The organism is Stenotrophomonas sp. YAU14A_MKIMI4_1, assembly GCF_003086855.1.
In the GTDB taxonomy this organism is placed as follows: domain Bacteria; phylum Pseudomonadota; class Gammaproteobacteria; order Xanthomonadales; family Xanthomonadaceae; genus Stenotrophomonas.
The window spans coordinates 2261027-2304321 of record NZ_CP025998.1 but is presented as its reverse complement, the minus strand read 5'-3'; the positions used below and the strand labels follow the sequence as shown (position 1 = coordinate 2304321).

General features: G+C 67.0%; 39 protein-coding genes (1 of these 39 cut by a window edge). 26 read left to right on the top strand and 13 right to left on the bottom strand.

Annotation, left to right across the window (positions count from 1 at the left end):
- Nucleotides 1–237 precede the first annotated feature (237 nt).
- From C1931_RS10625 to C1931_RS10615, 3 genes are all read left to right on the top strand, one after another.
- Nucleotides 238–1200, top strand: coding sequence for a transposase (locus tag C1931_RS10625; RefSeq protein WP_108756303.1), 963 nt, complete (start codon nt 238–240; stop codon nt 1198–1200).
- 258 nt (nt 1201–1458) lie between these two features.
- Nucleotides 1459–1662: a hypothetical protein gene (locus tag C1931_RS10620; RefSeq protein WP_159095476.1), complete on the top strand. Its 204-nt coding sequence runs from the start codon at nt 1459–1461 to the stop codon at nt 1660–1662.
- A 223-nt stretch (nt 1663–1885) separates the two neighbouring features.
- The gene (locus tag C1931_RS10615) at nt 1886–2569 is read left to right on the top strand and encodes a type 1 glutamine amidotransferase domain-containing protein (RefSeq protein ID WP_108756301.1); all 684 of its coding nucleotides are present in this window, start codon (nt 1886–1888) and stop codon (nt 2567–2569) included.
- A gap of 267 nt (nt 2570–2836) precedes the next feature.
- Here C1931_RS10615 and C1931_RS10610 read toward each other — a convergent pair whose 3' ends face one another.
- The 4 genes from C1931_RS10610 to C1931_RS10595 all read right to left on the bottom strand — a co-directional run bounded on the left by C1931_RS10610 (nt 2837) and on the right by C1931_RS10595 (nt 8611).
- Nucleotides 2837–5206: a TonB-dependent hemoglobin/transferrin/lactoferrin family receptor gene (locus tag C1931_RS10610; protein WP_108756300.1), complete on the bottom strand. Its 2370-nt coding sequence runs from the start codon at nt 5204–5206 to the stop codon at nt 2837–2839.
- 147 nt (nt 5207–5353) lie between these two features.
- Nucleotides 5354–6814, bottom strand: a complete 1461-nt coding sequence (locus tag C1931_RS10605) for a DUF2271 domain-containing protein (protein WP_108756299.1) — start codon at nt 6812–6814, stop codon at nt 5354–5356.
- A 69-nt stretch (nt 6815–6883) separates the two neighbouring features.
- The gene (locus tag C1931_RS10600) at nt 6884–7789 is read right to left on the bottom strand and encodes an EF-hand domain-containing protein (protein ID WP_108756298.1); all 906 of its coding nucleotides are present in this window, start codon (nt 7787–7789) and stop codon (nt 6884–6886) included.
- Between the two features lie 30 nt (nt 7790–7819).
- A complete protein-coding gene (locus C1931_RS10595; protein WP_108756297.1) occupies nt 7820–8611 on the bottom strand; it encodes a DUF4198 domain-containing protein in 792 nt (263 codons plus the stop codon).
- A gap of 224 nt (nt 8612–8835) precedes the next feature.
- Between C1931_RS10595 and C1931_RS10590 the strand changes: the two genes are divergently transcribed.
- Complete coding sequence (locus C1931_RS10590; RefSeq protein ID WP_108756296.1) at nt 8836–9771, top strand: GAF domain-containing protein; 936 nt, start codon at nt 8836–8838, stop codon at nt 9769–9771.
- On the opposite strand, the gene C1931_RS10585 is transcribed toward C1931_RS10590, so the two are convergent.
- Complete coding sequence (locus C1931_RS10585) at nt 9768–10682, bottom strand: LysR family transcriptional regulator (protein ID WP_108756295.1); 915 nt, start codon at nt 10680–10682, stop codon at nt 9768–9770. The genes C1931_RS10590 and C1931_RS10585 overlap by 4 nt on opposite strands.
- A 190-nt stretch (nt 10683–10872) precedes the next feature.
- Between C1931_RS10585 and C1931_RS10580 the strand changes: the two genes are divergently transcribed.
- Genes C1931_RS10580 through C1931_RS10570 form a run of 3 tightly spaced genes read left to right on the top strand, consistent with a single transcriptional unit; the run spans nt 10873 to nt 14711 of the window.
- The gene (locus tag C1931_RS10580; RefSeq protein WP_108756294.1) at nt 10873–11601 is read left to right on the top strand and encodes a gluconate 2-dehydrogenase subunit 3 family protein; all 729 of its coding nucleotides are present in this window, start codon (nt 10873–10875) and stop codon (nt 11599–11601) included.
- 4 nt (nt 11602–11605) lie between these two features.
- Nucleotides 11606–13381, top strand: a complete 1776-nt coding sequence (locus tag C1931_RS10575) for a GMC family oxidoreductase (RefSeq protein WP_108756293.1) — start codon at nt 11606–11608, stop codon at nt 13379–13381.
- A gap of 10 nt (nt 13382–13391) precedes the next feature.
- Entirely contained in the window at nt 13392–14711 is a 1320-nt protein-coding gene (locus C1931_RS10570; RefSeq protein WP_108756292.1) for a cytochrome c, read from the top strand.
- Nucleotides 14712–15151: 440 nt separating this feature from the next.
- Here the strand turns inward: C1931_RS10570 and C1931_RS10560 are convergent, their stop codons facing one another.
- Nucleotides 15152–16201: a hypothetical protein gene (locus C1931_RS10560; RefSeq protein ID WP_159095475.1), complete on the bottom strand. Its 1050-nt coding sequence runs from the start codon at nt 16199–16201 to the stop codon at nt 15152–15154.
- A gap of 480 nt (nt 16202–16681) precedes the next feature.
- Here C1931_RS10560 and C1931_RS10555 point away from each other — a divergent pair, with 480 nt between their 5' ends.
- Nucleotides 16682–17422, top strand: a complete 741-nt coding sequence (locus C1931_RS10555; RefSeq protein ID WP_108756289.1) for a DNA/RNA non-specific endonuclease — start codon at nt 16682–16684, stop codon at nt 17420–17422.
- Nucleotides 17423–17694: 272 nt separating this feature from the next.
- Here the strand turns inward: C1931_RS10555 and C1931_RS10550 are convergent, their stop codons facing one another.
- A complete protein-coding gene (locus C1931_RS10550) occupies nt 17695–18111 on the bottom strand; it encodes a hypothetical protein (protein WP_108756288.1) in 417 nt (138 codons plus the stop codon).
- Nucleotides 18112–18315: 204 nt separating this feature from the next.
- Here C1931_RS10550 and C1931_RS10545 point away from each other — a divergent pair, with 204 nt between their 5' ends.
- Nucleotides 18316–19011 (top strand): HAD family phosphatase, encoded by a 696-nt coding sequence (locus tag C1931_RS10545; RefSeq protein ID WP_108756287.1) that lies wholly within the window; start codon nt 18316–18318, stop codon nt 19009–19011.
- A 56-nt stretch (nt 19012–19067) separates the two neighbouring features.
- On the opposite strand, the gene C1931_RS10540 is transcribed toward C1931_RS10545, so the two are convergent.
- Nucleotides 19068–21296 carry a TonB-dependent siderophore receptor gene (locus C1931_RS10540; protein WP_108756286.1) on the bottom strand — a complete coding sequence of 743 codons (2229 nt, stop codon included), beginning with the start codon at nt 21294–21296 and terminating at the stop codon, nt 19068–19070.
- A gap of 223 nt (nt 21297–21519) precedes the next feature.
- Here C1931_RS10540 and C1931_RS10535 point away from each other — a divergent pair, with 223 nt between their 5' ends.
- Nucleotides 21520–21798, top strand: coding sequence for a hypothetical protein (locus C1931_RS10535; RefSeq protein WP_108756285.1), 279 nt, complete (start codon nt 21520–21522; stop codon nt 21796–21798).
- 38 nt (nt 21799–21836) lie between these two features.
- Here the strand turns inward: C1931_RS10535 and C1931_RS20605 are convergent, their stop codons facing one another.
- Nucleotides 21837–23690 (bottom strand): XVIPCD domain-containing protein, encoded by a 1854-nt coding sequence (locus C1931_RS20605; RefSeq protein ID WP_108756284.1) that lies wholly within the window; start codon nt 23688–23690, stop codon nt 21837–21839.
- A gap of 116 nt (nt 23691–23806) precedes the next feature.
- On the opposite strand from C1931_RS20605, the gene C1931_RS10525 reads away from it, so the two are divergent.
- Entirely contained in the window at nt 23807–25975 is a 2169-nt protein-coding gene (locus tag C1931_RS10525; protein ID WP_108756283.1) for a hypothetical protein, read from the top strand.
- Nucleotides 25976–25990: 15 nt separating this feature from the next.
- On the opposite strand, the gene C1931_RS10520 is transcribed toward C1931_RS10525, so the two are convergent.
- On the bottom strand, nt 25991–26281 hold the full coding sequence (locus tag C1931_RS10520) for a hypothetical protein (protein ID WP_108756282.1): 291 nt from the start codon (nt 26279–26281) through the stop codon (nt 25991–25993).
- A 126-nt stretch (nt 26282–26407) separates the two neighbouring features.
- On the opposite strand from C1931_RS10520, the gene C1931_RS10515 reads away from it, so the two are divergent.
- The 4 genes from C1931_RS10515 to C1931_RS10500 all read left to right on the top strand — a co-directional run bounded on the left by C1931_RS10515 (nt 26408) and on the right by C1931_RS10500 (nt 32217).
- Nucleotides 26408–27025 (top strand): biliverdin-producing heme oxygenase, encoded by a 618-nt coding sequence (locus C1931_RS10515; RefSeq protein WP_159095474.1) that lies wholly within the window; start codon nt 26408–26410, stop codon nt 27023–27025.
- Nucleotides 27026–27126: 101 nt separating this feature from the next.
- Complete coding sequence (locus tag C1931_RS10510; RefSeq protein WP_108756280.1) at nt 27127–29367, top strand: ATP-binding protein; 2241 nt, start codon at nt 27127–27129, stop codon at nt 29365–29367.
- On the top strand, nt 29364–29834 hold the full coding sequence (locus C1931_RS10505) for a response regulator (protein ID WP_108756279.1): 471 nt from the start codon (nt 29364–29366) through the stop codon (nt 29832–29834). Before C1931_RS10510 ends, C1931_RS10505 begins: the two co-directional genes overlap by 4 nt.
- Nucleotides 29827–32217, top strand: coding sequence for a response regulator (locus C1931_RS10500; protein WP_108756278.1), 2391 nt, complete (start codon nt 29827–29829; stop codon nt 32215–32217). The genes C1931_RS10505 and C1931_RS10500 overlap by 8 nt, the downstream gene beginning before the upstream one ends.
- A 245-nt stretch (nt 32218–32462) precedes the next feature.
- Here C1931_RS10500 and C1931_RS10495 read toward each other — a convergent pair whose 3' ends face one another.
- The 3 genes from C1931_RS10495 to C1931_RS10485 are packed head-to-tail and all read right to left on the bottom strand — an operon-like array spanning nt 32463 to nt 34469.
- Nucleotides 32463–33149 (bottom strand): oxidoreductase, encoded by a 687-nt coding sequence (locus tag C1931_RS10495; RefSeq protein WP_108756277.1) that lies wholly within the window; start codon nt 33147–33149, stop codon nt 32463–32465.
- A gap of 19 nt (nt 33150–33168) precedes the next feature.
- Entirely contained in the window at nt 33169–33849 is a 681-nt protein-coding gene (locus C1931_RS10490) for a ChrR family anti-sigma-E factor (RefSeq protein WP_108756276.1), read from the bottom strand.
- The gene (locus C1931_RS10485) at nt 33846–34469 is read right to left on the bottom strand and encodes a sigma-70 family RNA polymerase sigma factor (RefSeq protein ID WP_108756275.1); all 624 of its coding nucleotides are present in this window, start codon (nt 34467–34469) and stop codon (nt 33846–33848) included. The genes C1931_RS10490 and C1931_RS10485 overlap by 4 nt, the downstream gene beginning before the upstream one ends.
- A 132-nt stretch (nt 34470–34601) precedes the next feature.
- Here C1931_RS10485 and C1931_RS10480 point away from each other — a divergent pair, with 132 nt between their 5' ends.
- The 11 genes from C1931_RS10480 to C1931_RS10430 form a co-directional block, all read left to right on the top strand.
- Nucleotides 34602–35372: a hypothetical protein gene (locus tag C1931_RS10480; protein WP_108756274.1), complete on the top strand. Its 771-nt coding sequence runs from the start codon at nt 34602–34604 to the stop codon at nt 35370–35372.
- 84 nt (nt 35373–35456) lie between these two features.
- Nucleotides 35457–36410 (top strand): acyl-CoA desaturase, encoded by a 954-nt coding sequence (locus C1931_RS10475; RefSeq protein WP_108756273.1) that lies wholly within the window; start codon nt 35457–35459, stop codon nt 36408–36410.
- 1 nt (nt 36411) lies between these two features.
- Complete coding sequence (locus C1931_RS10470) at nt 36412–37689, top strand: FAD-dependent oxidoreductase (protein WP_108756272.1); 1278 nt, start codon at nt 36412–36414, stop codon at nt 37687–37689.
- A complete protein-coding gene (locus C1931_RS10465) occupies nt 37686–38453 on the top strand; it encodes a DUF1365 domain-containing protein (protein WP_108756271.1) in 768 nt (255 codons plus the stop codon). Before C1931_RS10470 ends, C1931_RS10465 begins: the two co-directional genes overlap by 4 nt.
- On the top strand, nt 38450–39709 hold the full coding sequence (locus tag C1931_RS10460) for a cyclopropane-fatty-acyl-phospholipid synthase family protein (protein WP_108756270.1): 1260 nt from the start codon (nt 38450–38452) through the stop codon (nt 39707–39709). Before C1931_RS10465 ends, C1931_RS10460 begins: the two co-directional genes overlap by 4 nt.
- A gap of 1 nt (nt 39710) precedes the next feature.
- Nucleotides 39711–40259, top strand: a complete 549-nt coding sequence (locus C1931_RS10455; protein WP_108756269.1) for a DUF2878 domain-containing protein — start codon at nt 39711–39713, stop codon at nt 40257–40259.
- The gene (locus tag C1931_RS10450; RefSeq protein WP_108756268.1) at nt 40256–41041 is read left to right on the top strand and encodes a DUF1295 domain-containing protein; all 786 of its coding nucleotides are present in this window, start codon (nt 40256–40258) and stop codon (nt 41039–41041) included. Before C1931_RS10455 ends, C1931_RS10450 begins: the two co-directional genes overlap by 4 nt.
- Nucleotides 41038–42114 carry a class I SAM-dependent methyltransferase gene (locus C1931_RS10445; RefSeq protein ID WP_108756267.1) on the top strand — a complete coding sequence of 359 codons (1077 nt, stop codon included), beginning with the start codon at nt 41038–41040 and terminating at the stop codon, nt 42112–42114. The genes C1931_RS10450 and C1931_RS10445 overlap by 4 nt, the downstream gene beginning before the upstream one ends.
- 12 nt (nt 42115–42126) lie before the next feature.
- Nucleotides 42127–42660 carry a lipocalin family protein gene (locus tag C1931_RS10440; RefSeq protein WP_108753194.1) on the top strand — a complete coding sequence of 178 codons (534 nt, stop codon included), beginning with the start codon at nt 42127–42129 and terminating at the stop codon, nt 42658–42660.
- A 73-nt stretch (nt 42661–42733) separates the two neighbouring features.
- Nucleotides 42734–42997, top strand: coding sequence for a CD225/dispanin family protein (locus C1931_RS10435; protein WP_108753195.1), 264 nt, complete (start codon nt 42734–42736; stop codon nt 42995–42997).
- Between the two features lie 86 nt (nt 42998–43083).
- Nucleotides 43084–43295: the 5' portion of an SPFH domain-containing protein gene (locus C1931_RS10430; protein ID WP_108749724.1), read on the top strand. 928 nt of this gene lie beyond the right edge of the window; only the first 212 of its 1140 coding nucleotides appear in the window; the start codon lies at nt 43084–43086; its stop codon lies beyond the right edge, outside the window.

Sequence of the window (43295 nt, the reverse complement as noted above, 5' to 3'; positions counted from 1 at the left end):
AGCAGTCGAGCAAGCTTGTATGTTCCCGCCGGCTCCTACGAGGTATGTAGGAGCCAGGGTGGAGGGACCGTCAAGCAAGCATCTGCGGAGTCGAGCCGACAGACGAGTCGAGCGATCCCCATCCCGCACCTTAACGTCGATAAAGGATCTAGCGGCCTTTTGAGGACCGCCGATGTAGGCAAGCCAACGTGGTGCGGTACCACCCCAGCCCCTTAACAATAGCTGGGAGTTGCACAGATGTCAGATCATTCGGCCATCGGCATCGACGCCGATTCAAAGACTTTGGTGGTGGCGCGCCACGGCACCAAGGGCAGCGCCCGAATCGCCAATTCAGCCTCGGCCATCGGCAAGTGGCTGTCTAGCGTGCCTGCCAAGTCGCGTATCGGCGTTGAAGCGACCAATCGCCATCACGAGCTTGTGGTTCGGGCAGCCCAGAAGGCCGGCCACGCTGTCTTCCTGCTCAACCCGCGTGACATCAAGCACTACGCCAAGGGCGTGGCCTGCCGGGGCAAGACTGATTCCGGGGACGCGCAGGTCATCGCACGGTACATCGCCAGGGAGGCCGACAATCTGCACGAGCACATCGCCCGCTCGCCGGAGCAGGAACGGCTGCATGTGCTTCTGCAGCAGCGTGACAGCCTGGTCCGGAACAAGGCAACACTCCATCTTTCTCTGGGGACCGACGCGGCTGAGTCGGCCATCTTCGGGCCGATATTCAGTGGTCTGAAAGGGGCCATTGCGATGCTGGATCGAGAGATCCAACACCTCTGTCGCAGCGGCGAACAGCGCGATCTGTATCGGCGGATCATGACCATTCCGGGCGTGGGGCCGACGGTGGCAGCCTTTGTTACCCATCACCTCACCCGCTGGCCGTTGGCCAACTCAGACGCCTGGGTGGCCTGCACCGGCCTGGATCCACGCCCCAACGAATCCGGTGCCCGGATAGGCCGTCGCCGGTTGTCCAAACGAGGCAATGCCGGCCTGCGTCAGATCCTCTACATGGCGGCCATGGGCCTGACCCGATCCAAGGGGGGAAAACCCCTCTACGTAGCCATCCGCGACCGCGGACACAGCAGCACCGCCAGCTTCAACATCCTGGCCAGAAAGCTGGCCAGAATCGCGTGGGGCGTCTTCAAGAGCGGCCGGGATTTCGACCCGAGCATGCTGAAAGTGGGTGAAGCCTGCTTCCAGCAGACTTGACCACGAACATAGGATCTCGACTCTACCCGGACGCGGCCAATGGCGCCCGCGCGCGGGGCGGCCCCCAGTAGGGCGGAGAATCGAACCCCCAAAACATCAACCACAAGGACAACACGCCAAAAAACGAAATCCCGCGCGGGGCAACACCCACCCACCCCCCCCCCCCCCCCCCCCCGCCCGAACTCGCTGATGAACAACAAGGGTGTAAGCACCGAGAACATGCCGATGCCATAGAGCCCGTGCAGTGGGCTGCCCGTAGTGAAAACCCCGTTGCTGATCATGCAGGCAGCAAACAGTAACGAGGTAAGCGCGGAGCAGGCGAAGCGGCTGCCATGGGCCAACAAGGCCACGCTGAAGACCAGGATCGCGGCGCCGCTGACGACGGCGGCGCACCGCTCCACCCACCTCGGCCACCCCTGCAGCAGCCCCAGCTCGCTCATGTGCTGGCTGAGCGTGCTGTAACCCGGTACCAGCAGCCCCGCCAGAGCCAGTACCCCCATGGCAAGAAGGGGGACGAACGATACGTGCCGCAGGGTAACGGTAGGCATGGACCAGACATCTGCCGGGTGGGGTGTGGTGGGCTTGGATGCAACGGGCCTGCCGATGGTTTAAAGCGTCGCACCGTTGACGCCCTGCATCCCCGGTCGCGCGCATACTGCTGCCCCACCCCACTGCGGAGCGTTACATGAAGGTCCTGATGGTTCTGACGTCGCATGATCGACTGGGCGACACCGGCAAGAAGACCGGCTTCTGGCTGGAGGAGTTCGCTGCGCCGTACTACGTGTTCAGCGATGCCGGTGCGCAGATCACCCTGGCCTCCCCGGCCGGTGGCCAGCCCCCGCTGGACCCGAAGAGCGACCTGCCCGACTTCCAGACCGAACTGACCGAACGCTTCAAGGGCGATGCGAAGGCGCAGCAGGCGCTGGCCAGCACCGTGAAGCTGGACAGTGTGAAGCAGGAGGATTTCGACCTGGTGTTCTACCCCGGCGGCCATGGGCCGTTGTGGGATCTGGCCGAGTCGAAGGCATCCATCGCGCTGATCGAAGCCTTCGAGCGTGCGGGCAAGCCGGTGGGGTTCGTCTGCCATGCGCCGGGCGTGCTGCGCCATGTAAAGGCGGCCGACGGTTCGCCCCTGGTGAAGGGACGCAAGGTGACGGGCTTCACCAACAGCGAGGAAGCGGCGGTCGAGTTGACCGATATCGTGCCGTTCCTGGTGGAAGACGAGCTGATCGCGCTGGGCGCTGCGTACGAAAAGGGCGCGGATTGGGCACCGCATGGCGTGACCGACGGCCTGCTGGTGACCGGGCAGAACCCGGCCAGTTCCGAATGGGTGGCCAAGGAACTGCTGCGCCTGGGCAAAGCCCGGTAGAGTCGAGCTTGCTCGACTACACTGCGCGATGGGCCAAGAAGCATCCACGCATGGCGTGGATCTACCGCGGCTATGCCATCCACGCATGGCGTGGATCTACCGGGGAGCCATGCATGGGATGGACCGACGACGGCGAGCCGATCGGCATCCTCGCATGGCGTGGATCGACAACCGCCGCATCCAGTAGATCCACGCCATGCGTGGATGGCTTCCATTCATGGGGTCAGAGCCCTTTCCTCGCGGAAAGGGATCTGACCCCTGCCCGGCTTACAGGAAGTCGTAGCTGAGGGTGAAGCGCACGTTACGGCCCGGCTGCGACCAGCGGCCGATACCTTCGTAGCTGGTGGCACCCTGGAAGATGGCGGTGCCGCCACCGGCGGTGCGCACGCGGTTCCACAGGTAGTATTCCTTGTTGAACACGTTGTAGACACCGGCGGTCAGGTGGATGCGCGGGGTGATGCTGTAGCTGCCGAACACGTCCAGCAGGGTGTATTCGCGCGCCTTGTAGGCATACAGCGGCAGCACTTCGGCGCCGTAGCTGGCGTTGGTCACGCTCAGGCCGTAATCGGACGGGTCCTTGCGGTCCTGGTGGGTGACATTGGCGGTCACGCTCCAGCGCCGCGACGGGGCGTTGTAGGTCAGCCCGGCCACGGCCTTGGCCGGAATGATGCTGGCCAGCGGACGGCCGTCATTGTCGGTGCCTTCGTTATACGAATAGGCCACGCGCGCCAGCCAGTCGTCGGCCAGCAGCCACAGGCCCTCGGCCTCCACGCCCTTCACCACCACTTCGCCGCGGTTGATCGGCATGGTGTAGGTATAGCCATTGGTGACCGTGGTGACACCGCGCACGGTGGTGCTGTACTGGGTGCCGGCATCGCCGACGAACTGGGCGGTGTCGATGAAGTTGCTGTACTTGTCACGGAACAGCGACACGCCCAGGCGCAGGCGATCACTCTGGTAGCGCCAGCCCAGTTCCAGGTTCAGGCTGCGCTCGGCGTCCAGGTCCGGGTTGCTCTTGCCATCGGGCACGGTGACCGTGGCGCCGTCGGAAACCCGGGTGACTTCGGTCGTGGATGAGGTGCCGTACATGTCGTTCACACCGGGTGCGCGGAACCCACGGCCCACCTGGGTCCACAGCGACTGGGTATCGGTGAACTTGAACTCGGCGCCCAGGTTCCAGGTCGGCGCGGCGAACTTCGAGGTGCCCACGCTGCCGCCGTCATCCACGTAGCCAGAATCACCGTTGCCACCGGCCGAGGTTTCCGGGGTGTACTTGTAGCTGTCGTAGCGCAGGCCACCGGTCAGGCTCAGGCGATCATCCAGCAGGCGCACGCGGTCACGCACGTAGGCGGTCAGGTCGGTTTCCTTGGTGTCTGGCCACAGCGACGGGTCGGTATCGCGGGTGAACAGCGACCCATCGTTGCCCCAGCGCGTATCCACCGAGTTCCAGTGGATCTTGGCCTGCTGCCACGCTGCGCCGTACACCAGGTCATGGCGCACGCCGCCGGCTTCGATGCTCTTGTCGAAATCCAGCGCCACGCGGTTGCGCTTCTGCGTATCCCAGCGGTCTTCCTGGCGCGCACAGGGTGCCGCCACCGAGCAGCGCGTGCCATAGGTGGCCGCCGTGCCGTTGGCCACCAGCACGTTGGTCTGGCCCTGGATGTAGTTCTTCTGGTGGTCGGCGGTGGCTTCCAGGCTGTCGAACAGCGCATTGTTGGCGCGCCAGGTGTACTTCAGGCCGTAACGGTCGCGGTCGCTGCGGTCTTCGGCGCTGCGGAAGTAATACGAACCCACGCCATCGCTGCGGGTCCAGTTGTCCACGTCATTGGTAGCGCGGGCGCGCTCGTAGACGATGCCCAGCGTCTGCGTGTCGGTAGCCAGGAAGTTGACCTTGGCCAGCAGGTTGTCGCTCTCGCGGTCCACCGGGTCCGGCGTGCGGCGGTCCGGGCCCAGCTGGGCGCGGGTGGTGTCGTACCACGATTCGGTTTCGTGGCCGTCGCGCTTGGTGTACACCAGCAGCGATTCGAAACGACCGGTGCGGTTGGCAAAGGTCAGCGAACCCATGTTCTCATCGCTGGAACCGGTGTAGCCGTACTTCACCGAACCAAAGCTATCGTTGCCGCTGGCCTTCAGGAAGTCGGACGGGTCCTTGGTGGTGAACATGACCGCGCCGCTGAGCGCACCGCTGCCGGCGGTGATCGCATCGGCACCCTTGATGATTTCCACGCTCTTCACCGCTTCCAGGTCGACGCTGCCGCGACCGGAACGGAAGAATTCATAGGGCTGGTAGGTGCCCGGGTCCATGCTCTGCGGGAAACTGAGGCCGTCCAGGGTGATGGCCACGCGATCCGATTCCAGGCCACGGATGTTGAAACCATTGAAGCCGGCCCGGCCCAGGTCGACCATCTCCACGCCGGGCACGTAGCGGATGGCGTCTTCCATGCTCTGCGCACCCTGCTGCTGCAGGGTCTTGGCCGAGAGCGTGGTGACGTTCTGGTTGTCGGACTTCTTGCGGGTTTCGGTCACCTGGATGGTATCCAGGGTGCTGTCCGCATCGGCGCTGGCCGCACGGGAAACAACGGGAAGCGAGAGGCTGGTGGCTACCGCCAGCGCAAGCAGGGAGGGTGAAAGGTGCATGGATGACTCCGCAGAGGGGTGGAAAGGGGCGTTCCGTCGCTCCGGTTGGAGCGGCGGTGGTTTCCTGGCTGCGGGGCGCCATGGTGATGGCGTTGCGTGCGTTGCTGGGAAGGGGTACTGAACGTTCGGGGCAAGGCAGGACCGCGGCTAGCGCCCGGTCAGGTGCAGACTGAGCGTGCCGATCTCGCTCTGGCCGCGGTGCTGGCTGTCCAGCGCCCTGCCCTGTTTCAGCGTGAACGGCAATGACAGAAACTCATGCCCACCGGCCTGGCGCGCGGCTTCGACCTGCAGCAGATACTCGCCATCGGCGACGGTATTGCCACGGTCGTCGCGCCCATCCCAGGCCAGCGAATACGCGCCGGGCAAGCGCGTGGGCCGCGCGATGCCCTGGATCGCGGGCAGATCATCGCGGCCATAGCGCCGCCACCATTGCGGCAGCGACTGCAGGTACCGCGAGCGCGTGCCCAGCACCAGCAGCTGGCGCACCGGCGTGCCGTCGGCCGCGGTCACCCACAGCGCCAGGTACGGCGCGAAGTAGCGCTCGGCTGCGATCTGTGGAATCTGGTAGTCCAGCACCAAGCGCTCAATGCTCCCGGCGCGCGGCGCTGCGTCGGCAAGCAGCGCCGGCCAGCGCTGCGATACGAACGGAATGCCGGTATCACTCAACACAAATGCGGCGACGTCCGGCAGTGCATCGGCCAGGGCCAACCCATCGCGGATCGGCATGACCGACAGCGCGGTGGCCAGCACATCCGCGCTGGCCGCATCGGGCGCCACCACGGTCGCGGCGGGCGCGAACTGCATGGGCCAGCCCGAGAACGGGTCCAGGATGTGGCTGTAGTGGCGCCGGCCCACGGTGTAGCCGCGCGTTGCATGGCCACTGCCGGCAATGGCGCCGTCACGCAGGGCCAGCGTGGCCAGCGGGGCGCCGTTATCCCGCGGGCGGCGCGCATCGGCCACCCCGACCTGCCACGGCGCGGTTTCACCGGCGGCCTGCCAGTAGCGCGCATCGCCACCGATATCGATCTTGATGGCACGCGCTGCCGGTGCGGCCTTGCGCGCCACATCCATCGCCCGGTCCAGTATGTAGCCCTTGGCCACGCCGTCCACGTCGAACACCACCGCCTCGGGGCGGGTCAGCGCACCACTGCGCGCCGGCTCGAACTCGGCCTGTGCGGCAGCCGAGGCCAATGCACGCAGTTCATCGCGCGGCGGCAGCACGCCGCTGGTCGCGGCCTGGCGCCAGCGCTCGGCCACCCGGCCCAGCCGGCAACTGAAGATGCCCTCGCTGCGCTGCCGCCAGTGCTCGCACAACTGCAGCACCGCACGCAGATCGGGCGACACCGCCTGCGCGCCGCTGCGCGTATTGAACCGGCTCAACTCACTGTCATCGCGCCAGCGGCTGAGCACACCGTCCAGACGCGCGGTCTCGGCCAGCACGGCCTGCAACGCGGCCTGCGCAGGCGCCTCGCTGGCGTCTACGCTGATATCCAGCGAGGTGCCCAGCACATCGTCGCGATGGAAGATCTGCGGTGCGGCCACGGCCGCGGGCACGGCAAGCCAGCTCGCGGCCAGGGCCAGCAGCAGGCGGGAGGTACGACGGAACATGGGAAGCAACTCGGGAGTGCGCGGAAATCCGCAACAACGGGGCCCGTGGCAACGGGCCCCGCACAGGACTCAGCGGCGCGGCGCAGCCGGCGGCGGCAGTGCCGCATCGGTCGCATCGACCACGCCATCCTTGTTGCGATCGGCGGTATCGAACTGTCGCTTGCCCGACACCTGGTACTCGGCGAAGGTCATTTCGCCGCTCTTGTCCGCATCGAGCACACCGAAGCGCACGTGCACCTGGCGATCATCGCCCTGGGTAAGGGAGGCGGCGCGGCGGTCCAGGCGCTCTTCAAACTCGCCCAGGTATTCATCCAGCGAAAGGCGGCCGTCGCCACTGCGATCGGTGCGCGCGAACTGCTCGTCGCGGGCCTTGTCGAACTCGGCCTTGTCCACCTTGCCATCGCCATTGCCGTCGTACAGCTCCAGGAAGCCTTCGGCGGTGTGGCTGGTGGGCATGTTCAAGCGGCTGCGGCGGTTGTCGAAGCGCTGCGCACCAGCGGCGGTGCGGGCTTCGGTGCCACCGGCGGCCGGCGCGGCCTTGTCCTTGCCACGGCTGGCCAGCGCCTTCTGCCCGCCCTGCCAGGTCTTTTCGCCAGCGGCGTCGAACTCGGCGCGCGACACGCTGCCATCCTTGTCGGTGTCCAGTGCGGCGAAACGGGCACGGGTCTGTTCGACCTGGCCGGCACGCTCGCGTTCGATCTCGGCGGTCATGCGCTGGTCGAACTCGGCCACATACTCGTCTTCGTCCACCGTGCCGTTCTTGTTGCTGTCGGTGGCATCGAAACGGGCGCGGCGGAACGCCTCGAACTCGGCCCAGGTGACCTTGCCGTCGGCATTGTCATCATGTTCGGCGATGAACGCGGTGACATTGTTGCCATGGCCGCCGACCAGCGGGCGCGGTGCGGTCTGGGCGTGGACAGCGGACGACAGCAGCAGCGTGCAGGCGCACGCACTGGCAAGCAGGGTGATCTTCATGGTGACCTCAGGAACGAACGGTGGAAGGGATCAGGGGTTCAGCACGCGGAAGCTGAGCGTGTAGCTGTTGCTGTACTCGGCCACCGCGGCCCCGGCCGGCGCGGCCGTGCGGTGGCGGGTCAGCGCAATCCAGGTGCCGGCAGCTGTCAGCGGGAACCTTCCATGGCCCGTGGCGTCGGTGGTGACGGTCACCACCTGCGGTGTGCGGTCACTGCCCCAGACCGCCTCGGTGATCTCGATCTTCTGGTTGGCCAGCGGCGCGCCGTCGTATTGGGCGATGAACTCGAACGCCTCGCCCACGTACAGATCATTGGGATGGGTGACCGGCACCAGCTCGATGCCCTGGTTGTGCGGCGCCAGCGCGGCACGGTCGGGGTTGCCGGCCGTCACGTACGTCTCGGCCAGCGTGCGCGACTGGAAATCGGAAATGACCTTGGCCCCGGCCGGAATCTTCACCGCCGGATCGCGCGAGCTTTCGCGCTTGCCATTGATTTCCCACGTGCGGAACAGTGCGCCCAGGCGTTGGCCGGTGCTCAGCCGGTAGGTGCCCGTGCCCGCCGGCAGCGTGTACTCGGCCACGGTGCGGGTCTTCATCACCTGCGCAGGCAGCGCGGTGGTCCTGCCGTCCGGGCCGGTTACGCTGAACTGGCTATCGTCGAACGCGGTTTCGGGCACGAAGAAGACTTCGGCGAACGAGGCGTCCAGCGCCACCGTCTGCCCCGCACGCGGTGCATAGGTGCTGGGCGACAGGTACGGCGTGTGGGCAAGAACAGGCTGGACAAACGCCAGTCCAAACGCCGCGAACGCGGCGAGGGAACGCATCTTCATGGGAACTGTCTCGTCAGTGAGCGTGGGCGCTGGCGAGACGGACGTCCGGGGCTGGCGGACGGCATCGTATGGCAAATGTGAATCGTTATCAATACGTGAAGTGCGTCGCTTGCATTCGGTGCGCATCGTTGCGTATCAGCTCGAGCGCGCATGGCCGTTGACGGCGCGCGAACGCAGGTGCTCTAGCATGGGCCGACCCCGGTAGTTACAGGAACACCATGACCGAGCGCTTCACCCCGTCCACGGACGAAATCGAACGCCAGCGTGCGCTCGATGCCCTGCACATTGTCGGCAGCCTGCCCGAGCCGGCCTACGATGACATCGTGAAAGTGGCCGCCGCCGTATGCGGCACGCCCATGGCGCTGGTCACGTTGATTGACCGCGACCGCCAGTGGTTCAAGGCCCGCACCGGCCTGGACGGCAGCCAGACCGATCGCGATGTAGCGGTCTGCGACCATGCAATCCGCGAGCCCAGCCAGCTGCTGGAAGTCGGTGATCTAAGCCAGGACGCGCGCTTTGCCGACAACCCGGTGCTGAAGGAGATCGGCGCACGCTTCTACGCCGGCATGCCCTTGGTGACCGGCAGCGGTGCGGCGGTGGGCAGTGTGTGCGTGGTCGACTTGTCACCGCGCTCGCTTACCCCGGTGCAACGCGAGGCCCTGCAGGCGCTCGCCCGCTTGACCATGAACTTGATGGAAGCGCGCAGCCGCGAACGCGAACAGGAAGTGGTGGCCCTGCTGGAACAGACGGTCGCCGCCGAGCCCATCGGCACTGACACCGCTGCGGCGGGCACGCCCTACACCATCGTGATCCTGGAACTGCAGGATCTGGCCGCGCTGGCCGAACAGCTGGGCGAGCGCGGCCTGGACCGCCAGTTGCAGCAGTTGGATGCGGCGCTGGAGCGTTGCCTGCAGGCCGAGCGTGGCGACAGCATCAACCGGGTTACCGGCAGCGGCGAGTTCATTGCCGTGCTGGGCTCCGACCAGGCCGATGCCACCCTGCATGCGCTGCAGGGCGTGGCCGATGAAGCCGCCAGCCGCCTCGGCCGCCCGTTGCTGCTGGGCGCGGCCACCGGCACCCGCGACGAGAACACCACCGCGGTGTTCGTGCGCGCTGATCAGGCGCTGGCCATCGCCAAGGACGCGCGCGGCTAATCGGCGTTGGCGTAGCGCCAGGCCACCGTGCTGCGCAGGTGCTGCAGCAGGTGGTCCAGGAACACACGCACGCGCGGGGCCAGCTGCTTTCCCGAGCCATGCACCGCGCTCAACGGAGATGTTGCCAGGGCGTGGTCGGGTAGCACTTCCACCAGGCGCCCGGCCTGCAGGTCTTCGGCCACGTCCCAGATCGATTTGCGGGCTATGCCGGCGCCCTGCAGCGCCATCAGGTGCGCGGCCTCGCCGTCATCGCACAGCGTGCTGGCCTGCAGCGGCAGTGCCAGCGCGGCATCGCCCTGGCCGAAGCGCCAGTGGCTGACCGGCGGGCTGCCCGAGGCAATGCAGTCGTGCTGCTGCAGATCGGCAATGCTGCGCGGCATGCCGCGCCGTTGCAGGTAGTCCGGCGATGCGCACAGCACCCGCCGGTTCGGCGCCAGTTGCCGGGCGACCAGGCGCGAATCATCCAGCGTGTCATAGCGCAGGGCCAGCTCGATGCCCTCGCCCACCAGATCCACGATCTCGTCGCGCAGCGACAGATGCACGCGCACGCCGGGGTGTGCCATCTGGAACCGCCGCACCGCCGGCACCACGTGGCGCCGCCCGAAACCATTCGGGGCGGTGACCCGCAGCACGCCGGCGACCAGGTCCTGGCGCTGCGCCAGCGCCGCTTCGGCCGCTTCCACCGCCTGCAGCACCTGGCGGCAATGCTGGTGGAACAGGCTGCCCTCGTCGGTCAGCGAGACCCGGCGCGTGCTGCGGTTGAGCAAGCGCACCTGCAACCGCCGCTCCAGCGCTGACAGCCGCTTGCTGACCACCGCCAGCGACACACCCAGGTCACGTGCGGCGGCCGACAGGCTTCCGCCATGCACGATGCGATCGAAGGTGCGCAGCTCTCCCAGGTCTTCGATCACCGCGATTCTTTCCTTTCAGGCAACAGCACCTTTCCCATATTGCCATTCCGGAAAGCATCACGCAGCAACACAATGAATCGATCCATGTCGGCCGGGGAGCGGTCGGCGCCGGGCCCGATGTCGAGCACGCCACCGCGACAGGACGCGCGCGAAGCTGTGCACCAGCCACCCCACAGGTAGCCACCCCGCAATGAACGATGACGCCGAACCGATGGCGCCGGCGCTGAGCCGCCGCCGCTTTTTCCAGGGCCTGACCCTGATTCCCGTGGCCGCCGCCCTGCCCGCCTGTGCGCCCGGCACACCGGCGGCAGACGCGCAGGCACCCGCCGCTGATGCCGCCGACTACCGCCCCGAATTCTTCAACGCCGCCGAATGGGCCTTCATCGTCGCGGCCTGCGACCGGCTGATCCCCGCCGACGAAACCGGCCCAGGCGCGGTGGAATCGGGTGTGCCCGAGTTCCTCGACCGGCACATGCAGACGCCCTATGCCGCCGGCGCCATCTGGTACATGCAGGGCCCGTTCCTGGAAGCGCCCAGCGAATTCGGCTACCAGGGCAAGCTGCCGCTGCGCGAGATCGTGCGCGTGGGTATTGGTGCCGTCGATGCGCATTGCCGCGCACAGTTCCAGGGCAAGACCTTCGCCCAGCTGGACCACGCCCAGCAGGAAACCCTGCTGAAGGCGGCCGAGGGCGGCAAGCTGGAACTGGACGCCATCTCCAGCAAGCTGTTCTTCTCCAACCTGCTGGGCGAGGTGAAGAACGGCTACTTCGCCGACCCCAAGTACGGGGCCAACAAGGGCATGGCCGCGTGGAAGATGATCGGCTACCCCGGCATGCGCGCCGACTACCTGGACTGGATCGGGGTGCGCGACAAGGCCTACCCGCTGCCGCCGGTGGACCTGGCTGGGCGGAGGGGCTGAGCGCATGGCCATCACGAAACCGAAAGTAGACGCCGTGATCGTCGGCATGGGCTGGACCGGGGCGATCCTGGCCAAGGAACTGACCGATGCCGGCCTGCATGTGGTCGCGCTGGAGCGCGGCGGCGACCGCGATACCCAGCCTGATTTCGCCTACCCAAACGTGGTGGACGAGCTGGAAGGTTCGGTACACCGCCGCTACCTGCAGAGCCTGGCACAGGAAACCGTCACGATTCGCCACACCCCGGCCGACACCGCCGTGCCGTACCGGCAGATGGGCTCGTTCAAGCCCGGCACCGGCGTGGGCGGTGCGGGCAGCCACTGGTCGGGCGCGCATTTCCGCCCGCTGCCGGAAGACATGAAACTGCGCACCAACGTGGAAGAACGCTACGGCAAGCGCTTCATTCCCGATGACATGACCATCCAGGATTTCCCGCTGACCTACGCCGAACTGGAACCGCACCTGCACATGTTCGAGCTGGTCTGCGGCACGTCCGGCAAGGCCGGTGTGATCAATGGCGTGGTGCAGGCCGGCGGCAACCCGTTTGAAGGGTCGCGCTCGGCCGAATATCCGCTGGGCCCCAACCCCAACTACCTGGGCGGCGAACTGTTCTACAAGGCGGCCAAGGAAATGGGCTGGCATCCCTATCCCATTCCGGCCTCGAATGCCTCCGGCCCGTATGTGAACCCCTACGGCTGCCAGCTGGGCCCGTGCAATGCCTGCGGCTTCTGCAGCGATTACGGCTGCCTGAACTATTCCAAGGCCAGCCCCAACGCCTGCATCCTGCCGGTGCTGCGCCAGCGCCCGAAGTTCGAACTGCGCACCCATTCGCAGGTGCTGAAGGTGGACCTGGACAGCACCGGCAAGCAGGCCACCGGCGTGACCTACCTGGACGCCCAGGGCCGTGAGGTGCAGCAGCCGGCCGACCTGGTGCTGCTGTGCGCCTTCCAGCTCTACAACGTACATCTGATGCTGCTGTCCGGCATCGGCACGCCCTACGACCCCGAATCGAACACCGGCACGGTGGGACGCAACTACTCCTACCAGAACCTCAACCGGGTGGTGCTGTTCTTCGACAAGAGCGTGCAGGCCAACGGCTTCATCGGCATTGGCGGTGCGGGCACCACCATGGACGATCTGAACGGCAATCAGCTGGACAACGCCAAGGCCGGTTTCGTTGGTGGTGGCTTGGTCTGGGCCCGCCAGCCCGGCGCCGGCCCGGTGCGCGGCATCAACGTGCCATCGGGCACGCCCAGCTGGGGCGCGGCATGGAAGAAGGCGGCCGCGGACAACTTCCGCCACAACTTCTATTACGAAGTACAGGGCGCGTGCATGGCCTACCGCCAGCATTACCTCAGCCTGGACCCCAACTACACCGACAGCTTCGGCCGGCCCCTGCTGCGCATGACCTTCGATTGGCACCCCAACGAGATCAAGGCCTCGCAGTTCTTCGTCGGCAAGGCCATGGAGATGAGCCGCGTGCTGAATCCGCTTTCCATGAGCGGTGATGCCAAGAAGGACGGCGAGCACTACAACATCACCAAGTACCAGAGCACCCACACCTGCGGTGGCGCGATCATGGGCGCCGACCCGAAGACCTCGGCGCTGAACCGCTACCTGCAGAGCTGGGACGTGCCGAATGTATTCGTGATCGGCGCCAACGCGTTCCCGCAGAACAACGGCTACAACCCCACCGGGCTGGTCGGCGGGCTGGCGTACTGGGCGGCCACGGCCATCCGCGAAAAGTACCTGCCCGATCCGGGCCCGCTGGTACAGGCCTGAGGAGACGCCCATGAAGAAGCTTCTCCTGTGGATCGTGGTGATTGCCCTGGTGCTGCTGTTGCTGGCCCTGGCCTACGCCTTCGTGCCGACCCGCACGCGGGTACTGGGCGATGCACCGGCGGCCGACGCCGCCCTGATCGAACGCGGTCGCTACCTGGCCGCTGCCGGCGACTGCACCGCCTGCCACACCCGGCCCGGCGGCAAGCCGTTCGCCGGTGGCCTGGCGGTGGCCTCGCCGCTGGGCAACATCTACAGCACCAACATCACCCCGGACCGCGACACCGGCATTGGCGGCTACTCGCTGGATGATTTCGACCGCGCCGTGCGCCACGGCATCACCCCCGATGGCCGCACCCTGTACCCGGCCATGCCCTACCCGTCCTATGCACGCCTGACCGATGAGGATGTGCGGGCGCTGCATGCCTACTTCCTGCACGGTGACATCGCCCCGGTGAAGGAGGCCAACCAGGCCGCCGACATTCCGTGGCCGTTGTCGATGCGCTGGCCGCTGGCGATCTGGCGCAAGACCTTCGCCCCCGATGCGGACGCGGTGGCCTTCGACCCCAGCCGCTATGACAGCGCCGAACTGGCGCGTGGCGCCTACCTGGTGCAGGGCCTGGGCCACTGCGGCAGCTGCCACACCCCGCGCGGGCTGGCGTTGCAGGAGCAGGCGCTGGATGAATCGGGCAGCGCGTACCTGGCCGGCGGGCAGCTCATCGATGGCTGGAATGCGGTGAACCTGCGCGGCAACAACGCCGATGGCCTGGGCCGCTGGAGCACGCAGGACATCGTCGATACCCTGCGCACCGCGCGTAATGCACACAGCGCGGTGGTGGGTTCGCCGATGGCCGACGTGGTGGTGCACAGCACCCAGCACCTGACCGATGCCGACCTGCGGGCCATGGCGGTCTATCTGAAGAGCTTGCCGGCGAGTGCAAACGATCCGTCTGCATACGCCCAGAACGATGCCACCGCGCGCAAGCTGCAGGCCGGGGTGAATGACAGCCGCGGCGCCGAACTGTACGTGGACAACTGCGCCGCCTGCCATCGCACCGATGCCAAGGGCTACACCAACGTGTTCCCGGCCATCGCCGGCAACCCCACGGTGCTGGCCGACGATCCGACCACGCTGGTGCGCCTGCTGCTGCATGGCAGCGCGTTGCCTTCCACCGCGCAGCGGCCGTCCAACCTGGGCATGCCCGGGTTCGCCGATCGGTTGAGCGATGAAGAGATCGCGCAGTTGGCAACCTTCATCCGCCAGGACTTCGGCAACAAGGCCAGCGCGGTGAACGCGGCGCAGGCGAAGAAGCTGCGGCAGGAAGCACCGTAGCGTGGGTGCAGGGCCGAGCGTGTGCTCGGCCCTGTCCCTGTCAATCGGGTCGCACTCTCCCATCCTCGCCGATGCAGAGTTCTCCCTTGCTCTCCGCGCCCTGCTGGCAGGGTTGATATGGGCCGACGGTCACGAGGCCACCGCCGCCACAGTTGCCATAACAGCCACCGCCAATCGGCACTCCGCCGCCTGCTTGACCTCCGCCACCGCTACCGCCTTCATCAACAGGTTCTGGCAGCACCCCCTCACGCGGGGTCTGGCCTTCACCTACCCAGTTGGATTCGAAATTCTCGTGATAGACGGTGCAGTGTGTCGGGTTGCAGATCTGATAGGTGGTTCCGGTTGCCCATGCAAAGAGCGGTACGTAGTCCACGGGTGCGCGTGAGTCCTTGAGAACCTCCAGGGTTCTGGCATCCGGCACCGGCGACGCGACGGCGCAATCAGTGCAGAAGTATGGCCCGCGCTCGAATGCAAACGTGCTTACGCCGAATATCAATCCTGCCGCTAGTATCAGGATCAATATTGCCTTTCGTCGCGACATTGCAAATGGTTTTGTAGCGACAGCATGCATCATGGATTTGACTTCCTTTTCGTCGGGCTATGGAGAGCTGTTGCGCACTTAGCGCTTCATCCAGAGTATTGATCTGCTGGACCGGAACCACCGAAGGGTCAGCAAGACGTGCCGCCTCGAAGTAGGCCCTGCTTGTGACCAGATCTTCGTCGAGCAGCACGCCTGCGTGGTAGGCATTGCCCAGTTGCAGCAGCGCATCCACACTTCCCTGGGCGACCATGTCCTGCAGGTAGCCGGTGGCTTTCTGTTTGTACTCCTTGGTGCGATCGGGATCGCGAAGCAAAGCGGCAGGCCCGCCAAGCGCTGACTCGGAATCGGCGGCATAGAGAAGGCGTGCACCCATGTTCCCCTGCTCTGCCGCAAGCGTCAGCCAACGACTGGCGCTGATCTCGTTTTCCGCCGAAAGATCCAGGCATGCAGACACCACATCGGGACTGGCCTGCACCGCGCTGCCTCTGGATGCGCGTCGGTTGATGTTCTGGCACTCATTGAGCTTCAGGAAAATCCCATACGACGCCGTCGCATCGCCTGCCAAGGCGTGCGGGGTAAGCCCTGCGATAACCTGGTCCACTGTTCCGCTGGGAACCCGACCAAAATCCGTGACGGCAAACGCCCTGCCAGGCAGCTGCCGGATTCGAAGGTCTCTGTTGGCCGGATCGCCCGGCGTCGAGCTGTCGGCAGGTCGAGACATTGCAAATGTGCCCTGCATCGAGGCGGCCTCGTTGCCGCTCGCCGGTATCGAGGAGCGTTCAGCGTGGTTGGCGCGATCTGGCGCGGAGGACAGGCCGTACCACGCGATCGCTGCAAGTACGATGATCGACACAGATATGAACAGGAATCTCTTTCTTTGAGTCATTACGTTTCTCGGGAAGCGGTCAGTGATGAAAGCTCGCTTCAGCCTTGCTGCCGCAGTCGTCATTCCCATCATTGCCGGAGACCGAGCGTGACTGCTCGCTACCCGGCTTCGTGTAAATGCGCATCATTCGCATATGGTAACAGTCCTGCCTGGAAGCGCCCCTAGGCTTTCTGTCCATCGCGCTGTAGGAAACTTCCTACTTCGACTTGCCCAGATGCACGCTCGACGTCACGGCCTGAACAGAAAAGCCGCCGGACACGATCCGCCGCAACACAGCGCACTCCTTGCGCGAAGTCACACCTTGGAACATCCAGCGTTGACCTGAGAGCGTCAGCAATTGACGCTTACGCCACCGCGCGCCACATCGTGGCCCAGGGGACGCGGTTGCGATTCCGCAGCACCGCCGGCCATGGCCGGGCTTCAACGTCAGTCCGATTCAACGGCAGTCCGCTTCATCCCATCCGTCGCAGCACCCGCCTCCGTCGAAACGCGATTTCGCCGGCACGGGCAGCTGCGCCCTGGAAACTCCAAGGAGATCACCCAATGCCCTCTGCAACGTTCCTGTTCGCCCTTGTCATCAGCGCCTTTGCCGGCGCCGCACACGCCCAGACCGTCACCCTGAACAAGGGCGGCTTCGCGCTGACCTACGACTGCAGCATCCACAGCGCCACCCGTTACGAATACACGCTGCTGGCCGATACCGGTTCGGCCGCGCGCCCGTCCAGCTTCTACAAGGACCCGGATCTGCCGGCAGGCTGTCTGGGCCAGACCAGCACTGGCTCCTATGCCAGCGTGAAATCCGGCTTTGACCGCGGCCACCTGGTCACCTCCAACCACATGGACTACGACAGCACGTACATCCGCCGCGCCAACTACATGACCAACATCGTGCCGCAGGTATCCGGCTTCAACCAGGGCATCTGGGTGAAGGCCGAAAACGTGGCCGAGTGCTACCGCGATATCGCGCCGGTGGATGTGTACGGCGGCGTTGTCTATGGCGATGCCAGCAACGATTACTTCCTGAGCAGCCACGGCATTCCCACACCGGAATTCTTCTGGAAGACCATCATCACCCGCGACCCCAACACCGGTACCGCCAAGGCGATCAGCTGGATCTTCCCCAACGAAACCGGCCTGGGCAGCCTGGATGACTACCTGGTGACCATCGCCGATCTGGAAGAGCTGCTGGGCGCCGGCTACGTGGCGATCAACGCACCGGCCTCGCTGAAGAACATGCTGCCTGCGACCAGTTGGCCGCTGCCGAGCGGCTGCGACCTGAGCTGACCGCAACTGCTACCCCGGTAGGTGCCAACCTTGGTTGGCACCGAAGCGCGAAGCGTACCCACCAAGGTGGGCACCTACCAAAGCGTCGGGGTGCATTGCCCTGGTAGGTGCCAACCTTGGTTGGCACCGAGGCGCAAAGCGTGCCCACCAAGGTGGGCACCTACCAAAGTGTCGGGGTGCACTGCCCTGGTAGGTGCCAACCTTGGTTGGCACTGCCGCGCAGAGGCGCCGAGGCGAAAACCGCGCCCACCAAAGCCGCAGCACCCGCTGCCCTAATTGAAGTAAAGCATCATCGCCGGACCGCGGCAGCCTGCTGGCAACGGCTGGGTCAGCATCTGCGGCAACGGGGATAATTCTCCGCCGCCAAAGGTGTGCGTCTGCCGAAACGCCACGACAGTGTTGCTGGACGTGCTGCGCACGCCGATAGGGACACCATCCTGCCTGGCCAGTTCAAAATAGTCCGGCCACAGTGCCAGGCTGCGATGTCCCGATGCGCTGACAAAGTACACGCACTCGCCTATCGGCTCGATGGTGCCGCTAGCCGCAGCGGTCAGCAGAACTCTCGTTTCGGCCGGCACCAAAGTGACCAGACGCAGATTCGGCGACGGCGGCCGTGCGAAGGTGCTGCAGCCTGCCGCAGCGACTGCCAGCAGCAAGACCGCCGTGCGTGCCATCGCGATCGCCTTCATTCGCCCTCCTGGCAGTGCGTCATCGGGGCAGTCTACCCCGCGCGGGCCGTTGTAGGTGCCCACCTTGGTTGGCACTTAGGCGAGAAGCGTGCCCACCAAGGTGGGCACCTACCAGAGCGATCGGCGCAGCGGCGCCCATCAGGGCAAAGCGCCTGCGCCATCGGCGTGCGACAATTCCGCACTTCGTTTTGCCCGGAGTTCCCCATGGCCCCCTTCCCCTTCGATGCCGTGCTGTTCGACTGCGATGGCGTCCTCGTCGATTCCGAGCCGTTGGTCGCCCGCGTGCTCTCGGAAATGCTGACCGAACGCGGTTGGCCACTCACCGAGCAGCAGGCCGCCGAGGTGTTCCTGGGCAAATCGGTCGCCAGCCTGGCCGGTCTGATCGAGGAACGCACCGGCAAGCCATTCACCGAAGCGTGGCTCGATGAGTTCCGCCGCCAGCGCAACGTGGCGCTGGAGCGCGATCTGACCGAGATTCCCGGTGCGCCTGCCGCCGTGCGTGCGCTGCAGACCCTCACCCAGGGCCGCATCGCCTGCGCGTCCGGCGCCGATCTGCTGAAGGTGCGCCTGCAGCTGGGCAAGATCGGAATCCTCGATGCCTTCGGCGGGCAGATCTTCAGTGGCCAGGACCAGCCGCGGACCAAGCCGCACCCCGATGTCTACCTGGCCGCCGCCGCTGCACTGGGCGTGGACCCGGCGCGCTGCGCGGTCATTGAAGACACTGTGACCGGTGCGACCGCCGGCGTGGCCGCCGGTGCCACCGTGTTCGGCTACAGCCCGGGCGGCCAGTACCACAGCACGCCCGAGGCGCTGCGTGCGGCCGGTGCGCATGTCATCTTCGAATCCATGCAGGACCTGCCGGCGGTGCTGGCCGCGTATACCGGCCATACGGCGGCCTGATCACTACCGCCGCCCTCCTGCGAGAGCGGCGGTAGCACAGCATCAAGCCGCGCGGATCACCAGGTGAAACGCGCGGTTGCGGTCACCGTGCGGCCGGTGCCGTAGTAGCACGAGGACACGCCGGTGCAGGTCGACACGAAACGCTTGTCGGCCAGGTTGCTGACATTCAGCGACAACTGCGTGCCGACGTTGCCGTACTGGCCGATGTCGTAGCGAATCGCGGCATCCCACAGGGTGTACGACGGAATCAGGTAGAGGTTGGCGCTGTCGCCGTAGCTCTTACCGTTGTAGCGCACGCCGGCGGCCAGGCTCAGGCCTTCCAGCGCACCGCCCTGGAAGGTGTAGTCGCCCCACAGCGAGGCGGTCCAGTCCGGCACCATTGCCAACTGCTTGCCGCGGTAGCCGTTGTTGCTGCGGGTCACTTCCGAATCCATCCAGGCCGCTGCACCGATCACGCTGAAGCCGGCCAGCGGGGTCACCCGGCCCTCCAGTTCCACACCGCGCACGCGGCCTTCGCCATCCTGCACCTGGCACTGGCTGGTGCCGGTGGTGCCGCAGGTGTTGTGGCTGCTGTCCGGATCATCGGTCAGCACGTTCTGTTGGCGCAGATCGTAGGCCGACAGGGTCACCAGGCCGTCGAAGTTGGCCGGCTGGTACTTCACGCCGGCCTCCCACTGCTTGCCGGTGATCGGATCGAACGGCGTGCGGTCGAACGATTGGGTGGCGGTGCTGCCGGCCGGCTGGAACGATTCGGCGTAGCTCAGGTACGGCGTCAGGCCGTTGTCGGCCACGAACAGAATGCCCGCGTTGCCACTGAAGGCCTCGTTCTTGATCCGGCTGGGGGTGCGCGCGCCGAAACGGTTGCTGGCCACGGTGTAGGCCTGGGTCCAGGTGTCATCCTTGGTCCAGTCGTAGCGGCCGCCGACGGTGAAGCGCCACTTGTCCAGCGCGATCTGGTCCTGCAGGTACACACCGGTCTGGCGGTTGATGCCACCGGAGTAGCTGATCGAGGTGGTAGCCGGAATGTAGCCGGTGTAGACCGGGTTGAAGATGTCGATGGCATTGGGCGTGTCGGTGGCCGTGCCCATTGCACCGCGCGCCGCATCCCAATCGGCCTTCTGCCAGTCCACGCCCAGCAGCAGGGTGTGCTGTGCCGCGCCGGTGCTGAACTTGCCGGTCAGGCGCGTATCGGCGGTATCGCCACGCGAATCGCCTTCGCCCCAGGTGGCGCGGCGCTTCTGCGTGCGCCCGTCGGCATTCAGCGCGCCATTGGTCACCACGGTGCGGAAAGTGGAATCGACGTTCAGGCGGCGCGCGCTCTGGCTCAACGTCCAGTTTTCATTGAACGCGTGTTCGAACATCCAGCCGGCCGACCAGATGGTGCGGTCGTAGGTGTTCCAGTTCGGTTCGCCAATGAAGGTGCTGTTCTTCATATGGCCATAGGGCGTGGCGTTCAGCGTGCCGGCCATCGGCAGGAACTGGTAGGTGGAGCCGCCATCGTCGCGCTGGTACAGGCCCAGCAGGGTCAGGCGCGTGCGCTCGGCCATCTGGAAGGTGTAGCTGGGCGCCAGGAACCAGTGCTCCTGCTCGGTGTGCTTGATCTGGGTGTCGCCATCGCGGTACAGGCCCACCAGACGGCCCAGGTGCTGCTTGTCCCCCGATGCGGCGCCCACATCGAAGGCGGTGCTGTACTGGCCATTGCCATCCACGCCCAGCTGCACGATCTGCTGCTGGTCCGGTGTGGGCGTCTTGCTGACCTGGTTGACCATGCCACCCGGAGCCACCTGGCCGTACATCACCGCCGACGGCCCCTTCAGCACTTCCACGCGGTCCAGGTTCCAGCTGTCCACCATGGTGCGGTTCCACTGCCCGCCCTGCGGCGCGCGCATGCCGTCGATGGTGACGTTGTTGCTCCAGCTGCCGGCATCGAAGCCACGGATCCTGAAATCATCCACGCGGTTGTCGATACCGCTGCTTTCCAGCGACACACCGGCCACGTAGCGCATGGCCTCGTTCAAGGTCTGCACGCCGCGCGCATCCAGTTCCTCGCGCGCGATCACCGACACCGACTTGGCCATCTCGGCAACCGGGGTGTCGGTCTTGGTGGCGCCAGAGGTGTGGGTCAGCGTGCGATAGGCGTTCACATGCACCGCATCCAGGTCGGTGGGGCTGCTGCCGTCCGGAGTCTGCGACTGCGCCTGGGCGGCCAGCGGCGCGCACAGGGCCAGGGCCACGGTCAGCGCCGTGCTGAGCGGCGAGCGGACGGGAAATACTGGGGAATTCATGGGGGAACCTGCCAGGAAGGGGCGCCAGCGGCAGGCCGCGGCACTGTTAAGGACGCATGAAATCATATCAAATGCGAATGGTTCGCACTAACGTCCGTAGTTCAGGCGGCCTGCTGGCGGGCCGTCGGCCGCGCCGACACCGCGTTAACCGCGCTTTTCGATACTGGGCCAGCGCCGGGCGTTCGCGCCGGGCCGCACCCATGGAACGCAACGAGGACATTGGATGAGCAAGCTGCACACCCTGGCCGCCACGGCCGCCCTGCTGGCCCTGAGCCCGCTGGCCTGGGCCGAAACGGTGAACCTGACCAACAGCGCCGACGGCGCCAACCGCGATGCCGGCATCACCGCGGTGAAGAAGAAGCTGCAGGACTCCTGCACCGAGCGCAAGGGCACGCCGGCCACCGACACGTTTGAAGTGGTGTTCGAGAAGACCAGCGAGAACCCGAACGTGCCCAAGCCGTACTACGTGGACGGCAAGATGCAGTGCGAACTGCCCGGTTAAGGACCCGCAGGGAACGCCGGGCATGGCCCGGCGCTACCTCAGCGCGCCAGACTGCGCGCTGTCTCCTGCTGCTGCACCTGCTCCTGCTCGCGCTGCTGCGCGACCTGCGCTTCCGGTGCGGCACGCTCTGGCACCTGCTGCAGCTCGCGCACGTGATCGGCCACTGGTGTGGCCACCGCCTGCGCGGTATCGGCGCGGGCGATCTGCCGGTCGGCGGCATGCGCTTCGCCCTGCACCGCGAAGGCGTAGCGGCCATCGTCACTCAGCACCGCCTGGTCCACCCGATCCATGCCCTTGTGGGTGGCGGCCACCAGCAACGCCATGCCCAGCCGCTCACTGGCCTGGTCGGGCTGGCGCCCCATGGCCTGGTCCAGGCTGTTCACCGCGCCCTGGGTCTGCAGCCACAGTCCGTGGCGCGGGCTGGCTTCATTGCGCGGGTCTTGCTGCGGCAACAACGGTGAAGGCGGCGGCAGGTCCTGCAAGGCCTGCGACTGCACGCTGGCCGCGATCGGCTGAAGTTCGCGGCCTTCGGCAGACGCCACGCGGAACAGGCGCTCGCCCAGCCCATACGCCGAATGGCCCTGGTTGCGTGCCAGCGCGGCGGCGAATGCATCCACATCCTGCTTCGGCCTGCCCTGCCCGTCTTCGGCCAGCAGGCGCCAGTCGGGGCCGAGCATCGGGTTGTCTTTCACCATGGCCTGGGTGCGCTCCATCAGGGCGCGCATCTGCGGCTCATCCAGCACCAGGGTGTTCTCCACACCGGCATGCAACGGGCCACGATCACCGGCCGCGTTGCCGGTCAGCGCGGCATTCACCATGCCGGCAATCTGTTCGCCGTGCGGGTGGTCGCGCAGATCGATCTGGAACTGGTAGCGGCGCTGGGCGATGTCTTCCTGGCCATCGGCACCGTAGGCACTGAAACGGCTGACCGGCACGTTGCCGCTGTATTCCACGCTGCGCTGTTCGGTGAAGCTGCCGTCCTCGTGGCGTACGCGCACCACATCGCCGCTGTTGCGCTGCCCAGCCAGATCCACATTGAACGCATCGCCCACGCCCACCTTCAGGCGCGTCTGCGAGCTCATGCCCAGCCGTTCCACGGTGGCCGGGTCCTGTACGCCGGGTGTGTGCGCATCCATTACCCCGGTATCGATGAAGTGCTGGTAGGCCGCGCGGCCATCCACCTGCTCGAGATCGAAGGTGGCGGTGCGCACCGTGGATTGTCCCAGCGCGTCCTGGCGCCCGGCCACGGCGGTCAACTTTCCTGCCGCGAAGCCAACGCCGTTGAACGCTTCCACCGCCTGGTTGGGGCCGGTGGTGACGCGTACGCGGCCATCGTCCAGATGATCCACGCGGTAGCTGGCGCCCTGCGCCTCGGTCACCTGGCTCTGGATGGCGATGTTGCGGAAGCGTCCTTCCAGCGCCGTTCCGGTGAAATGCTGGCCATCCAGGGTGACGCTGCCGCGCTTGGGAATGGTCTGCGGATCGAAGGGATTCACCGTGGTGGGATCGGTATCCAGCGCACCGTGCGGCAGGCTGACGCGGTAGCGACCCCGTGCGCCGGTGCTGTCTTCCTGGGTGAATCCGCCGGCCTTCATGCGGTTGCCCACCACACTGTCGACCGTTACCAGATAATCCACGCCGTCGCGGGTGGGCGTGGCTGCAGCAGCCACCGACGTGCCGCGGAACTGCGTGCCGGGACCGCTGCCTGACACCTTCTTTTCCTGCGCCAGCTTCACCGACTGGTCTTCGCCGTTCACGGTGATGGCATGGCCGGCGCCCTTCAACTGCGCTTCGCCATTGCTGGACACATAGGTGGGATCGAACGCCGCGCTGGCAGTGGCCGCGTGCGCGCCCTGTGCGGCTGCGCCTTCCGTGCGGGTGGTGGCATTCATGCCGTGGGCTCCTTGAACGTAGACCGCTTGATTATGGCAGCCGACGCGCAGTTGCGTTCACGCGACACCGCCGCAGTGTTCGAGATAGTGAACCACGTCCCATCGAGAAGGCCCGCATGCCCCGCCGCATCTTCCACTTTTCAACCTGGCCACGTGGTTGGCGGCTGCTGGCGTGGTGCCTGCTGGGCCTGCAGGCGCTGTATCTGCTGGCCGGCAATATTTTCCTGAATACGCCACTGTTCGATGCGGTGACCAACCGCAAGGCGCACAAGTTCGTGATGTCCACCGGGCCGGCCATTACCCTGCTGCCCGGCCATGTGATTGCCTGGAACGTGCATATGCGCGGCCACGTGAACCACACCGTGTATGTGCTGCACGCCGACCGCGCCAGTGCACGGCTGGCGGTGCTGCCGCTGTTCCGCCGCGAGGTGCGCGTACCGCACCTGCAGGCGACGGGGGTGTCGGCGGAAATCGAGCGCGTGCAGGACGTAGTGCCCTCGCCGCCGCGGGGCGACCAGGGCTGGACGCTGCGATTCGACGCGATCCACAGCGACAGCATCCGCAGCGCACGTTTCGGCAAGCTGCTGCTGCAGGGCGACGGCAGCGGTACCGTCGGCTTCGTCAAGCAGCTGCGTGGCGGTCCGTCGCAGCTGCTGGATTCGCAGGTCGAATTCAACGATGCCTTCGCCAGCTACGACGGCGTGCAGCTGCTGTCGGGCATGCAGTTGAAATCCACCTTCCGCTACCCGCGGCACTACCGCGACCAGGCGCCGGGCATCCGCAAGTTCACCCTGGTGGAAGGCACGCTGGACATCACCGCGCGCAGCCAGGGCCTGCGCATGAACACCGACGCCCAGCAGGTGGCCATTGCCAGCTCACCGCTGGCCGGCCAGCTGCAGGCACACGTGGATCTGCAGCGCGGCGCGCTGATGCCGGGCACCCGTGCCATCTGGCGGGTGCCGCTGCAGCTGGGCGATGGCGCCCCCGATCGCGGCGTGCTGGCCCTGCAGCTGGATGTGGCGCAGGACATGCGGTTGCAGGCGCGGCTGCCGCCACGCCCCGAGCGCGGCGCGGCACTGGATGCCGACCTGCATATCCGCGGTCACGATATTCCTTTCGACGACCCGGCCAGCCTGCTGGAGCGCACATCGGGCCAGGTACAGGGCGAATGGACGTTCACTTCGCTCAACTGGATCCCGGCCTTGTTCGTGCGCAAACCCTGGTTCCAGCTGGACGGCGGCGGCGTACTGAAGGCAGACCTGCGTGTGCAGGACGGTGAGCTGGTGACCGGCAGCACCGTGGACCTGCCCGCGGCCGAAGCCGTGGCCGAAGTGGCCGGCGTGCGCATGGCCGGCACCGCCAGTGCCCATGGTGAGTTGAAGGCCGGTACGCCCACCCGTGCCGAACTGGATGTGCGGCTGCCGCGTTTCTCCGCACGCACCCAGGGCAAGGATGCGGCCACCCTGTTCGAGGGGCGCGACCTGTCACTGCAGCTGAGCGGTGATGGCCGGCTGCGTGAGCTGCGCCGCGGCGTACGTGCCCGGCTGCGCTTCAGCGATGCGGACATTCCCGATCTGGCGGCCTACAACCGCTTCCTGGGCAACGGGCAGGTACGCCTCGTATCAGGCACGGCGCGCCTGAGTGGCGACGTCGGGCTGGATACCGATGGCCGCATCGGCCAGGGCACGGCGCGTTTGCTCGGCCAGGGCGCGCGCCTGCAGCTTGCCGGCCTGGACCTGCGTGCCGACACCCGTGTGGACGGCACCCTGCAGCGCGGCGACTTCCGCCAGCGCTGGTTCGACCTGACCGGCAGCGCGGTGGAACTGCGCAACGTACAGATTGATGGCCGGCCGGGACCGCAGGGGTGGCGGGGCCGCCTGGATATTGACGAAGGCCGCATCGATGCCCAGTCCCCCTTCCAGGTGGACGCACGGGCGCGGGTGGCCATGAGCGATGCCGGCCCGCTGCTGGCGGTGTTTGCCGAACGCGGTGATTACCCGGGCTGGGTACTGAAACTGCTCGATTCCGGTCGGGTGGAGGCAAAGACCGCGCTGCGCTGGCAGCCCGGGCACCTGATGCTCGATGACCTGCAGGCGGAGAACGACCGCTTCTCGCTGCGTGCACGGCTGGATCTGCTGCAGCAGCGCCGCAAGGGCGATCTGTACCTGCGCTGGGGCGTGCTGGGCGCGGGCATCGAACTGGATGGCGATCGCCGCCAGTGGCACCTGGCCGGCGCGCGCGACTGGTTCGACGGCCGACCGGCGTTGTTGGCGCCGGCACCCTGACGGCGCCGGCAGGGCTCAGGCCGCGGCCGGCTGCCAGTCGCGCAGCACCCGCGGCTTCAAGGCGTGCTCACCGCAGCCTTCCGGACACCGCAGGATGCGCGCCACGGTGGTGCTGATGAAGCCGGCGCCTTCGTGCGCGGTGAACACCTGCGCGCAGCCATGGCAGCGCGCCACCAGCGAATACAGATGGACGATCCGCCCGCTGCCAGGGTCCTTCAACGCATCGATCTGCAACAGATCGAACCGGCAGGTGTCGGGCAAGGTGTGCCGGAAGGAGAGACGCGCGGGAGTGGGCTGCAGGTTCACGGGATGGCCAACGGGGAGGTCGGCGCCCACCGTAGCGTTGGTCGCGTGCAGCCGGTGTTGACTGCCGGTGCAACCCGGGCGAAATATCTTCACTGCGTTTACACCGCTTCTGCTAGCGTAGCCCCAATGTCCGTCCCCGCCCCCTGCGCGCAGCGCGCTGCCTCCTCTTCTGTCCCCGACGAGCCGCTCAGCGCGATGCTGAAGACGGCCACGCGCAGCACCCACGAGCGCCTGGACCAACGCCTGATGGCCCTGGGCATCTTCGATGATCGCCGCGACTATCTGCGCTTCCTGCAGGTGCAGGCGCAGTTCCATAGCGCGGTGGCAGCACTGTACCGGCGGCAGGATCTGCCGATGCCGGCAACGGAACTGGGCAAGCACGCGCAGGTGCTGGCCGATCTGCAGGATCTGGGCGCACACCCTGCGGCGCCGACCGCCGACGCACCGCTGCTGGCCACGGCACCGCTGCCGGTGGCGCTGGGTTGGTGGTACGTGGCCGAAGGTTCCAGCATGGGCGCGGCGGTACTGCTGCACCATGCGGCACGCGTGGGCCTGCACGAAGGCTTCGGCGCACGCCATCTGGCGCCCGCCGCGGCAGGCGTGGCCGCGCACTGGCGCAGCGTGCGGGCCGCGATGGATGCGCTCGCGCTGACGGATGCGCAGCGCGTACAGGCCGCAACCGCGGCCAGCGCTGCCTTTGAGTTCGTCGGACGGCGCGTGGATGAAGCGTTCAGAAATGCCTGATCCAGCCGTTGACAGCAATGCGATAGTAGAGCGATGTCTGTTGCTGTCCTTGTTCCAGGCGCACGCCTGCGCCGCCTCACTACTTCCGGGTTCCTGCCTTCATGTCCAACGCCACTGACGCCGTGAACGATCTGGCGCTGTCCGTCTGTGCCCGCGAGCCGATCCACACACCCGGCGCCATCCAGCCCTACGGGGTGCTGCTGGTCGCCGATCCGGTCACGCTGCAGGTACGCGAGCGCGCGATCAGCCAGGACTCCCTGCTGCAACAGTTTGGCGACCCGCTCGGGCAGCCGCTGGACGCGGTGCTGGGCGGCGTACTGGCCCCGTTCCTGCCACAGCTGCGCCGCACGGCGGTCGACAGCAGCGTACACGTGGGCGCCGTGCACCTGGACGGCCATGGCCGCCACCAGTTGCTGGTGCACCGCTCGCAGCACGACCTGCTGGTGGAACTGGAAAGCCCGGTGCCGGGCCAGCCCAGTTCGCTGGAAGAGCTCTACCCGGCCATCCGCCGCCTGATGTCCGAGATCGAATCGGCTGCCACCGTGGCCGATCTGTGCCAGTTGGCCGCCCAGCACATGCGCGCGATGACCGGCTTCGACCGCACCCTGGTCTACCAGTTCGACAGCGCCTGGAATGGCACCGTGGTGGCCGAAGATGGCAACGGCGTACTGCCGTCCTACCTGGACCTGCGCTTCCCCGAATCGGACATTCCGGCGCAGGCGCGCGAACTGTACCGGCGCAACCGGGTGCGCCTGATCGCCGATTCGGGCTACACCGCCGTGCCGCTGGTGCGCGATGCCGCAGCCGCCGATGCCGCGCCCACCGACCTCAGTCTGGCGGTCCTGCGCAGTGTTTCCCCGGTGCACCTGCAGTACATGCGCAACATGGGCACCGGCGCGTCGATGTCGGTCTCGCTGATCCACGAAGGCCGGTTGTGGGGGTTGGTGTCCTGCCACACCGCCCATGCCCGCCGCCTGCCCTACCCCGTGCGCACGGCCTGCGAATTCATGGGCCAGATCCTGTCGCTGCAGATTGCGCTGAAAGAACGCGGACGGGTGGTGGAAGAGCGGGTGATCCGGCGCTCGCTGCTGGTCAAGCTGCTGGCCCGCATGGCCGGCGATGAAGACTTCATGGCGGCGCTGCGCCAGGACCACGGCAGCCTGCTGGCACTGACCGAAGCGGCCGGCGCGGCGATCGTGCACAAGGGCGACTGCATGCGCGTGGGCCAGTGCCCCGCCCGCGAGGACATCCTGCGCCTGGCGCACTGGGTGGCCGCCGAACACCCGGGCGAAGAAGTGTTCCACACCGACCATCTGGCCGGTGCCTGGCCGTCGGCCGCGCGCCTGAGCGACGTCGCCAGCGGCGTGCTGGCGGTGTCCATTTCGCAGCTGCACGACAGCTACCTGATGTGGTTCCGCCCCGAAGTGGTGCGCACCGTGCGCTGGGGCGGCGATCCGCGCAAATCCAGCGATCCGGGAACCGCGCTGTCGCCGCGCCACTCCTTCGAAGCCTGGAAGGAAACCGTGCAGCAGCGCAGCCTGCCCTGGACCGACGCCGACGCCGATGCCGCGCACGAAATGCGCACGGCCATCGTCGACATCGTGCTGCGCAAGGCCGAAGAGATGGCCGAACTGAACGAACAGCTGGTGCGCAGCAACAAGGAACTGGAAGCCTTCTCGTACTCGGTCAGCCACGATCTGCGCGCCCCGTTCCGGCATATCGTGGGGTATTCCGAACTGCTGGGCAGCTCGGCGGCCGAGCGACTGAGCGAGAACGAACGGCGCTTCCTGGACACCATCGTGGAATCGGCCAAGTCTGCCGGCACCCTGGTGGATGATCTGCTGAGTTTCTCGCAGATGGGCCGTTCGACCCTGGGCCGCATGCACATCGACATGGGCGCACTGGCGCAGGATGTGCGCCGCACCCTGGCGCTGGACTATGCCGGCCGCAGCATCGACTGGCGCATCGGCCCGTTACCTGTGGTCGAGGCCGACCCCACCATGCTGCGCCTGGTCTGGCAGAACCTGCTGTCCAACGCGGTGAAGTTCACCCGCGACGTTGCCGACGCCGTGATTGAAGTGGGCCACCAGCGCAGCGCCAGCGAAGACATCTTCCATGTGCGCGACAACGGCTGCGGCTTCGACATGCGCTATGTGGACAAACTGTTCGGCGTGTTCCAGCGCCTGCACCACGAAGACGAATTCGAAGGCACCGGGATCGGCCTGGCCAACGTGCGCCGCATCATCGGCCGCCATGGCGGGCGAACCTGGGCCGAAGGCACGCTGGGTGAAGGTGCCACGCTGTATTTCACTCTTCCCCTTTCTACCGGAGAACACCCATGAGGGATCTGCGGCCGATCCTCCTGGTCGAGGACAGCCCCAAGGACGCCGAACTGACCCTGGCTGCGCTTGCGCGCTGCCAGTTGCTCAACGAGGTGGTGCACGTGCGCGATGGCGCCGAGGCACTGGATTACCTGCGCAGCGAAGGCAACTTCGCCGGCGCCTACCACGGCGGCCCGGTGGTGGTGCTGCTGGATCTGAAACTGCCCAAGATCAACGGCCTGGAAGTGCTGCAGCAGGTGCGTGAGGACCCGGAGCTGAGCAGCACCCCGGTCGTCATGCTGACATCATCGCGCGAAGAGCAGGATCTGGTCCGCAGTTACCAGCTGGGCGTCAATGCCTTCGTCGTCAAGCCGGTGGACTTCAAGGAATTCTTCGACGCCATCCAGGGCCTTGGCATGTTCTGGGGCATCACCAACCAGCCACCTCCGCACCGCGGCGGCAACGGGAACACCCCCACCCATGAATGACCCCGCGCCTGCAGGCGGCCGCCTGCGGATCCTGATGCTGGAAGACAGCGCGCTGGATGCCGAACTGATCACGGCCCAGCTGCAGCGCTCCGGCCTGCGCTTCGACACCCACCGGGTGTGGGCGCACGACACGTTCCTGGCGGCCATCACCTCGGCACAGTTCGACGTGATCCTGGCCGATCATGTGCTGCCAGGGTTCGACGGCGATACCGCACTGGCTCTGGCGCGCGAGCACGCGCCGCAGATCCCTTTCATCTTTGTCTCGGGCACGCTGACCGAAGAGCTGGCCGTGCAGGCGCTGACCCGCGGCGCGCGCGATTATGTGGTCAAGCAGCGGCTGCAACGGCTGCCGGACGCGATCCGGCGTGCCCGCGATGAAGCCCGCGAGCGCAACCAGCTGGCCCAGGCGCGCACGGCGCTGGAGCACAGCCAGGCACAACTGCAGCAGATCACCGATGCCATTCCCGCGTTGATCGCGCACCTGGGCGCCGACCACCGTTACCGCTTCGCCAACAAGGCCTTCCTGGACTGGCATGGCATTGCCCTGGACGACCTGCTGGGCAAGCAGCCGGCCGACATCGGCAACAGCGCCTCGTTCCAGCAGGCCCTGCCCAGCTTGGAACGGGTACTGGCCGGCGAGCGCGCCAGCTTCCAGATCACCCTGACCCACCGCAGCGGCGAAGCCCGCTTCGTTCAGATGGACTGCGTGCCCGAGTTTGCTGCCGACGGCACGGTGACCGGCTACACCTGCCTGGGCAGTGATGTGTCCGGGCTGAAGCGCGCCGAGCTGGCGCTGCGCCAGGACAATCAGTCGCTGGAACAGCAGGTGCAGGCGCGCACCGCCGAGCTGCAGGCCAGCAAGCGGCGCCTGCAGGCCATCTTTGAATCCAGCTTCCAGCACCAGGTGCTGCTGGATCTGGACGGCCGGGTGATCGATGCCAACGTGGCCTCGCTGGCAGCGGTGCTGGCCGGCAAGCCTGACGTCGTGGGCGCGCATTTTTCCAGCACCGCCTGGTTTGCGGCGACCCCGCAGGCCGCGCGCACCGTCACCGAAGCGGTGCAGCACGCCGCCGCAGGCACCCCGTCGCTGCATGCGTTCGAACTGGAACTGCCCACCGGCAAGCGCAGCTTCGATTTCTCGCTGCGGCCGCTGCTGGGCCCCGATGGCCATGTGGCGGCGGTGGTCTGTGAAGCGGTGGAAACCACTGCGCGCGTGCAGGCCGAACACGCGCTGCGGCAATCGCAGAAGATCGAAGCCGTTGGCCAGCTCACCGGCGGCATCGCCCACGATTTCAACAACATCCTGACCGTGATCGCCGGCAACGTGGAACACGCCATGCTGTTGAACCAGCGCAATGGCGAACCGGCCGGCATGACCGCGCGGGCGCTGGACAACGCCCTGAAGGGCGTCAACCGCGCTGCCAGCCTGACCCAGCGCCTGCTGGCCTTCGCCCGCCGGCAACCGTTGCACAGCCAGGCGGTGAATCTGAATGACGCCGTGCACGGCATGCAGGACATGCTGCAGCGCGCCCTGGGCGAGTTGGTGCAGCTGGATATCCAGGCCACGGACGACATCTGGTGTGTGGAGCTGGATGTCAGCCAGCTGGAAGTCTCGGTGCTGAATCTCGCCGTGAATGCACGCGATGCCATGGACCACGGCGGCCAGCTGGTGATCGAGATCGACAACAGTCACTTGGACAATGACTACGCCGCCCTGTTCCCCGATGCAACGCCCGGCGAATACGTGATGCTGCGGGTGCGCGACAACGGCCATGGCATGTCGGCAGACACGCTGGCCAAGGTGTTCGAACCGTTCTTCACCACCAAGCAGGTGGGTCGCGGCACCGGTCTGGGGCTGTCGATGGTGCACGGCTTCGTGAAACAGTCCGGCGGCCACGTCCTGGTCGATTCGGTGCCCGGCGGTGGCACCAGCATCACCATGATGTTCCCGCGCTCACCCCTGCCCCTGCCCAGCCAGGCGGCGCCGACGCAGACCGGTTGGGCCAGCTACGAGGCGCGCGAGGAATCCGTCCTGGTGGCCGAGGACAACGACGATGTGCGCGCGTACACCGTCGATGCGCTGCGGCAACTGGGCTACCGCGTGCTGGAAGCACACGATGGGCCGTCCGCGCTGCGCCTGCTGGAGCGGCCCGACACCCAGATCGATCTGTTGTTCTCGGACATCGTGATGCCGGGCATGTCCGGCTGGGAGCTGGGCCGACAGGTGCGCGAGCGCTGGCCCTCGGTCGCCGTCCTGTTCACCTCGGGCTACCCGCGTGACCACGACACCGTGGGCAGCCCCGGGCGCGGCGCACCGCTGCTGTCCAAACCCTTCACCCGCAGCGACCTGGCGCAGTCGGTCCGCAACGCGCTGGCGCCCTGAGCGCCAAGGCCTTGGTCGGCACGCGCCCGCGCTCTGGTAGGTGCCGACCTTGGTCGGCACACGCCCGCGCTCTGGTAGGTGCCGACCTTGGTCGGCACACCCTGCGGGCCAACCAAGGTTGGCCCCTACCAACGCGGGGTAATTCGGGCCAACCAAGGCTGGCCCCTACCAACGCGGGGTAAACCGGGCCAACCAAGGTTGGCCCCTGCCAAGGCGAGGTAATCCGGGCCAACCAGGGTTGGCCCCTACCGTTCCGCCCTCGCGAGACGGTGGATCTGCGCGCATTCCACCACACCGGGTGGCTGAGCCATGCCGGCCAGCGCGATCATCGCCTCACCAATCGCCCGGTTGCTGACGGTCAGCGACGGCAGCACGCTTCCGGCCAACCCCATCAACGGCGCGGCCACCCAGTAGAACGGCTTCATCAGGGTGTGCCGGGTCCCGGTACCCGCCACCGGCTGCACGCCTGCCGGCCGCAACATCACCGTGCGCACCGGCAGTCGCGCCAGCGCCTGCTCGATCTCACCCTTCACCCGCAGCGGCATGATGCGGCTGGCCGGGTTGGCGTGTGCGCCGGATACATACAGGAAGCAGCCCTGCGGATTGGCGGCGGCCCACGCGCGGGCGACGGCCAGCGTGGCGTCCACCGTCACCTGCCGGTATTCGGCCTCCGGCGTGCCCAGTGGCGGCGCACCTGCGCAATAGAAACACGCATCGAATCCCGCCCACGGCAGATCGGCGTGCGCGGCCTGCAGGAAGTCGGGCAGCACCATTTCCTGGAACCCCGCAGGGGACGCGCCTTCGCGACGCACCAGCGCGGTGACGTGCTGCATCCGGCCAGAGCCCGCGCAGGCCAGCGCGACTCCCTGCCCGACCAGACCGCCGCTGCCGACCAGAAGAATCTTCATGGATTGCGTGTTGTCAGCGCTCATGCACAGCTCCTGCGGCGCGCTAGAGTTTCACAAAACGCTGGATCTTGCGCGCCAGCCAGCCGCTGAACACCAACGGCGCATCCAGCGCGGACACGCAGATGCACGGCACACCCGGCGCGGTCACCGGCTGGTGCTCGACGTCCTCATCCAGATCCGCCACATCGCCCGGCGCGAACAGGCCCAGCGCATCGTTGTAGCTGCCCCGCAGAATCTGGGTCAGCTCACTCTGGCCATGGCTGTGCATGGGCAGGCACTTGCCCGGGGCGATCTTCAGCATGATCAGAGACGGCATCTGCGCCGCACGGATGCAGTACACCCCCGGCGCGATCCAGCGCCAACGCAGCTGCGACAGCGACGCACCGAAGTACGGATGCAGGGCGGCGGGCAAATGATCCGGGTTCGCCTGTGGCCGCTCGCTCGGTACCGCGCGGGCCGCCCCGCAGGGCGCAGCCAGTCCGCCCTCGGCCTGGTCCATCTGCGCCAGCATGGCCATGCGCAGCTGCGCATGCCGCGCCTCGTCAACGGCCGGCTGGGTCTGGTCCAGCAGCACGGCGCCGATCGCCTCGGCATCGCGCAGGCGCTGGCGACAGGCCGGGCACTGTTCCAGGTGCGCGGCTGCGACCACGCTCAACGCCGTCGGCAGGCCGCCGGAGGCATAGCTGATCAAGGTCGATTCGTGCAGGTGGTGGCGCGGGCTCATTGGCCACCTCCCACCTTCGACTGCAACTGCAGGAAGGCCCGGCGCAGGTGCGACTTCACCGTGCCCAGCGGCATGCCCAGCGCGGCGGCGATCTCGCCGTGGCTGCGCGCCTCGAAGTAGGACATGCGCACCAGCCGTGCCTGCACCGCCGGCAATTCATTGATGCGCTGGCGCAGCCGTACCTGGTCGGCGTACTGTTCGGCACTGCTGCGCTCGACCACGTCGAAGCTGGCGGCATCGGCCACCGCGGCCTGCGCCTGCAACCAGCCACGTTCATGGCGCACGCGGTCGATATGCAGGTTGCGTGCAATGCGGAACAGCCAGGTGCTCAGCGCGCCCTGCGCGGCATCGAAATCGGCCGCACGCAGCCACAGGCGCAGCAACGCCTCCTGAGCCAGCTCCTCGGCAATTGCCGGCGTTGCCCCCAGGCCACGCAGATACACGCACAGGCGCGGCATGAAATGGTCGTAGATGCGCAGGAAGCAGGCGCGGTCACGCAGCCGGGCCACACCGTCCATGTCACCGGTCCAGTTGGTGGGCTCACTGCTGGGCTGCTGGGCACTGGACACGAGACGGGCGGCGTCGAAAGGGCTGCGGGGCGGGCGGCGTTCAACGTACATGGGCAGGGGCGGCAATCAGGTGAAGGTGGTTCCTGTGCCTCTACGCAGGCAGGCGGCGATTGGATGCAGCGGCCGGTGCATCCATTGGCCCCGCCGCCGCGTAGGACTGGCAGACCCGACGGAAAGCCGCCCATGCGCACCTGTGCCTACCTGCTGCTGTTGCCTGTCTGCGCCCATGCCGAACCCGCCCTGCTGCGCAGCGAAGGCGTGGCCACCACCGCGGACGGGCGCGTGGCCTACCGCGAGGTGCACTGGCAGCAGGGCCCGGACGAAGGGTCGCAGCGCTGGGTGGAATACCGCTGCAGAACGGGCCAGCCCTTCGCCCGCAAGCAACTGCCCGCCACCGGCCGCCCCGCCGCGCGCGGCTACAGCCTGCAGGACCGGCGCAGCGGCCAGGCCGCCACGCTGGATGTTTCCGCAACGGCCGTGCAGGTGCAGTGGCGGGAAGCCGGCGACGCGGCGCCAGTACAGGCACGGGTCGCGCTGCCGGCAGACGCGGTGATCGATGCCGGCTTCGATGCCGCCGTGCGCCAGCACTGGGACAGCCTGCTGCGTGGGCAGCCGGTCACCCTGTCCTTCCTGGTGCCGGGGCGGCAGCGCTTCTACCCGCTGAAGGTGCAGTACCGCGGCGCGCTGCAATGGCAGGGCCGGCCGGCGCAGTCCTTTGCCGTGCGCCTGGATGCCTGGTACGGCGCAGTGGCACCCGGCCTGAGCCTGGTCTATGCCAACACCGACCGTCGCCTGCTTGAGTTCAACGGCACCAGCAATCTGCGTGACGGCAAAGGACGCTACCCGCAGGTGCGCGTGGCCTTCAGGAATCCCCCTGTGCCCGCCAGCCGCAGCCAGTGGCAACGCGAGCAGGAGATTCCGCTGGTCAACGGGTGTGGTGTTACGTCCAGGTGAATTACGGCACGGATGCGAATGCACTGCATCCAATCGCGCTGTTGCAACGTAGGCACTTACACACGCGCCTTCCGGAAACCGAACATGTCTGCAGCTGCGCCCCTGCCCCGCCGACGCGCCCGCCTGCTGCGCACCCTGCGCCGCTGGTTCGACACCGGCAGCACTGCGACCGAGGTGCCGGCAGCGCAGGCCGGGCGCATCGACTGGCTGCGCGCGGTGCCCTTCGTGCTGCTGCACGTGGCCTGCCTGGGGGTGATCTGGGTGGGGGTTTCGTGGACCGCCGTTGCGGTGGCGGCCGCACTGTACGCCGTGCGCATGTTCGCCATCACCGGTTTCTACCACCGCTATTTTTCCCACCGCACCTTCCAGACCTCGCGCCCGGTGCAGTTCGCGTTCGCGGTGATCGGCGCCGCCAGCGTGCAGCGCGGGCCGCTGTGGTGGGCCGCGCACCACCGCCATCACCACCGCCATGCCGACCAGCCGCAGGATCCGCATTCACCGAACGAAGTCGGCTTCTGGCGCAGCCACATGGGCTGGTTCCTGACCCGCGAAGCCTTCAGCACCGATCTCAGCCGCGTGCCGGACCTGGCCCGCTACCCCGAGCTGCGCTGGCTGGATCGCTTCGACATCGCCGTGCCGGTGCTGTTGGCCGCGGCCCTGTTCGGGCTGGGCGAACTGCTGCAGCACACCGCGCCGGGCCTGCACACCAGCGGCCCGCAGCTGCTGGTCTGGGGCTTCTTCATCTCCACCGTGGTGCTGTTCCACGCCACGGTCACCATCAATTCGCTGGCCCATCGCTTCGGCAGCCGCCGCTTCGATACGCGCGATGACAGCCGCAACAACCTGTGGCTGGCCCTGCTCACCTTCGGCGAGGGCTGGCACAACAACCATCACTTCTTCCCCGGCACGGTGCGCCAGGGTTTCCGCTGGTGGGAAGTCGACCTGACCTGGTACGGCCTGCGTGCGATGGCGGCGGTCGGCCTGGTGAAAGGACTCAAACCCATACCCGACTGGGTGCTGGCCAAGGCGAGGCACTGACATGCGCATCGCAATCATCGGATCGGGCATTGCAGGGCTGGCCAGTGCCTGGTGGCTGGACGGCGAACATGAAGTCACGCTGTTCGAGGCCAACGATTATCTGGGTGGGCATACCCACACCCATGACGTCACCGTGGATGGGCGCCCGCTCGCCGTCGATACCGGCTTCATCGTCTTCAACGAGCAGCACTACCCGCTGCTCACCGGGCTGTTCAACGAGCTGGGCGTGGCCTCGCAGCCCACCACCATGAGCTTTTCCATGCACAGCGAGCGCAGCGGCGTGGAGTACAACGCCACTTCGCTTGATGGCTTGTTCTGCCAGCGCCGCAACCTGGTCTCGCCGCGCTTCTGGGGCATGCTGGCCGACCTGCGCCGCTTCTATCGCCAGGCGCCGGCCCTGCTGCAGGAAGAACACGGCCCCACCCTGGGCCAATACCTGCAGCAGCACGGCTACGGCCAGGCCTTCGTCGATGAGCACCTGCTGCCGATGGCCTCGGCGCTGTGGTCGTCGCCCACGGCCACGGTGCTGGACTTCCCGGCGCGCTACCTGGTGCAGTTCATGGCCAACCACCAGATGCTGCAGATAACCGGGCGCCAGCCGTGGCGGGTGGTACGCGGCGGTTCGGTGCGCTACGTGGATGCCCTGCGCGCGCGCTGGCAGGTACGCGAACGCCTGGAGTGCCCGGTACACGCGGTGGAACGCCTGCCGTGGGGCGTACGCATCCACAGTGCCGCCGGCGTGGAAGGCTTTGATGAAGTCATCCTGGCCTGCCACAGCGACCAAGCCCTGGCCCTGCTGCAGCAGGTGGACCCAGTGGAACGCGCGGTGCTGGGCGCGATCCGCTACCAGCCCAATGAAGCCGTGCTGCACACCGATGCCTCCCTGCTGCCGCGCAACCGCAAGGCCTGGGCCGCATGGAATGCCCATGTGCCGCGCGCGCCCGATGCGGCCTGCACGGTCAGCTACTGCATGAATCTGCTGCAGGGCCTGCCCGGCGATACGCCACTGGTAGTCACCCTGAACCGCAGCGATGCCATCGATCCGGACAAGGTGCTGCGCCGCCTGCAGTACGCGCACCCGGTGCACGACCACGCTGCCGTACGCGCACAGCAGCGCTGGGGTGAAGTGCAGGGTCGCCACCACACGTGGTTTGCTGGCGCCTACTGGGGCTGGGGCTTCCACGAGGACGGCATCCGCAGCGCCCGCCGGGTGGTGGATGCGCTGCGCGAGCGTACCGCCCAGGCCAGCAGCACCTTCGATGTGGAAGTGCCGGCATGAGCGGCAGCGCCCTCTACTTCGGCCATGTGCTGCACCGCCGTCACCAGCCGCACGCGCATGCGTTCCGCTACCCGATCGCGCAGCTGCTGCTGGATCTGAACGAACTGGACAGCGTGTTTGCCGGGCGCTGGCTGTGGTCGGTGAACCGCCGCAACGTGGCCGAGTTCCGCCGCAGCGATTATTTCGGCGATCCGGACCAGCCGCTGGCCGATGCCGTGCGCGACCATGCGGCCCGCGAGCTGGGCTATCGCCCACAGGGCCCGGTGCGGCTGCTCACCCACCTGCGCTTTGGCGGCCATGTGTTCAATCCGGTCAGCTTCTACTACTGCTATCGCGCCGATGGCCAGACCCTGGACTGCATCGTGGCCGAGATCACCAATACGCCCTGGAAAGAGCGCCACGCCTACGTGCTGCCGGTTGCGCGTGCCCTGCATGGCAACCAGGATCTGCGCTGGCAGTTCGACAAGGCCTTCCATGTATCGCCGTTCATGGCCATGGATTGCCACTACGACTGGCGCTTCAACCTGCCCGGCGAGCAACTGCGCGTGCACATGCAGGTCTGGCGCGACGGTGTGCGCCAGTTCGATGCCACCCAGAACATGCAGCGCCGGCCGCTGGATGGGCCCGGCCTGGCCCGGGTGCTGGCCGCCTACCCCCTGATGACCGTGCAGGTGGTGGCCGCCATTCATTGGCAGGCCCTGCGCCTGTGGCTGAAGCGCAACCCTGTGCACGACCACCCTTCCCTTGCCGAGAAACCGCGATGAACGAACTCACTCCCTCGGTGTCCCTGGCCCCGCCCGGCGCGCTGGACGCCTTCCTGCGCCGCCGCCTGCTGGACCAGCTGGCACCGCTGCGCGAAGGCAGCCTGCTGGTGCGCGATGCCTTCGGCGAACAACGGCTGGGGGAACCCGGCGGCGAGCTGCACGCCACGGTGACCATCGAAGACCCGGCGTTCTATCGCAAGGTAGCCGCGCAGGGCAGCGTGGGTGCGGGCGAGAGCTATATCGACGGTGATTGGCGCTGTGAGGACCTGGTGCCGCTGGTGCAGCTGCTGGTTCGCAACCGCGACCTGCTGGACGGCATGGAGCGCGGCCCGGCGCGCGTGGGCGGCTGGCTGCTGCGCGGCTGGAACCGCCTGCGCCGCAACAGCCGCGCCGGCAGCCGGCGCAACATCGCCGCCCACTACGACCTGGGCAACGACTTCTTCAGCCTGTTCCTGTCGCCGGACCTGATGTATTCCTCGGCACTGTTCGCCAACGAACAGGAAACATTGGAAGCCGCATCTCAGCGCAAGCTGGACCGCATCTGCCAGCAGCTGCAGTTGCAGCCGGGCGACCGCGTGGTGGAAATCGGCACCGGCTGGGGCGGCTTCGCCCTGCATGCCGCACGGCACTACGGCTGCCATGTGACCACCACCACCATTTCCGCCGAACAGCACGCGCTGGCGCAGCAACGCGTGCGCGAGGCCGGCCTGCAGGACCGCATCGTCCTGCTTACCCAGGACTACCGCGACCTGCAGGGGCCGTTCGACAAGCTGGTCTCGATCGAGATGATCGAAGCCGTTGGCGCCGAATACCTGGACACTTACCTGGCCACCCTGCAGCGCCTGCTGAAGCCCGATGGTGTAGCCCTGCTGCAGGCGATCACCATCGAAGACCATCGCTACGAGCAGGCGCGCCGCAGCGTGGACTACATCAAGCGCTTCGTGTTTCCCGGCAGCTTCATCCCCTCCATCAACGCGATCATGGCCGCCAAGACCCGCAGCAGCGACCTGCAGCTGGTGGCCCAGCACGACTTCGGGCACTCCTATGCCCTGACCCTGCGCGCCTGGCGGCAGCGCTTCCTGGCCCAGCGCAGCGCCGTGCAGGCACAAGGCTTCGACGCGCGCTTCTGCCGCCTGTGGGAGTTCTATCTGGCCTACTGCGAGGGCGGCTTCCTGGAGCGTTCGATCGGCGTGTCGCACCTGTTGCTGGCGCGCCCCGGCTTCCGCCCCGCCGGCAATGCCGGGCAGGCGGTGTGAGATGCGCCGCACCTGGGTCAATCTGCTCGGCAACCAGGCAGTCTGGCTGTGCGCCGTGGCCGGTGCCGCACGCGGCTGGCAGTGGCCGGCCCTGCTGGCCGCGACGATCTATATCGGCAGCCAGTTGATGACCTCGCCACAGCCCCGACTGGACCTGAAACTGCTGGCGCTGGCCCTGGCCTGCGCGTGGCTGGTGGACGGCGTGGTGGCCGCCACCGGCAGCGTGCGCTATGCCGCCGCCCCATTCGGCTGGGCACCACCGCCGTGGATCTGTGCGCTGTGGGCCGCCTTCGCCATGACCCTGACCGCATCGATGGCCTTCCTGCAGCGGCATTGGCTGCTGCCGATCCTGTTCGGCCTGCTGCTGGCGCCGCTGGCCTACCTGTCGGCCGCACGCGGTTTCGATGCGGTCGCCTTCGCTGAACCCCGTTGGCAGGGCCTGGCGCTGCTGGGCCTGGGCTGGGCGGTGGCACTGCCGCTGCTGGTCGGTATGGCCCGCCATGGCGCCCGCGCACCGCGCCGGCCCCTGCTGCAGAGGGCGCGACCATGAGCGGCCTGCTGTGGGTGCTGCTGTATGCCGCGCTGGTGATGAGCTGGGGTTGGGCCTGGCAGCGCCGCCACGACAACATCGGCGTGGTCGATGTGCTGTGGGCCAAGGGCGTGGCGGCCGCTGCGCTGCTGCTGGCCTGGTTGGGTGAGGGGGTGCCGGCACCGCGTATCGCGCTGGCGGTGCTGGGCGGGCTGTGGGGCACCCGGCTGGCCCTGCACCTGTGGCAGCGCGTGCGCCACGAAGACGAAGACGGTCGCTACCGCTACCTGCGTGAACACTGGCACGGCCACCAAGGCAAGATCTTCGGCTTCTTCATGGCGCAGGCGCTGCTGGTAGTGCTGTTCGCCCTGCCGTTCGTTGCGGTGGCCGCCAATACCAGCACGCAGATGGGGGGCTGGATCGCCGCGGCGGTGGCAGTCTGGCTGCTCAGCGTGGGCGGTGAAAGCCTGGCCGACCGCCAACTGGCGCGTTTCCGCGCCAACCCGGCCAACAAGGGCCGCACCTGCCGCGACGGCCTCTGGCGCTACTCGCGGCACCCCAACTATTTCTTCGAATGGCTGCACTGGTTCGCCTACGTGCTGCTGGCCGTGGGCTCGCCGCTGTGGTGGCTGGCCTGGGCCGGCCCGCTGCTGATGTACGTGTTCCTGCGCTACCTCAGCGGCGTTCCGTTCACTGAAAAGCAGGCGCTGCGCAGCCGTGGCGAGGACTACCGCCAGTACCAGCGCAGCACCCCGATGTTCTTCCCGTGGTTCCCCCGCTCGCCCAAGGATCCCTCGCCATGAATGCGGTCACTTCGCTCACCCCACCCACCCTGGTTGAAACCGGACTGACCGGCTGGGCCGAACGCGGCTGGCTGCCCGATGCCGCGCTGCGCCTGGGCATCCGCCGCATGTGTGCGCAACGCCTGGCCGAAGAACAGGCCGGCGGCCTGCAGGCGCAGTCGCAACGGTTCCAGCAGCGCCTGCAGGAACTGTCCAGCAGCCCGCTGGCACTGCACGTGGATGCGGCCAACCGCCAGCACTATGAAGTGCCTGCCGCGTTCTTCCAGGCGTGCCTGGGCCACCGGCTGAAGTACAGCAGCTGCTATTACCGTACCGGTCACGAAACGCTGGACCAGGCCGAGGATGCGATGCTGGCACTGTATGGCGAGCGCGCCGGCCTGGCCGATGGCCAGGACATCCTGGAACTGGGTTGCGGCTGGGGCTCGCTCACCTTGTGGATGGCCGAGCGCTATCCCACGGCGCGCATCACCGCCGTGTCCAACTCGCACAGCCAGCGCGCGCACATCATGGCCCAATGCGAAGCGCGCGGGCTGCGCAACGTGCAGGTGCTGACCCGTGACGTGAATCTGCTGGAGCTGCCCGGGCACGCCTTCGACCGCTGCGTCTCGGTGGAAATGTTCGAACACGTGCGCAATTACGCGCAGCTGCTGGGGCGCATCGCAGGCTGGCTGCGCCCGCACGGCGCGCTGTTCGTGCACATCTTCGCGCACCGCACGCTGATGTACCCGTTCGAAACCGAAGGCGATGACAACTGGATGGGTCGTCACTTCTTCACCGGCGGCCTGATGCCAGCCGCCGATACCCTGCTGCATTTCCAACACGACCTGCAGCTGCAGCAGCGCTGGCTGCTGGACGGTACCCACTACCAGCGCACGGCCAACCATTGGCTGGCCAACCAGGATGCAGCGCGCGAAGAACTGCTGCCCTTGCTGGCCCAGACCTATGGCAGCGACGCCGCCGCACGCGTGTGGTGGCAGCGCTGGCGCATGTTCTGGATGGCCTGCGCCGAGCTGTTCGGCTACGACGACGGCCAGCAGTGGCTGGTTGCCCACTACCTGTTCCGCCCCCGCTGAGCGAGGCCCACCATGCGCATGCCGCCGCTGTTTTCCCTGCTGGCCGTGGCCCTGTTCGGCACCGGCTGCAGCAGCCAGGACACCCGCCCCCTGCCGCGCCCGGCGTCGGTGGATGTGCCGCGTTTCATGGGCGACTGGTACGTGATCGCTCATATTCCGTCCTGGCCCGAACGCGAAGCCTTCGATGCGGTGGAAAGCTACGCACCGCGCCCCGATGGCCGCATCCAGACCACCTTTACCTACCGCAAGGGCAGCTTCCAGGCGCCGCTGAAAACCATGCACCCCATTGGCCGGGTGGAACCGGAAGGCGCCGGCGCGGTCTGGGGCATGCAGTTCGTCTGGCCCATCCAGGCCGAATACATCATCGCCTGGGTCGATACGGACTACGGCCAGACCATCGTCGGCCGCAGCAAGCGCGACTACGTCTGGTACATGGCCCGCACCCCGCAGGTGAGCGAGGCCCAGTACCAGCAGGCGGTCGCCCGCATCCAGGCGATGGGCTATGACATCAGCAAGTTGCGACGGGTGCCTCAATCCGTGCGCTAGAAGCGCAACGTGCCGTTCCAAAGGCCCATGGGCTGCCCCATAATCGCGCCTCCAAAATGGAGGAAACGTTTTCATGGAGAATGCAGCACCGGCCAATCCGCCCAAGGATTACCTGTTCGCCGCGATCCTGAGCATCTTCTGCGGCTTCTGGCCCTTCGGCATCGTGGCCACCGTCTACGCCAACAAGACCTCGTCGCTGAAGGCGACCGGGCAGATGGGTCCGGCCGCCGTCACCTCGCGCAAGGCCCTGCGCTGGATGATCGCCTCGTTTGTGACCCTGCCGGCCCTGCTGGTGGTGCTGATCGGCTGGGGCCTGATCAACCGGGCCATGATGTAACCGCCGCAGCGGGGGTGGTTTCCACCCCCAACGCGCCCTGCCCGCGCTGATATATAGTCTGCCCAGACAATCACACGGAGCAGGTCATGGGTCTGGTACAGGCGGTCAAGGGTGCGGTAGGCGGTGTTCTGGCCGACCAGTGGAAGGATTTCTACACCGTGCCGACGGGCCTGCCGTCCACGGCGGCGCTGTTCGCGGCGGTGCCGCGTGGCACCAATGCCGGGCGCGGCTCCAACACCAGCGGTTCGTCCAACATCATCAGCAACGGCTCGAAGATCGTCGTGCCCGAAGGCTATGG

Excerpts from the sequence above, each read along its gene's own strand:
- C1931_RS10625 (WP_108756303.1), top strand. The coding sequence starts at position 238 with ATGTCAGATCATTCGGCCATCGGCATCGACGCCGATTCAAAGACTTTG.
- C1931_RS10470 (WP_108756272.1), top strand. The coding sequence starts at position 36,412 with ATGCGCATCGCAATCATCGGATCGGGCATTGCAGGGCTGGCCAGTGCC.
- C1931_RS10570 (WP_108756292.1), top strand. The coding sequence starts at position 13,392 with ATGAAGAAGCTTCTCCTGTGGATCGTGGTGATTGCCCTGGTGCTGCTG.
- C1931_RS10560 (WP_159095475.1), bottom strand. The coding sequence starts at position 16,201 with ATGACGACTGCGGCAGCAAGGCTGAAGCGAGCTTTCATCACTGACCGC.
- C1931_RS10545 (WP_108756287.1), top strand. The coding sequence starts at position 18,316 with ATGGCCCCCTTCCCCTTCGATGCCGTGCTGTTCGACTGCGATGGCGTC.
- C1931_RS10450 (WP_108756268.1), top strand. The coding sequence starts at position 40,256 with ATGAGCGGCCTGCTGTGGGTGCTGCTGTATGCCGCGCTGGTGATGAGC.
- C1931_RS10535 (WP_108756285.1), top strand. The coding sequence starts at position 21,520 with ATGAGCAAGCTGCACACCCTGGCCGCCACGGCCGCCCTGCTGGCCCTG.
- C1931_RS10575 (WP_108756293.1), top strand. The coding sequence starts at position 11,606 with ATGGCCATCACGAAACCGAAAGTAGACGCCGTGATCGTCGGCATGGGC.
- C1931_RS10435 (WP_108753195.1), top strand. The coding sequence starts at position 42,734 with ATGGAGAATGCAGCACCGGCCAATCCGCCCAAGGATTACCTGTTCGCC.
- C1931_RS10610 (WP_108756300.1), bottom strand. The coding sequence starts at position 5,206 with ATGCACCTTTCACCCTCCCTGCTTGCGCTGGCGGTAGCCACCAGCCTC.
- C1931_RS10475 (WP_108756273.1), top strand. The coding sequence starts at position 35,457 with ATGTCTGCAGCTGCGCCCCTGCCCCGCCGACGCGCCCGCCTGCTGCGC.
- C1931_RS10505 (WP_108756279.1), top strand. The coding sequence starts at position 29,364 with ATGAGGGATCTGCGGCCGATCCTCCTGGTCGAGGACAGCCCCAAGGAC.
- C1931_RS10440 (WP_108753194.1), top strand. The coding sequence starts at position 42,127 with ATGCGCATGCCGCCGCTGTTTTCCCTGCTGGCCGTGGCCCTGTTCGGC.
- C1931_RS10550 (WP_108756288.1), bottom strand. The coding sequence starts at position 18,111 with ATGAAGGCGATCGCGATGGCACGCACGGCGGTCTTGCTGCTGGCAGTC.
- C1931_RS10490 (WP_108756276.1), bottom strand. The coding sequence starts at position 33,849 with ATGAGCCCGCGCCACCACCTGCACGAATCGACCTTGATCAGCTATGCC.
- C1931_RS10605 (WP_108756299.1), bottom strand. The coding sequence starts at position 6,814 with ATGTTCCGTCGTACCTCCCGCCTGCTGCTGGCCCTGGCCGCGAGCTGG.
- C1931_RS10580 (WP_108756294.1), top strand. The coding sequence starts at position 10,873 with ATGAACGATGACGCCGAACCGATGGCGCCGGCGCTGAGCCGCCGCCGC.
- C1931_RS10590 (WP_108756296.1), top strand. The coding sequence starts at position 8,836 with ATGACCGAGCGCTTCACCCCGTCCACGGACGAAATCGAACGCCAGCGT.
- C1931_RS10540 (WP_108756286.1), bottom strand. The coding sequence starts at position 21,296 with ATGAATTCCCCAGTATTTCCCGTCCGCTCGCCGCTCAGCACGGCGCTG.
- C1931_RS10445 (WP_108756267.1), top strand. The coding sequence starts at position 41,038 with ATGAATGCGGTCACTTCGCTCACCCCACCCACCCTGGTTGAAACCGGA.
- C1931_RS10515 (WP_159095474.1), top strand. The coding sequence starts at position 26,408 with ATGTCCGTCCCCGCCCCCTGCGCGCAGCGCGCTGCCTCCTCTTCTGTC.
- C1931_RS10495 (WP_108756277.1), bottom strand. The coding sequence starts at position 33,149 with ATGAGCGCTGACAACACGCAATCCATGAAGATTCTTCTGGTCGGCAGC.
- C1931_RS10615 (WP_108756301.1), top strand. The coding sequence starts at position 1,886 with ATGAAGGTCCTGATGGTTCTGACGTCGCATGATCGACTGGGCGACACC.
- C1931_RS10510 (WP_108756280.1), top strand. The coding sequence starts at position 27,127 with ATGTCCAACGCCACTGACGCCGTGAACGATCTGGCGCTGTCCGTCTGT.
- C1931_RS10480 (WP_108756274.1), top strand. The coding sequence starts at position 34,602 with ATGCGCACCTGTGCCTACCTGCTGCTGTTGCCTGTCTGCGCCCATGCC.
- C1931_RS10555 (WP_108756289.1), top strand. The coding sequence starts at position 16,682 with ATGCCCTCTGCAACGTTCCTGTTCGCCCTTGTCATCAGCGCCTTTGCC.
- C1931_RS10485 (WP_108756275.1), bottom strand. The coding sequence starts at position 34,469 with ATGTACGTTGAACGCCGCCCGCCCCGCAGCCCTTTCGACGCCGCCCGT.
- C1931_RS10465 (WP_108756271.1), top strand. The coding sequence starts at position 37,686 with ATGAGCGGCAGCGCCCTCTACTTCGGCCATGTGCTGCACCGCCGTCAC.
- C1931_RS10455 (WP_108756269.1), top strand. The coding sequence starts at position 39,711 with ATGCGCCGCACCTGGGTCAATCTGCTCGGCAACCAGGCAGTCTGGCTG.
- C1931_RS10460 (WP_108756270.1), top strand. The coding sequence starts at position 38,450 with ATGAACGAACTCACTCCCTCGGTGTCCCTGGCCCCGCCCGGCGCGCTG.
- C1931_RS20605 (WP_108756284.1), bottom strand. The coding sequence starts at position 23,690 with ATGAATGCCACCACCCGCACGGAAGGCGCAGCCGCACAGGGCGCGCAC.
- C1931_RS10600 (WP_108756298.1), bottom strand. The coding sequence starts at position 7,789 with ATGAAGATCACCCTGCTTGCCAGTGCGTGCGCCTGCACGCTGCTGCTG.
- C1931_RS10525 (WP_108756283.1), top strand. The coding sequence starts at position 23,807 with ATGCCCCGCCGCATCTTCCACTTTTCAACCTGGCCACGTGGTTGGCGG.
- C1931_RS10500 (WP_108756278.1), top strand. The coding sequence starts at position 29,827 with ATGAATGACCCCGCGCCTGCAGGCGGCCGCCTGCGGATCCTGATGCTG.
- C1931_RS10595 (WP_108756297.1), bottom strand. The coding sequence starts at position 8,611 with ATGCGTTCCCTCGCCGCGTTCGCGGCGTTTGGACTGGCGTTTGTCCAG.